The 56,856-nt window shown below is 46.7% G+C and carries 58 protein-coding genes (1 of these 58 cut by a window edge); 19 read left to right on the top strand and 39 right to left on the bottom strand.

Annotation, left to right across the window (positions count from 1 at the left end):
* Positions 1-112 precede the first annotated feature (112 nt).
* Positions 113-607 (top strand): GNAT family N-acetyltransferase, encoded by a 495-nt coding sequence (locus M1D59_RS05375; protein WP_025811792.1) that lies wholly within the window; start codon positions 113-115, stop codon positions 605-607.
* Between the two features lie 39 nt (positions 608-646).
* Here M1D59_RS05375 and M1D59_RS05370 read toward each other — a convergent pair whose 3' ends face one another.
* The 3 genes from M1D59_RS05370 to M1D59_RS05360 form a co-directional block, all read right to left on the bottom strand.
* Entirely contained in the window at positions 647-1,396 is a 750-nt protein-coding gene (locus tag M1D59_RS05370; RefSeq protein ID WP_458110518.1) for an NAD-dependent protein deacylase, read from the bottom strand.
* A gap of 29 nt (positions 1,397-1,425) precedes the next feature.
* Complete coding sequence (locus M1D59_RS05365) at positions 1,426-2,502, bottom strand: mechanosensitive ion channel family protein (protein ID WP_106070786.1); 1,077 nt, start codon at positions 2,500-2,502, stop codon at positions 1,426-1,428.
* A gap of 182 nt (positions 2,503-2,684) precedes the next feature.
* Positions 2,685-2,792 (bottom strand): YhdX family protein, encoded by a 108-nt coding sequence (locus M1D59_RS05360; RefSeq protein ID WP_003180159.1) that lies wholly within the window; start codon positions 2,790-2,792, stop codon positions 2,685-2,687.
* Between the two features lie 191 nt (positions 2,793-2,983).
* On the opposite strand from M1D59_RS05360, the gene M1D59_RS05355 reads away from it, so the two are divergent.
* The 3 genes from M1D59_RS05355 to crcB are packed head-to-tail and all read left to right on the top strand — an operon-like array spanning position 2,984 to position 4,458.
* On the top strand, positions 2,984-3,688 hold the full coding sequence (locus M1D59_RS05355) for a glycerophosphodiester phosphodiesterase (protein WP_326251201.1): 705 nt from the start codon (positions 2,984-2,986) through the stop codon (positions 3,686-3,688).
* 15 nt (positions 3,689-3,703) lie between these two features.
* Positions 3,704-4,105 (top strand): fluoride efflux transporter FluC, encoded by a 402-nt coding sequence (locus M1D59_RS05350; protein WP_023856526.1) that lies wholly within the window; start codon positions 3,704-3,706, stop codon positions 4,103-4,105.
* On the top strand, positions 4,102-4,458 hold the full coding sequence (crcB, locus tag M1D59_RS05345; protein WP_039072566.1) for a fluoride efflux transporter CrcB: 357 nt from the start codon (positions 4,102-4,104) through the stop codon (positions 4,456-4,458). The genes M1D59_RS05350 and crcB overlap by 4 nt, the downstream gene beginning before the upstream one ends.
* A 206-nt stretch (positions 4,459-4,664) precedes the next feature.
* Here crcB and M1D59_RS05340 read toward each other — a convergent pair whose 3' ends face one another.
* The 4 genes from M1D59_RS05340 to M1D59_RS05325 all read right to left on the bottom strand — a co-directional run bounded on the left by M1D59_RS05340 (position 4,665) and on the right by M1D59_RS05325 (position 7,673).
* On the bottom strand, positions 4,665-5,342 hold the full coding sequence (locus M1D59_RS05340; protein ID WP_458117857.1) for an N-acetylmuramoyl-L-alanine amidase family protein: 678 nt from the start codon (positions 5,340-5,342) through the stop codon (positions 4,665-4,667).
* A complete protein-coding gene (locus tag M1D59_RS05335) occupies positions 5,305-5,592 on the bottom strand; it encodes a hypothetical protein (protein WP_003180149.1) in 288 nt (95 codons plus the stop codon). Before M1D59_RS05335 ends, M1D59_RS05340 begins: the two co-directional genes overlap by 38 nt.
* Positions 5,593-5,800: 208 nt before the next feature.
* Positions 5,801-6,202, bottom strand: coding sequence for a hypothetical protein (locus M1D59_RS05330; protein WP_003180147.1), 402 nt, complete (start codon positions 6,200-6,202; stop codon positions 5,801-5,803).
* Positions 6,203-6,299: 97 nt separating this feature from the next.
* The gene (locus tag M1D59_RS05325) at positions 6,300-7,673 is read right to left on the bottom strand and encodes a hemolysin family protein (protein ID WP_003180145.1); all 1,374 of its coding nucleotides are present in this window, start codon (positions 7,671-7,673) and stop codon (positions 6,300-6,302) included.
* 314 nt (positions 7,674-7,987) lie between these two features.
* Between M1D59_RS05325 and M1D59_RS05320 the strand changes: the two genes are divergently transcribed.
* The 4 genes from M1D59_RS05320 (at position 7,988) to M1D59_RS05305 (ending at position 11,798) form a co-directional block, all read left to right on the top strand.
* Entirely contained in the window at positions 7,988-8,413 is a 426-nt protein-coding gene (locus M1D59_RS05320; protein WP_020450745.1) for a MerR family transcriptional regulator, read from the top strand.
* Positions 8,414-8,473: 60 nt separating this feature from the next.
* Positions 8,474-9,796, top strand: coding sequence for a hemolysin family protein (locus tag M1D59_RS05315; protein WP_020450744.1), 1,323 nt, complete (start codon positions 8,474-8,476; stop codon positions 9,794-9,796).
* Between the two features lie 131 nt (positions 9,797-9,927).
* Complete coding sequence (locus M1D59_RS05310; protein WP_458117856.1) at positions 9,928-10,524, top strand: TetR/AcrR family transcriptional regulator; 597 nt, start codon at positions 9,928-9,930, stop codon at positions 10,522-10,524.
* Complete coding sequence (locus M1D59_RS05305) at positions 10,521-11,798, top strand: acyl-CoA thioesterase/bile acid-CoA:amino acid N-acyltransferase family protein (protein ID WP_095289900.1); 1,278 nt, start codon at positions 10,521-10,523, stop codon at positions 11,796-11,798. Before M1D59_RS05310 ends, M1D59_RS05305 begins: the two co-directional genes overlap by 4 nt.
* Before the next feature lie 29 nt (positions 11,799-11,827).
* Here M1D59_RS05305 and M1D59_RS05300 read toward each other — a convergent pair whose 3' ends face one another.
* The 3 genes from M1D59_RS05300 to M1D59_RS05290 all read right to left on the bottom strand — a co-directional run bounded on the left by M1D59_RS05300 (position 11,828) and on the right by M1D59_RS05290 (position 14,016).
* Entirely contained in the window at positions 11,828-12,193 is a 366-nt protein-coding gene (locus M1D59_RS05300; RefSeq protein ID WP_020450741.1) for a DUF805 domain-containing protein, read from the bottom strand.
* A 102-nt stretch (positions 12,194-12,295) separates the two neighbouring features.
* Positions 12,296-12,895 (bottom strand): lysophospholipid acyltransferase family protein, encoded by a 600-nt coding sequence (locus tag M1D59_RS05295; RefSeq protein ID WP_026579982.1) that lies wholly within the window; start codon positions 12,893-12,895, stop codon positions 12,296-12,298.
* A gap of 125 nt (positions 12,896-13,020) precedes the next feature.
* Positions 13,021-14,016 (bottom strand): aldo/keto reductase, encoded by a 996-nt coding sequence (locus M1D59_RS05290; protein ID WP_106070790.1) that lies wholly within the window; start codon positions 14,014-14,016, stop codon positions 13,021-13,023.
* Between the two features lie 155 nt (positions 14,017-14,171).
* Here M1D59_RS05290 and M1D59_RS05285 point away from each other — a divergent pair, with 155 nt between their 5' ends.
* The 4 genes from M1D59_RS05285 (at position 14,172) to M1D59_RS05270 (ending at position 16,835) form a co-directional block, all read left to right on the top strand.
* Positions 14,172-14,714 carry a cupin domain-containing protein gene (locus M1D59_RS05285; RefSeq protein ID WP_101560649.1) on the top strand — a complete coding sequence of 181 codons (543 nt, stop codon included), beginning with the start codon at positions 14,172-14,174 and terminating at the stop codon, positions 14,712-14,714.
* 288 nt (positions 14,715-15,002) lie between these two features.
* Positions 15,003-15,494: an RNA polymerase sigma factor SigM gene (gene sigM / locus M1D59_RS05280; RefSeq protein WP_011197692.1), complete on the top strand. Its 492-nt coding sequence runs from the start codon at positions 15,003-15,005 to the stop codon at positions 15,492-15,494.
* Positions 15,487-16,557: an anti-sigma factor gene (locus tag M1D59_RS05275; protein ID WP_039072559.1), complete on the top strand. Its 1,071-nt coding sequence runs from the start codon at positions 15,487-15,489 to the stop codon at positions 16,555-16,557. Before sigM ends, M1D59_RS05275 begins: the two co-directional genes overlap by 8 nt.
* Positions 16,545-16,835: a hypothetical protein gene (locus M1D59_RS05270; protein WP_003180123.1), complete on the top strand. Its 291-nt coding sequence runs from the start codon at positions 16,545-16,547 to the stop codon at positions 16,833-16,835. Before M1D59_RS05275 ends, M1D59_RS05270 begins: the two co-directional genes overlap by 13 nt.
* Positions 16,836-16,863: 28 nt before the next feature.
* Here M1D59_RS05270 and M1D59_RS05265 read toward each other — a convergent pair whose 3' ends face one another.
* Entirely contained in the window at positions 16,864-17,298 is a 435-nt protein-coding gene (locus tag M1D59_RS05265) for a GNAT family N-acetyltransferase (protein ID WP_458117855.1), read from the bottom strand.
* Between the two features lie 112 nt (positions 17,299-17,410).
* On the opposite strand from M1D59_RS05265, the gene pdxR reads away from it, so the two are divergent.
* Both pdxR and M1D59_RS05255 read left to right on the top strand, forming a co-directional pair.
* Positions 17,411-18,820 carry a MocR-like pyridoxine biosynthesis transcription factor PdxR gene (gene pdxR / locus M1D59_RS05260; RefSeq protein ID WP_458117854.1) on the top strand — a complete coding sequence of 470 codons (1,410 nt, stop codon included), beginning with the start codon at positions 17,411-17,413 and terminating at the stop codon, positions 18,818-18,820.
* A 77-nt stretch (positions 18,821-18,897) separates the two neighbouring features.
* Positions 18,898-19,785, top strand: a complete 888-nt coding sequence (locus M1D59_RS05255) for an AraC family transcriptional regulator (protein ID WP_458117853.1) — start codon at positions 18,898-18,900, stop codon at positions 19,783-19,785.
* Positions 19,786-19,821: 36 nt separating this feature from the next.
* Here M1D59_RS05255 and M1D59_RS05250 read toward each other — a convergent pair whose 3' ends face one another.
* From M1D59_RS05250 to M1D59_RS05230, 5 genes are all read right to left on the bottom strand, one after another.
* The gene (locus M1D59_RS05250) at positions 19,822-21,450 is read right to left on the bottom strand and encodes a pyridoxal phosphate-dependent decarboxylase family protein (RefSeq protein ID WP_020450729.1); all 1,629 of its coding nucleotides are present in this window, start codon (positions 21,448-21,450) and stop codon (positions 19,822-19,824) included.
* A 21-nt stretch (positions 21,451-21,471) separates the two neighbouring features.
* Positions 21,472-22,830, bottom strand: coding sequence for a sodium-dependent transporter (locus M1D59_RS05245; RefSeq protein WP_020450728.1), 1,359 nt, complete (start codon positions 22,828-22,830; stop codon positions 21,472-21,474).
* Positions 22,831-22,968: 138 nt separating this feature from the next.
* Complete coding sequence (locus M1D59_RS05240) at positions 22,969-23,838, bottom strand: SDR family oxidoreductase (RefSeq protein ID WP_020450727.1); 870 nt, start codon at positions 23,836-23,838, stop codon at positions 22,969-22,971.
* Between the two features lie 82 nt (positions 23,839-23,920).
* Positions 23,921-24,985 carry a PQQ-dependent sugar dehydrogenase gene (locus M1D59_RS05235; protein ID WP_458117852.1) on the bottom strand — a complete coding sequence of 355 codons (1,065 nt, stop codon included), beginning with the start codon at positions 24,983-24,985 and terminating at the stop codon, positions 23,921-23,923.
* A gap of 121 nt (positions 24,986-25,106) precedes the next feature.
* Positions 25,107-26,198 (bottom strand): citrate synthase/methylcitrate synthase, encoded by a 1,092-nt coding sequence (locus M1D59_RS05230; RefSeq protein WP_458117851.1) that lies wholly within the window; start codon positions 26,196-26,198, stop codon positions 25,107-25,109.
* Between the two features lie 110 nt (positions 26,199-26,308).
* Here M1D59_RS05230 and M1D59_RS05225 point away from each other — a divergent pair, with 110 nt between their 5' ends.
* Positions 26,309-27,187, top strand: coding sequence for a LysR family transcriptional regulator (locus M1D59_RS05225; protein WP_025811806.1), 879 nt, complete (start codon positions 26,309-26,311; stop codon positions 27,185-27,187).
* Between the two features lie 49 nt (positions 27,188-27,236).
* Here the strand turns inward: M1D59_RS05225 and M1D59_RS05220 are convergent, their stop codons facing one another.
* The 3 genes from M1D59_RS05220 to hmpA form a co-directional block, all read right to left on the bottom strand.
* Positions 27,237-28,073, bottom strand: coding sequence for a C40 family peptidase (locus tag M1D59_RS05220; protein ID WP_095289879.1), 837 nt, complete (start codon positions 28,071-28,073; stop codon positions 27,237-27,239).
* A 384-nt stretch (positions 28,074-28,457) separates the two neighbouring features.
* Positions 28,458-29,867, bottom strand: coding sequence for a SpoVR family protein (locus M1D59_RS05215; RefSeq protein WP_025811808.1), 1,410 nt, complete (start codon positions 29,865-29,867; stop codon positions 28,458-28,460).
* Positions 29,868-29,962: 95 nt separating this feature from the next.
* Positions 29,963-31,177 carry an NO-inducible flavohemoprotein gene (hmpA, locus tag M1D59_RS05210; protein WP_458117850.1) on the bottom strand — a complete coding sequence of 405 codons (1,215 nt, stop codon included), beginning with the start codon at positions 31,175-31,177 and terminating at the stop codon, positions 29,963-29,965.
* Between the two features lie 258 nt (positions 31,178-31,435).
* Between hmpA and nsrR the strand changes: the two genes are divergently transcribed.
* Entirely contained in the window at positions 31,436-31,867 is a 432-nt protein-coding gene (nsrR, locus tag M1D59_RS05205; protein ID WP_023856512.1) for a nitric oxide-sensing transcriptional repressor NsrR, read from the top strand.
* A 31-nt stretch (positions 31,868-31,898) separates the two neighbouring features.
* On the opposite strand, the gene M1D59_RS05200 is transcribed toward nsrR, so the two are convergent.
* Positions 31,899-32,225 (bottom strand): YqzG/YhdC family protein, encoded by a 327-nt coding sequence (locus M1D59_RS05200; protein ID WP_306453675.1) that lies wholly within the window; start codon positions 32,223-32,225, stop codon positions 31,899-31,901.
* A 198-nt stretch (positions 32,226-32,423) separates the two neighbouring features.
* Here M1D59_RS05200 and M1D59_RS05195 point away from each other — a divergent pair, with 198 nt between their 5' ends.
* Complete coding sequence (locus M1D59_RS05195) at positions 32,424-32,672, top strand: YhdB family protein (protein ID WP_023856510.1); 249 nt, start codon at positions 32,424-32,426, stop codon at positions 32,670-32,672.
* A gap of 30 nt (positions 32,673-32,702) precedes the next feature.
* On the opposite strand, the gene M1D59_RS05190 is transcribed toward M1D59_RS05195, so the two are convergent.
* The 10 genes from M1D59_RS05190 to M1D59_RS05145 all read right to left on the bottom strand — a co-directional run bounded on the left by M1D59_RS05190 (position 32,703) and on the right by M1D59_RS05145 (position 42,820).
* Positions 32,703-33,221: an NADPH-dependent FMN reductase gene (locus M1D59_RS05190; protein ID WP_059230658.1), complete on the bottom strand. Its 519-nt coding sequence runs from the start codon at positions 33,219-33,221 to the stop codon at positions 32,703-32,705.
* 4 nt (positions 33,222-33,225) lie between these two features.
* On the bottom strand, positions 33,226-33,876 hold the full coding sequence (locus M1D59_RS05185; RefSeq protein ID WP_033155147.1) for a response regulator: 651 nt from the start codon (positions 33,874-33,876) through the stop codon (positions 33,226-33,228).
* Complete coding sequence (locus tag M1D59_RS05180; protein WP_458117849.1) at positions 33,864-35,012, bottom strand: GAF domain-containing sensor histidine kinase; 1,149 nt, start codon at positions 35,010-35,012, stop codon at positions 33,864-33,866. The genes M1D59_RS05185 and M1D59_RS05180 overlap by 13 nt, the downstream gene beginning before the upstream one ends.
* A 118-nt stretch (positions 35,013-35,130) precedes the next feature.
* A complete protein-coding gene (locus M1D59_RS05175; protein WP_026579993.1) occupies positions 35,131-35,328 on the bottom strand; it encodes a helix-turn-helix transcriptional regulator in 198 nt (65 codons plus the stop codon).
* 21 nt (positions 35,329-35,349) lie between these two features.
* Positions 35,350-35,808, bottom strand: a complete 459-nt coding sequence (locus M1D59_RS05170; protein ID WP_025811820.1) for a DUF6773 family protein — start codon at positions 35,806-35,808, stop codon at positions 35,350-35,352.
* Between the two features lie 130 nt (positions 35,809-35,938).
* Positions 35,939-37,684: a phospho-sugar mutase gene (locus tag M1D59_RS05165; RefSeq protein WP_059230663.1), complete on the bottom strand. Its 1,746-nt coding sequence runs from the start codon at positions 37,682-37,684 to the stop codon at positions 35,939-35,941.
* Positions 37,685-37,868: 184 nt separating this feature from the next.
* A complete protein-coding gene (gene glpD / locus M1D59_RS05160) occupies positions 37,869-39,536 on the bottom strand; it encodes a glycerol-3-phosphate dehydrogenase (protein ID WP_145625175.1) in 1,668 nt (555 codons plus the stop codon).
* 146 nt (positions 39,537-39,682) lie between these two features.
* A complete protein-coding gene (gene glpK, locus M1D59_RS05155) occupies positions 39,683-41,173 on the bottom strand; it encodes a glycerol kinase GlpK (RefSeq protein ID WP_025811824.1) in 1,491 nt (496 codons plus the stop codon).
* A 46-nt stretch (positions 41,174-41,219) separates the two neighbouring features.
* A complete protein-coding gene (locus M1D59_RS05150; RefSeq protein ID WP_020450709.1) occupies positions 41,220-42,035 on the bottom strand; it encodes an MIP/aquaporin family protein in 816 nt (271 codons plus the stop codon).
* Positions 42,036-42,262: 227 nt separating this feature from the next.
* Positions 42,263-42,820 (bottom strand): glycerol-3-phosphate responsive antiterminator, encoded by a 558-nt coding sequence (locus M1D59_RS05145; protein ID WP_101560637.1) that lies wholly within the window; start codon positions 42,818-42,820, stop codon positions 42,263-42,265.
* A gap of 172 nt (positions 42,821-42,992) precedes the next feature.
* Here M1D59_RS05145 and M1D59_RS05140 point away from each other — a divergent pair, with 172 nt between their 5' ends.
* Complete coding sequence (locus M1D59_RS05140; RefSeq protein ID WP_023856502.1) at positions 42,993-43,985, top strand: quinone oxidoreductase family protein; 993 nt, start codon at positions 42,993-42,995, stop codon at positions 43,983-43,985.
* Between the two features lie 66 nt (positions 43,986-44,051).
* Here the strand turns inward: M1D59_RS05140 and M1D59_RS05135 are convergent, their stop codons facing one another.
* The 7 genes from M1D59_RS05135 to M1D59_RS05105 all read right to left on the bottom strand — a co-directional run bounded on the left by M1D59_RS05135 (position 44,052) and on the right by M1D59_RS05105 (position 52,007).
* Positions 44,052-44,963: an AEC family transporter gene (locus M1D59_RS05135; protein WP_020450706.1), complete on the bottom strand. Its 912-nt coding sequence runs from the start codon at positions 44,961-44,963 to the stop codon at positions 44,052-44,054.
* 708 nt (positions 44,964-45,671) lie between these two features.
* Complete coding sequence (locus M1D59_RS05130; protein WP_101560636.1) at positions 45,672-46,472, bottom strand: formate/nitrite transporter family protein; 801 nt, start codon at positions 46,470-46,472, stop codon at positions 45,672-45,674.
* 244 nt (positions 46,473-46,716) lie between these two features.
* Positions 46,717-48,345: a ribosomal protection-like ABC-F family protein gene (abc-f, locus tag M1D59_RS05125; RefSeq protein WP_458117848.1), complete on the bottom strand. Its 1,629-nt coding sequence runs from the start codon at positions 48,343-48,345 to the stop codon at positions 46,717-46,719.
* 335 nt (positions 48,346-48,680) lie between these two features.
* Positions 48,681-50,219, bottom strand: coding sequence for a bifunctional GNAT family N-acetyltransferase/carbon-nitrogen hydrolase family protein (locus M1D59_RS05120; protein ID WP_020450701.1), 1,539 nt, complete (start codon positions 50,217-50,219; stop codon positions 48,681-48,683).
* Between the two features lie 23 nt (positions 50,220-50,242).
* Entirely contained in the window at positions 50,243-50,905 is a 663-nt protein-coding gene (locus M1D59_RS05115) for an HAD family hydrolase (RefSeq protein WP_023856497.1), read from the bottom strand.
* A gap of 138 nt (positions 50,906-51,043) precedes the next feature.
* The gene (locus tag M1D59_RS05110) at positions 51,044-51,448 is read right to left on the bottom strand and encodes a CBS domain-containing protein (protein WP_373367315.1); all 405 of its coding nucleotides are present in this window, start codon (positions 51,446-51,448) and stop codon (positions 51,044-51,046) included.
* Positions 51,449-51,638: 190 nt separating this feature from the next.
* Positions 51,639-52,007, bottom strand: a complete 369-nt coding sequence (locus tag M1D59_RS05105; protein WP_026579999.1) for a DUF5365 family protein — start codon at positions 52,005-52,007, stop codon at positions 51,639-51,641.
* A gap of 112 nt (positions 52,008-52,119) precedes the next feature.
* Here M1D59_RS05105 and M1D59_RS05100 point away from each other — a divergent pair, with 112 nt between their 5' ends.
* Positions 52,120-53,037: an RluA family pseudouridine synthase gene (locus M1D59_RS05100; protein ID WP_105980836.1), complete on the top strand. Its 918-nt coding sequence runs from the start codon at positions 52,120-52,122 to the stop codon at positions 53,035-53,037.
* Positions 53,038-53,068: 31 nt separating this feature from the next.
* On the opposite strand, the gene M1D59_RS05095 is transcribed toward M1D59_RS05100, so the two are convergent.
* Both M1D59_RS05095 and M1D59_RS05090 read right to left on the bottom strand, forming a co-directional pair.
* Positions 53,069-53,653: a class D sortase gene (locus M1D59_RS05095; protein ID WP_023856493.1), complete on the bottom strand. Its 585-nt coding sequence runs from the start codon at positions 53,651-53,653 to the stop codon at positions 53,069-53,071.
* Positions 53,650-56,856: the 3' portion of a 5'-nucleotidase C-terminal domain-containing protein gene (locus M1D59_RS05090; protein WP_458117847.1), read on the bottom strand. Its footprint extends 396 nt past the window's final position; only the last 3,207 of its 3,603 coding nucleotides appear in the window; the start codon falls outside the window, past its right edge — the gene reads right to left on this strand; it ends in the stop codon at positions 53,650-53,652. The genes M1D59_RS05095 and M1D59_RS05090 overlap by 4 nt, the downstream gene beginning before the upstream one ends.

The following is a 56,856-nucleotide window of genomic DNA, read 5'->3' as shown; positions in this document are numbered from 1 at the left end:
GAAGGGGATTTTTTTTATTTCCTCCCGCAAGTGTGATTATCTGACACACTTGTTGCCAAACAAACCGTTTTCTGATTATGATGCAGTTATCTTTATATCATGGGGTGAATAAATGAAAATTGAAGAGCTGCATTCGACTGCCGAATATACCAATCAATTGGCCGAGCTTCTCATCCGGGTCGTCGATGACGGGGCATCGATCGGCTTTCTGCCCCCGCTTGATGAGCAGCTGGCGGAGGCTTATTGGAAAACAGCCGTCACACCGGATTCGGTGTTATGGATTGCCAAACAAAACGGCCGGATCGCAGGAAGTGTTCAATTGCACTTATGCACAAAACAAAACGGCCGCCACAGAGCGGAAATCTGCAAGTTAATGACAGATCCCGCCTTCAGGCGGCAGGGCGTCGCCAGATCATTAATGGAAAAAGCGATCGACAGGGCGAAACAGGAAGGCAGATCTCTTCTCGTGCTAGATACAAGGGAAAAAGACCCGTCCAACCTTCTTTACGCTTCGCTCGGCTTTGCCGAAGCCGGCCGCATTCCCGCATACGCGGAATCTGCAGACGGCAGCTTCGATACATCCGTTTTTTATTATAAAAAATTGTGATGAAGCTCAGAAAAAGGCGCTCCGGTCTGGAGCGCCTTTTTAACAGTTAAGCTTCCGAACAAACTCGGCGATTTTTTGATGGATGACAATATCAAATAAATGATCGTAAGGTGTCTTATCGAGATTGATCATCGCTTTCTTCAAGCCTGGGATCAAGTGCGCTTCTTCAGGAACAAACCTGACAGGCGCCACTTCGAGTGAAGTGCCGATCACCAAAAGCAGGTCGGATTCGTTGAGGACTTCAAAAAGCGTGTCAAAATGCTGAACGGCATCGCCGAACAGCACGACATCCGTTTTTAATATGAATCCGCATTCTCTCCCCTTGCCATTGACGCGATGGCATCTTGGCACTTCTTCTTGAAGAATGTGGTCAAGACCATAGCGTGCCCCGCATTTTGGGCATGTGGCAGTTTGGATCGAACCGTGCAGTTCATATACATGGCGGCTTCCCGCTTTAAGATGCAGTCCGTCGATATTTTGCGTGAACACCTTGACATCCTTACCGCTTTTCTCGAGATCGGCTAAATAAAGGTGCCCGTCATTCGGCTGATAAGTTCCGGTCATTTTCATTTGAAAAAGCTCTTTAAACTTCGGCCAAAACAATTTTGGATATCGTTCATAATAATCACGACTCATCGCTTCCATTCTCGACAGATCTTCCGTCCATATGCCGCCGGCTGAACGAAAATCGGGAATACCTGATTCCGTGCTCATACCGGCGCCTGTCAAAACGGTAATGCGCTCGGCATTTTCGATCATCTCCACAAATCTCAGGGCTTTTTCCTCCATTTGGCTTGTCTCCCTTCCAAAAGCGTTACCTAAGCTTCTCCTTGCTGATCTTTCATTTTCTTCAACTCAAAGAGGCTGTGACCCGGAGAAACAAAATCAACCTGCTCCTCTTTCATAATATCAAGAATTCGGTAGTTGACATCCTGTCTGACGTCCAAGTTTTCGGCCCAGACCGTCGTATTGGTATAGTAGTTGAAGAAGATGCTTAAATGCGTATCCTTCAGGACGTCGAAATTGACCATAATGACATCCGGGTTGACCCCTTCGTGCGACTTGAGCATTTCTTTGAAACGCTCCACACATCGTTCGACTTTCTCGCGCGGGGTGGATGGATCGATTTCGAGCGTAAAGGTGACCTGACGCTTTCGCATTTTCGTCCAGTTCATGATCGCTTCGTTAGCCAGCACCGAGTTGGGGACGGTCACGAGAGCTTCTCCGGCCGTGCGGACTTTCGTGCTTCTGAACGATATATCTTCAACAGATCCGGTGACGATATTTGTTTCAATCCAATCGCCGATTGTAAAGGGCTTCTCCATAATAATGACAATTCCGCCGAAAAAGTTGCCGACAGTGTCTTTTGCCGCAAGAGCAAAAGCGAAGCCGCCGAGCCCGAGTCCGGCAACAAATCCGTTGACATCATAATTGAACTCTCCGGCGATGACGCTGATTCCGAGCGCTACAATAATAAAGCGGAGAATCTTGGACAAAAACGGCGCAAGAATATCATCCATATCAAGCTCAAGCCGCTTGTTGATTTTATCGAATAAAACCGACGAAGCCGCCGTTAAGTTGTATAGGCCGCTTACAATAACCAAAATCACGGACACTCTGTACAGTTTATGAACGATCGCCATATGCCCATCAAAAAACGGGGAATAAATGATGGCCAGATAAATACCGAGTATCGCAAAAAACCACCGGGCCGGCTTTTCAAACGCCAGCGCCACCTGATTAAAAAAGTCTGTTTTCGTCTTATTCGTCAATTTCAGTATTAAGTTGAACAAGTACTTCGTAAATATTTTTCGAAACGCGAAAAATAAAAGAAGGATACCGATGCTGATTCCGATATCGACAGCGAAATCCATTGTCATATACTTTTCGAACATTGCTTTCTCTCCCTTATTTCACTCATCAAGCTTTAATTATACTAAAACGAGAAAAAAATTTCTCATTTTATTGTGCACCAAAAATAACCGTCGACACACATAAAAGGCTGCCGAACACTTCGGCAGCCTGATGATCATCATATTTTATTGTTCCAGAGACAACGTGATTCGGGCCAACACCGCTATTTCTTCTTCTGAGACTGTGTTTGATCAAGGAGAGTCGCTTTAAACATTTCAGCATCGGTTTCGATCTTAATCCGTTCTTCCACTTTAATTCTCCCTTTACCCATCATCTCGCCTCCTTTTGTCCATTATAAAATATCAGAATCTTTAGTAAATGATCCTTTTGTACCATTTTGCCGAAATTTGTCGCTTGTCTCTTCTCCCTGCCCTTTGTCCGCTTCAGTCAAATGATTTACTTGCATCGTCAAAATCGGGTATCCTTGTGATGGAAAGATTTTATCAAGAGGAGCTGACATGCTTGCATATTATCGCACATCGCGGAGCCTCGGCTTACGCCCCTGAAAATACGTTTGCCGCTTTTGAAAAAGCGGTGGAGCTCGGGGCTGATTTTATCGAACTCGATGTACAGCTGACAAAAGACGGCAGACTTGCCGTCATCCACGATGACAAAGTTGACAGAACGACAAACGGTACCGGGTTCGTTCGCGAGTATACGATGAATGAGCTCGAAAAGCTTGATGCGGGAAGCTGGTTCAGCCCGGAATTTCAGGACGAAAAAATCCCTTCACTTGAAGCTGTTCTAGGGAAATATCACAACAAGACGGGCCTTCTCATCGAAATCAAGTCGTCCAAAACCCAGCCCGGAATCGAAAAAGCGGCCGGACAACTGATCAGCCGGTTCGGCCATTCGATGAACACGATTGTCCAGTCGTTTGACGCAGGCGCCATGAGGGCGCTTCATCACATGTATCCTTCGATTCCGACCGCCGTTTTGATCAGGCCGCGATTCGGAATGCTGCCGCGCGCCCGGCTGCGGCAAATCGCGGAGTTTGCCCGGTACGTCAGCCTGAAAGCTACGATGGTCAGCCCTTTTCTGATCAAATCGATTCACAGCTGTGATTTGAAGGCGCTGGCCTGGACGGTCAACGGGAAGAAAACGGGACGCCGCCTGAAAAGCTGGAAAATCGACGGGATCATTACCGACTACCCGGATTATTTTTGAGAAAGAAGGAAGAGTATGAAATCATCTGTTGCCGTTTTTATCGGAGGAGCCCTCGGCTCGCTGCTGCGCTACTTCGTCAATCTGCATGGCGGCACCGCCGGTTTTCCTTGGCCGACTTTTATTGAAAATGCGTCTGGAAGCCTTCTCCTCGGCCTTTTGACAGGTTTTTTTGCGGCTCGGGCAAAAAAGCCGCTCGTCCAGTTATGTTTAGGAACGGGGTTTTGCGGAGGATATACGACAATGTCCGCTTTTTCTAAAGAGACCGTATTTTTGCTGCAATCGGCCGCTCCGCACATCGGGGTTCTGTACTTGATCGTGTCGCTTGCCTGCGGGGTGTGCTCCGCATTTTTGGGCATCATGATCGGCAAAAGGATGAGCGGAGCGTCAGGGAAAGAAAAGGAGCGGTATCAATCATGATGGCAGTTGGATTTATGATCGCCGGAGGATTCGGCTCCGTTTTAAGATTTTGGCTCGGCAATATGCTCATGGCGATGTTTCCGCGCCCGCGCATTCCTGTCAGCGTGATGGTGGTCAATATTGTCGGCTCATTCGCCCTCGGCATATTCGTCAGCCTCGGCATTGACAATCAAACGGTCTCTATCTTGGTCGGAACTGGATTTTTCGGAGGCTTCACAACATTTTCCACATTCAGCGTCGAAGCGGTTCAGCTTTTGGCTGCAAAACGTGTAAAGGATTCAGCGGTTTACATGCTGCTTACAATGGCATGCTCACTCGGGGGGTTCTGGGCCGGCAGCATGCTGATTTTGTAAAGATGATGAAACAATGATGCTCGTTCGGCTATGAACAGGCGCTTGCACATGTACTTCCGGTTGTCATTTTTCTTGCGCCCGCCGTCGCAAAAGCTGTGCCCTGATTTGAATGGCATTGTTCAGAAAGGAACACCACGGACAACTAAAAAAGATACAAACACATTAAAGAATCCATTTTGAATGCTTCAAAATGGATTCTTCCCTTTTTATCCTTTTTCAATGGCCGCTGTTTGAAAGCTGTCCCAATTCGCAGAAATAACGTTCAAAACATCGTCTTTTTCTTGGTAAGCTCCAATTTGTCCCCCGTCCATCGTCACTTTATACAGGGGAAACTCATTGTGTGTCAGACCGAGGCAGAGTGCGATGCCGGCTGCATGTCCCCGCGCCGTCTGTTCGATCCAGGCGGCGCTTTTCATTTTTGCCGAATCTTCGGGATGATCGATAAAGCCGTTCTCCGTCAATATGGCGTGCATCGCTGTTTCCCGAAGAACATGAAAGTTCGCCTTCTTCATTCCCCTGTCCCTGAGTCCGTTCTGCTTGATCACTTCGCCGTGAATGATCCGTTGATAAAGAGCAGTAACCGACTCATCGGTCAAGCCGCTGTAGATATAATCTTCATACCCGTACGCCGTACCGTCAAAAGCGTTTGTATGAATGGAGACAAATAAATCGGCCCCCCACGAATTGGCATCATCTGTGCGCTCCTGAAGCGTGACCGTTTTGTCTGTTGTTCTGCTCAGCCTCATCTCTGCGTTATCATACTCTTTTAATAGAATGTCATTCATTTTGAGAGCAATCGCAAGCGTCACGTCCTTTTCCTGCAAACCGTTTCCCGATGCTCCCGGATCACTTCCGCCGTGTCCCGGATCCAAATAAATCTTCATGTTCAATCTCCTCCTTTGATAATGGTTTCAAGACGTTTTTTGAGCCGGAGTAAAATCCAACTGATGACAAGCCAAGCCAAGTTCCGATCATCATATCTTCCTTCCAGTCCCCTGCGGTAAACAAGAGAGAAATCGAGATGCCGAAGACAATTGCACAGATGGGGAGAAATCGTTTCTGAATGCCGACAAGCTTTACCGTATGCACCAATCCCGTAATCAGCGGAACGAGCGCAATTTCAGAAAAATCCATGTTCTTCCTCTCCTTTCCTGAAGCGTTTGTCTCAAAAAATGACCGGCATTTGTTTCATTACATGTGTCAAACCTCCCCGCTGTTTAAAGCTTGTCTTTATCATAAAAGAAAAGCTGCCCTCTCCCGTGTCATCATCGCGTCAAGAACCTGAAAAAAAACTGAAGCGGCCAGAAAAGAAGGGCTTGTTTGAGACAAGCCCTCGCATCCGTTAAATATTCGTGATCGCCGCCAAGCTGACAAGCAGCTTGTCCAGCAGCGATTTCTTCATTAAAAACAGCGTTTTTTCGCTGTAGCCGATTTCCATCGCGCATTTTCCCATGCTCCAATTATGAATATACCGGCATTCCACCAACTTCCGCTCGAGCTCATCCAATTCTGAGACAGCCGTTTCCATCGAATCAAGCAAAAATTGATAGAGCCTTTTTTCCGCGTCGATCTGATATTCAGCGTTTCTTTCTTTGACGGTGAGCCCGTTCTTTTGCTCCTTCTCCATCCTCCTTTCTAAATTGAGCACGGCGGCTTTGTAATTTTTCCAATTCCGCAAATGAAATTCGATCCGCTTAATATACGTTTTCCTCTCTTCCTCCGAAATGATTTCGTACCACAGCAAATCAATCACCTCTCAAACAGAACGTTTGTTCCCATTATATACGAACAAAAGTTCCTGTTCAAATGACTTTTTTCTTAAAATCAAAAATCACCTTGAGCTATTTTTCGCTCAAGGTGACTTCGTTAACGACGACCGGATTTGCCGGTGCCAGCTCTACATGTTCTGTTGTTTGTTCCCGCTTAACTTCGACGTGCTTAATCAGACGCCCTTCCATTTCGAGAACCGTTATCGTGTAAGAGCCGATATGCACCGCCTGGCCTTCCGCGATATCTATGTTTTCTTTCAGCACAAGTCCGCCGACTGTTTCGACTTCCTCTTCCTCGAGATCGTCTTCAAACAGCTCATTGACCTGATCGATTCTCACTTTGCCGTCCATGATGTATTCATGATCGGAGACTTTTTCGATAAGCGGTTTTTCGTCTTCATCGAATTCGTCCCTGATTTCCCCGACGATTTCTTCAAGAATATCCTCGGCCGTCACAAGACCAGATGTCCCGCCGTACTCATCCGTTAAGATCGCCATGTGAATCCGCTCCCGCTGCATTTTGATCAGCAGCTTTTGAACAGGCACGGTTTCAATGACTTCAATAACCGGACGGACATAGGCTTCAAGGGACAATCGCTTTTTCTCAGCCTCTGACATCATGAGCATATCCGTAAACAGCTGTTTCGTATTGATCATGCCGATGACATGATCCTTATCGCCTTTATAGACAGGCCAGCGCGTATACTTTTCCTGCAGCATGACCGAAATGGCCTCATCGATCGGCATATCCACCGGGACGGAGGCGATTTCAGTGCGCGGCACCATAATTTCTTTGGCGATCCGATTGTCGAATTCAAAGATTTTATTAACGTATCTATATTCAGACGGATTGATTTCTCCGCTTTTGTAGCTTTCTGATAACAGGATTCGCAGCTCTTCCTCCGAATGGGATTCATCCTTTTCCGAAGCAGGCTTCAAACCGAATAACCCGGTCAGCACTCTGGCTGAGGCATTCAGCGTCCAAATGAACGGGAACATCACAACATTGAAAAAGTGCAGAGGTCCCGCCAGCCACAGTGTCATCTGTTCGGCTTTTTGAATCGCGATGGTTTTTGGGGCAAGTTCTCCAACCACGACGTTCAGGAATGTAATCACTAAAAATGCAATGGCAACTGAAAGAGCGTGCGATACAGCGCCAGAAACATGCAAGCTTTCAAAGACCGGATGCAGCACCTTTTTAACCGTAGGCTCCCCCATCCAGCCGAGTCCGAGTGCTGTAATCGTAATGCCGAGCTGGCAAGCTGAAAGGTATTCATCCAAATCCGACACCACTTGTTTTGCGCGAACCGCCTTTTTGTTTCCTTCAGCAATCAGCTGATCAATGCGGGAGCTTCTGACTCTGACAATCGCAAATTCCGATGCCACGAAAAAAGCGGTTAATGCAATCAGAATCCCGATGATTATCAGACTAACAATATCGTCCATTTAACCTTATCCTTCACAAAGGACAAGGAGTCACCTCCTGATGAATTCAAATTCCCTTAATAAGGCTGATGTGCGTTCTGTAAAAATGACTATGCAGAGGGCCCCATCTAACCACCTCCAAGCCAAATATATACTATTATCTTACTTTATTAAAAAAGAGTCAGTCAAATGTCTAAACTTTAAATCTAACAATATTTTCTCGAATATTTAGATAAATAAAGGTTTTCGCATCAATTTTACGCCTTTTTTTGATCAATTAACTTGTATAAACAGCTTCTAATATATTAAAATGTTTTATAACTATAACGTGATGGTTGAGGAGGGATGCAGATGGGGCAGAGAAATATCGCATTGGCGAATTAGCAGCTGCTGCAGGCGTAACAAAACGGACTGTCGATTATTATACGAATCTCGGGCTGTTAACGCCTGACAGATCATGTTCAAACTACCGTTATTACGATGAAGCCGCTCTCAAACGGCTGAAGTTTATTATGGACTGCAAGCAGCAGAGATTGGCCCTGTCCGACATTAAAGTAAGGCTGGAAAACCAGTTTCCCTCTTCAACTGTGAATGATGATGAAATTGGAAGCCTGACAACGGAAATTGATCATGTCAATGACAATATTTCCGTGCTCATAAACAGATTGAAACGGTTGAATCCCGATGAACGGAAGATTCTGAAAAGCCGGCTTTCTCCTGAAAAAATGACGGTCATCCAGTCCTTTTTACTGCTGCTTTAGTTAATCTTTTACTAAACAGGAGGTGTTACCTTCATTCTCACGCTAGAGTGAAGGTCCTAATTGGAAATAGTTAATTTGGTTTTTGTTGCTGTATTAATTGCTTTAACAGCATTTTTCGTAGCGTCTGAGTTTGCGATTATCAGAATCAGAAGCTCGCGGGTTGATCAATTGATTGCTGAAGGAAACAAAACAGCGGTTTCGGTGAAAAAAGTCATTACGCATTTAGACGAATATTTATCGGCCTGTCAGCTCGGCATCACTTTGACGGCTCTCGGTCTCGGTTGGCTCGGGGAGCCGACAGTTGCCCGGCTGCTTGAACCGCTATTTGTGAAGTGGAACATTCCGAGCTCTGTATCACACATCGTTTCAGTCGTGATCGCCTTCAGCTTGATTACGTTTTTGCATGTGGTTGTCGGCGAGCTCGCTCCGAAGACGCTTGCGATCCAAAAAGCGGAAGCCGTTTCCTTCCTTTTTGCAAAACCGTTGATCTGGTTCTACCGCATCATGTTCCCATTCATCTGGGCGCTGAACGGATCGGCAAGGCTGCTGACGAAAGCGTTTGGCCTTGAAGCGGTTTCTGAAAATGAAATGGCGCACTCAGAGGAAGAGCTGCGAATTATTCTGTCAGAAAGCTACAAAAGCGGCGAAATCAATCAATCTGAGTTCAAATATGTCAACAAAATTTTTGAATTCGATGACCGTCTTGCCAAGGAAATCATGATCCCGAGAACAGAAGTCGTCAGCTTTCCAAATGATATGAAAATCGCCGAGATGATCGACATCACGAAGGTCGAAGGCTATACCCGCTATCCCGTCGAAGACGGAGATAAGGACAACATCGTCGGCGTCATCAATGTCAAGGAAATACTAACGGCCTGCATCAGCGGAGAATGCTCCAAAGAAGACACGATTGAACAGTTTATCAATCCGATCATTCATGTGATCGAGACTGTTCCGATCCACGATCTGCTTCTGAAAATGCAGAAAGAACGCGTTCATATGGCGATCCTTTCTGATGAATACGGCGGAACGGCCGGACTCGTGACGGTCGAAGACATCATTGAAGAAATCGTCGGCGAAATCCGTGACGAATTCGATATCGATGAAATTAATGAAATCCGCAAGATTGGCGAAAACCATTACATTCTCGACGGTAAAGTGCTCGTCAACCAAGTCAACGATCTGCTCGGCATTCAGCTCGACAATGAGGAAATTGACACGATCGGCGGATGGTTCCTGACGCAAAAATATGACGTACAAAAAGGCGACATGATCACAGATCAGGGATTTGAATTCACGATCAACGAAATCGACGGCCACCATGTTTCATACGTTGAGGTGAAAAAAGCTGCGGAAACGCCGCTGCTTGAAGAAGCGGAATAACATTGTGAACAAACCGGGGGATACAATGAATTTGTATCCTCTTTTTTTTGCGTTCAAAATATGTAACCACTTGATTACAGAGCAAAATTCAATTATCATGTAATCAAGTGATTACATTTCAGGAGGGACTTATGTCAGCACAATCTACAAAGGATCGATTAATCGAAGCGGCGCTTGCCCTTTTCAAAGAAAAAGGATATCAAGCCGCATCCACCAGGGAAATTGCCCAAAAAGCAGGCGTCAATCATTTGACCCTTTTTAGACACTTCGGAAATAAACAGAATTTATTTCGGGAAAGTGTTATTCAACATGTGTCATCGGGAGATTTTATTGGAGAACTTGAAGGAATACTGAGCGGCGATTTACGACAAGACCTCTCATTCATTGCGAAAGCATATCTAAAAGAAAACCTGGAAAAAGGTACTGTTTTTTTACTTTACTTTAATGATGCAGTACAGGATAAGGAAGTTTGCGAATTAATCATGGATATTCCCCGCCGTCTCAATCGCTTTTTAGAGACTTATTTTGCGAACCTCTATGCCGAAAAAAAAATTTCAGGCGGCAATTTTCAAATTTTAAGCCAAATGTTTTTCGGTTTGCTGAATCAATACATTATGTTTCAACATTTGCCCGCATTCAAGGAGTCGTTCGATGATCGTATTGATGACTATGTTGAGGAGTGCGTCGATTTATTTTATACAAAACTTGAAAAGGAAGTGCCGTCTTGATTACTCTGCAACCGGTTTTGCACATACCTGCAGTTTCCAAATGGGATGAAAAAATAAACCTGAAGATAAGCGGACTCCGACCGTTTGACATCATTGAAATCATCTTGACTGTGAAAGATGAAGCTGACGCAGAGTGGAGATCACATGCTGTTTTTCAAGCGAATCGATTGGGAGAAGTCGACCCTGCAGCAGCAGCCCCAATAAAAGGAACCTACCAGTCTAAAGATCAAATGGGGCTTTTTTGGTCAATGCAGGCGGTTGAATCCTCCTGCTCGTTCCATAAAAAATCGGTTAATTCCTCCGTTTACAGGATTGAGGTGAAGCAAAAAGAACGCACGATCCTGAGTAAAGAAATAAAACGAGTGCTGCTTTCTGAAACAGTAGAGAGACAGGAAGTAAGCGAAAATGGGTTGTCCGGCACATTTTTTCGTCCGCTTGCTGTCAACCGGCCTCCCGCAGTCATCGTATTAGGGGGATCTGACGGCGGTCTTGATGAAACAATGGCAGGCATGTTAGCAAATTACGGATATGCAACATTTGCAATCCCTTATTTTCAATACAAACAGCTTCCTAAAAAACTGGTTGAAATCCCGCTTGAATATTTCCGGAAAGCGATCGATTGGCTCGGACGCCAAGAAGGACTTCATCATCGTCAGATCGGAATATGCGGAAGGTCAAAAGGCGGCGAACTGGCGCTGCTGATAGGTTCCCATTTTCCTGAAATCCGTTTTGCGGTTTCTCATGTAGGCGGCGGGGTCGTCTTTCAAGGCGTTGGATTAAAAAAATTTCGGCAGACATCTTCCTGGAGTCTGGACGGCGCACCGCTCGCCTTTGCCCCGCTGCCATTGTTTTCGCTTTCTCAGCTGTGGAATATGGTGACACATAAGCTTACAAGACAGCCTCATGCTTTTACTGATCTTTACAAAAAAGCTTTACGGAAAGTGAAAGAGGATCATCCAGCAATTATAAAAGCGGAACATATTAATGGGCCTATTCTGTTAACTTCAGGTACGGATGATTTGGTATGGCCCTCCGCCTCTATGAACGAGAAAATCGTTGAACGGCTGAAAAAGAAGAGATTTCCCTATTCTGTTAAACATCTATATTTCGAAGATGCCGGCCATAATATCAGGCCTCCATACTTTCCGACATCCGGGCGGAAAAGCCGAAAAATAGCCTATGGGGGAAAAACTGAAGCCGATGCCATTGCAGCTCAAACATTTTGGCGGGAACTGCTTTTGTTTTTAGAAAAATCAACTGCCACAAACAACTAAAAAACCGCCTGGGGACAGGCGGTTTTCGCTTAGATAGCTCCCTTCGGGTTCGGCCCGTATTGATTTTCCTCTTTTACACTGTTTTGACAAAGCATGATCAGCAAAATAAATTGCCCAATGAGAGGGATCAGACCGATGCAGATCCAGCAGCCGCTTTTACCCGTATCATGCAATCTGCGGATCGTGACAGCCAAGCCCGGCACAAGAATGGCAAGCAAATAAACCATCCCTAAAAATGTCTCTATTTCATATTCCGGAAGATGCAGAATGGCTTTAAAAAAACCGTAGAGGACCAAAATCATGTATGAGAAAAAGCAAAACAGCCAAAATTCCTTTCGTCTCGCCCTTCCTGTAAATCCTGCATAGTTTTTTATTGCTTTCAAATACCATTTCATATATAAGCTCCTCACCAATAAATATCGTTCTAAAATACTGCCCAAAAAATTAAAAAACAGCTTCTGTGCGTGAGAAGCTGTTTTTCCTTGCGTATGTTTGAATTATAGCTGCTCCAGCTTTTTCTCTAAAGCTTTAATACTGTCATTCAAAGCCTCCGTCATCTTGACCAGCTTTTCTTTTGACGAATATTGAGCGAAATCTTCCTGATTGAGCGGTTCGCCGATGACCAGTTTCATTTTGCCTCTCTTGAAAAGCTCTTTTTCGTTGGAAGGACCGCTGTATGCGGCGGGCACAAGCGGCGCTTTTCCCATCTGGGCGATCGTGACAGCCCCTCTTTTCAATGGAACATCTTCAGATGATCTCGTTCCGCTTGGAAAAATGCCGACGATTTTTCCTTCTTTCAACAGCTTGATCGGAGTTTTGATGCTGCTTGGCCCGGGATTTTCCCTGTCGACGGGAAATGCGTTGATGCTTGAAAGAAAAGAACCGCTTAATTTATTTTCAAAAAGCTCTTTTTTCGCCATGTAATGAATTTCCATAGGCAAAATGCCGACACCCAGTGCGACGACATCCACCCATCCTGCATGTGTGCACGCAATAACGAAACCTGTGTCTTTAGGAAGATTTTCTTTATTGTATACTTTAATTCCGCCGCGCAAAGAAAGAATCGCTTTTGCAGCATAACCAGTAAATTTATACATATGGCACTTCCTTTATTGATGTAGTCGTATGAGGTTTCCCTTTATTATTATAACAATTTTTTTTATTACCTGGTACTAAAAAATGATTTTTCACAAAAAAAACCGGGGAATTTTCTCCCCGGTTTTCAGACTTTTTCTTTTGTCGGCGGCGCCATGAATTCAGGCCCGATCTGTTCTGAAATCGTATTGTCCAATATGTCGTCAATTGCTTTTTGATCACTTTCCGTTAAACTCCAGCCGGTGATTTCGCTGACGGGACGGATTTGATCAGGGCGTCTTGCCCCCCATAAAGCAATGCTTGCGCCAGGCTGATCAAGCACCCATCTTGCTGCCAGATGGAGAACCGATTTGCCGAACCGCTCGTTTGCAAACTCATCAAGTTTCCTGACGGCCTCAAGGTATTCTTTAAAGCGCGGCTTTTGAAACTTAGGGTCCCGCTTTCGAAGGTCGTCCCCTTTGAACGTGTAGTCCTCATTCATTTTTCCTGACAGGAGCCCCCTGCACAAGCTTCCGTATAATAGCGTTGTCAGCCCTTGATCTTGCGCATACGGAAGAATGTCTTGCTCGATTTCCCTTTCAAACATGTTGTACGGCGGCTGTATGGTATGAAGCGGCGCCGCAGCTCTGAATGTGTCCATCTGCTCCGGGGAAAAATTGCTGACGCCGACCGCTCTGATTTTCCCCGCATCATACAAGTCTTTCATCGCTTCCGCCGTTTCTTCGATCAGGACGAGCGGATCGGGCCAATGCACTTGATACAGGTCGATGTAATCCGTATTGAGCCTTTTCAGCGAATCGTCAACTTCCTTGATGATCCGCTCCCTCGATCCGTCGCGATACAGCTGTTCCTGCTTCCAATCAAGTCCTGATTTTGTCGCGAGAATGACTCGGTCGCGCTCTCCGTATTGCTGTACGGCTTTACCGACGATTTCTTCCGACTGCCCGAAACCGTATGCCGGAGCGGTATCAATCAGGTTGATTCCTTCATCAAGCGCAGCATGAATCGTCTGAATCGCTTCTTTTTCATCGCTTCCGCCCCACATAAAACCTCCGATGGCCCATGTTCCGAGACCGATGCGCGACGATTCGATCGATGTACCGGATATGTTGATGTATTCCATGCTCCTCTCCCTCCTGTTGTGAGTCTGATATCATATTTTCCCGGAAGCTTTTTTAAAAAAACGTGTTTTGACTAAAAACCATCTTACAGCGGGACACTTCATATGCCTATTGCATACGATGATCCCAATAAAGCTAATGAAGGGACCTAGAACAAATGCATCCAAATCAATACCCATATTATATTCCTTTTTCTTATAACCCGGTTTGGTTTCACGAATCAGACTATGCAGGCGCTTTTCGAACACCCGGCAGCGAAGAACGCATCGTATTAAGAGATTATGGACAAAAGCCGTTTGCCGCGAACATCAACGAAGCGGCAAAACAGAACAAAACGTTTCGGACCGCTTTATGGACAGGAAGGCATTTGCAAGTTACCCTGATGAGCCTCAACCCCGGCGAAGACATCGGATTGGAAATGCACCCTCATGTTGACCAGTTCCTTCGTATTGAACAAGGCAGGGGAATCGTGCAAATGGGGCCGAGCAAACATCATTTGCAATTTAAAAGAAATGTTTACGATGACACCGCTATCGTCGTCCCTGCCGGAACATGGCACAATCTCACCAATACAGGCAATACTCCGCTGAAACTCTATTCAATCTATGCTCCGCCCAACCACCCATTCGGCACCGTCCATCGAACGAAAGCCGATGCGCTGGCCGCAGAAGGCCGCCGCGGTCACGGCCAATATTTTTGACAGACGATAAAAACAGCTGATAATGAAGGATATCCTCTAATCAAATAGCCTTTTAGCATATAATAAAGATCTGATATGCTTAAAGGCTTATTTTGCTGCTGTGCTTTATATTTCGGCCGTTCAGTCGTTAAAATCGCCATGAAGATTAGTTTTTTTGAACGTGTTCAGTTATTATATAGGGTAGATGATTTTAAAGGTAAGAAATTGGAGGAAAAATGAGCCGTGGGCATATTTAGTGCAACTTCAAACCTTTCTTATGCGTTTATAACATAGAGGGGAGAAAAGGCAGTGACTATCGACGAAATTTACCAAATGTATATGAATGATGTTTACAGGTTCCTGCTCTCCATGACGAAAGATAAACATCTAGCAGAGGATTTGCTTCAGGAAACCTTTATGAGAGCTTACATACACATCCATTCTTACGACCACAGCAAAGTGAAGCCATGGCTTTTTCAAGTGGCACGCAATGCGTTTATCGACTATGTCAGAAAGCATAAAAAGGAAGTGACGATTTCTGACGACATGATCGGAAACCTGTTTCAAAACGCGGTGCAAAGCCCTGCTCACCAGGTCGAAATCAAGGAAGTGTTAACCTTATATATGAACCAGCTCCCCGATAACTACCGGGAAGCGCTTACGCTGTACTATTTAAAAGAATTGAACTACAAGGAAGCGTCAAGCTTGATGAATATCTCAGAGGCTAATTTTAAAAGTGTTTTATTTCGTGCCAGACAGCGGCTGAAAGCACTTTACAACAGAGGTGTTAACGATGAATGAAGATTTTAAAAAACGTTGGGAAAAATATAAAAACGGCGAACTTTCCGAATCGGAAATGCTCCGGGTCGAAGAAGAGCTTGAACAGCTTGAAGAATACCAGGACATGCTGGAACAGGAAATGAAAGACGAAGACTGGGATTTGGCGATCAGTCCTGAAAAGCAAAAAGCGATTTTAAGATACGGAAAAAATAAATCATATATGCGGATTTCCACCCTTGCTGTTATTTCTACGCTTATTATTCTGCCGATCTGCACACTCGGCAGCTATCTATACTACGGGTTGGGCGGGCATGAAAGCAAAGGGAATGAACTGGTGCAAACCGCTTCAATGACAGTTGCCGTCACAAACCCGAATATTCAAGTCGATACTGAAGCCCTTGTCAACAAAGTAAAACTCTTTGGAATCGAAACACAGTTCCCGTTAAAGAAGCAAATCGGAAACGTCACAAAAGTAGTTGGAAATGAAGAAGTGGAAATGTTCTTCGATCAGCTGAAGTCTCCGCAGATTCATCAATACAATCAGGAGCTTTCAAAAGAAGAACGTCATTTTGTCTACCCTGACGGCATCAAAGAAAAATCAGTGTCCAAAGCCGAGTCGATTTTAAAACAGCTGCCTGACGGAACCGTAACCGAAGCTTTCCTTTCCTTTGAAAAAGCATACCCGACAAAGGAGCTGTATGAAAAATTAAAAGGCTATGATGTTCGCGTTCTGTGGAATGCGATTGAAACAGAGGGCGATTTAAAAGAGCATCCATACGCAGAGCCGATCGGATTTCCCGGAAAAGATTCAAACCGGATTTTTGAAATTCAGCAACCTGCCGAAAACGATGACGAGCAGTTTAAAGCGGCGCTTTCCTACATGATCAAGAACAAGAAATGGGCTGAAACCATTTCAGGCAGGAAAGACCTGAAGCTTTCCAAACGGCTTGACTATGTGGAACAGAATGGTGTGAACGTGTATGGAGCCGTCATTACCGGACCGTCAAAAGAGGTTGAACGGCTGATCAAAAAAGGGCCTGTCAAAGCAGCTAAAGTAGGTGAGGTGGAATTATGGAACTGGTAAGAATCTTTAAGGAGCACAACGTATTTGGATGGGTGTCTGTCGGCACGGCCATTCTGTCCCTGTTCGTCTTAAACTTGGCCATTTTAAGCGACACGATCGCATATTCGTATAAGATGCTTCCTTTTGCGATGGCCGCCGTTCCGCTCGGAATTATCGAGCTGTTCATAAAAAAAGGACGGACCGGTCTCGGATTTCTCGGCGTCGTCCTGAACATTTTCATTCTCGTTTGCGTATGGACCATCGTCTCCATCGATACGAATCTGCAGCTCGGCTTTTAATAACTCCCCGGTTATACCGGGGAGTTTTTCATTTCAGAGCCTTGCGAAATAGGTAGCTCGCTTTTTCATACCCCATTTTCTCTTCGTAAAAACGGTGAGCGTCTGCCCGCTGTAAGCCTGAGGATAAAGCGATTGAAGCCAATCCGTTCCCTTTGGCCCACTCTTCACCAGCGCCTAAAAGCTTCTTTCCATAGCCTTTTGAACGGTGTTTTTCACACGTCACCAGGTCCGCTACCCAAACATGCCGGCCTTGGTTCAAAGAAACCCTCGGCAAAAAGCCGGCCAAAGCCACCGGAATATCACCGTCGTACAGCGCAAATAATGTGTAGCTTTCAGCCTCCCGAGCTTCTTTGACGAGCTCCAAAAAAGACGTTTCATCCAAATGGGGGCGGAGCTGTCTCATAATCGGATAGACTTCCTTGAGCTCTGTTTCACAATGCAATTCCCTACAATCGAGCAACATCGTCATTCCCTTCTGTTGGTTATGAAACTACTTTAACCCGGAAACTGACCTTTTTAAAATGGCCAGTTTTGATAAAATAAAACATACCAGATGAATTGAAAGGGATGATTGAATGGATATAACCCCCTTTTTAAGCCGCAGCGGCAGCGAGCCGCTTTATCAGCAGCTGTACGCGTTTTTCAAACGAAGCATTCATTCGGGGTACATAAAGCCTGGAACAAAGCTTCCCTCCAAACGAATGCTTGCCAAACATTTAAATATCAGCCTGACAACCGTTGAACACGCGTATGAACAGCTGGCTGCAGAAGGATATCTGCTCAGCAAGCCTAGAAAGGGCTGGTATGCGGCCGAAGCGGAAGGAGACTTTGCACAGGCTGCACCTCCTCCTGCCGAAAAAGAAATGGAAGAACATGAGACGGCGGCGGACATGATCGATTTTCACCACGGCCATGTAGACCTCACGTCATTTCCCGTTTCCCTATGGAAAAAAACGCTCGCCAAAACCTTTGATGAATCAGGGCACGGACTTTTTCAAAGCGGCCCCACGGCCGGAGATCTTCCGCTGCGGAAAATGATTGCGGTTTACCTCAGAGAATCGCGCGGCGTGGTCTGTTCACCCGAGCAAATCATTATCGGAGCCGGCACACCGGTTTTACTGCAGTTGCTGTGCCATCTGTTTCCTAAAGGCACAACCGCCGGATTTGAAAATCCCGGATTTCATCGATCGAAAACGGTCCTGAAAACCGGCGGCTTCAATGTGGTGCCAATTGCAGTCGACGAGAGCGGGATTTCCGTGCAAGACCTTGAACAATATCAGCCGCAGCTCGCATACACCACCCCGTCCCATCAGTTTCCGCTCGGAATGATCATGCCGATCGGCCGCAGGCTGCAGTTGCTTGACTGGGCAGCATCGACCGGAGCTTATATCATCGAAGACGATTATGACGGGGAATTCCGCTATGCGGGACAGCCGATTCCTTCCCTTCAGGGACTCGACCGGAACCACCGGGTCATCTATTTAGGGACTTTTTCAAAATCGCTGATTCCCTCCCTCAGGATCAGCTATATGGTTCTCCCCTTTCCGCTCGTCAAAGAGGGGCTCAACATGGCATCCTTATTTAAACAAACGGTTTCCCGCCATGTACAGCATGCCATTGCTTTTTTTATGAAAAACGGGGATTATCAAAGGCACTTGAACCGAATGAGAACACTCTACCGAAAAAAGCGAAAAACGCTCCTTGATGCCATCAAGCGTGAATTTGGCGATCATGCCGCAGTCAGAGGAGAGAACGCCGGCCTTCACATCATCCTTGAGGTGAAAGACGCCCCGAGCGAAGAGTGGCTGACCCGGAAAGCGCTGGAAAAAGGGGTCAAAGTATATCCAGCCTCAGTCTCGTATGTGACTCCTCCTGAAACCCACGCGGTGCTCCTCGGGTTTGGCGGACTTTCTGAAAAAAGCATCGCAGACGGCATCAAAAAGCTGAAGACAGCATGGTTGAACGGTGGACAGTCTCGGGAATGATCCTGCACAATCGGGCACGGAAAGTCGGATGTGGGGATTCTGCTCCTGCTATTCTTGTAAACATAGGAGGTCATCAAATGGATTTGCTGAAGAACATGAATCAAGCCATGGCGTATATTGAAGAACACTTGGCGGACAGTATCGACTTTCAAACGCTTGCGAAGCTTTCTTACTGCTCTGAATATCATTTTAAAAGGATGTTTTCTTTTCTTGCCGGGGTTTCGCTGTCCGAATACATCCGCCGCAGGCGGCTTACCCTTGCAGCGTTTGAACTGAAGAACACGAATCGAAAAGTGATCGATATTGCGGTGAAATACGGCTATCACTCGCCGGATGCTTTTACGCGCGCATTTCAAAAGCTGCACGGCATTACACCGACAGAGGCCAGACACGATATCAGCACACTGAAAGCATATCCTCCGATGACCTTCCAGCTTACAATTAGAGGAGGAAACGAAATGAATTACCGAATTGTTGAGAAGAAGGCATTTCGGATCGTCGGAATCAAAAAAAGGGTCCCTGTCGTCTTTCACGGAATCAATCCGGAAATCGCCTCGATGTGGAAAGCTTTAAGCAGTGAAAACATCGCTGAATTAAAGGAGCTGTCAAATGTCGAGCCGCTTGGACTGATTCAAGCATCAGGGAACTTTTCCGAAGGCCGGATGGAAGAGCAGGGAGAACTTGACCATTATATCGGTGCAGCGACTACGAAGGAATGCCCGGACCGATATGAACAGCTTGAAGTTCCCGCCTCGACATGGGCTGTCTTTGAAGCGGCCGGTCCGTTTCCGGACACCCTTCAAAATGTCTGGGGACGCATTTATGCTGAATGGTTCCCGGCTTCACATTACGAGCAAACGAAAGGGCCGGAAATCCTCTGGAATCAGGATCAGGATATCAGCTCCCCAACGTTTAAAAGCGAAATATGGATACCGGTTCAAAAAAGAACCGCATATAAAGACTAAAGAAAGAACGGGAGGTTTAACCCTCCCGTTTAAATTTTATCCGGCTGCTACATCGGACGGTTCAACATGCGCTTTTAAAAAGGCGATATAATGGTCAATTGTATCAACCGTCGTGTAAGGCGAGACACTGTAGAATTTCTGGACATAAAGCGGCACGGGCAAACGGCTGTCAGCAGGATAAACGTATGTTTGCTTTTTCGTGCTGCCAAAATAGGTGTGACTGCGGTGCCTTCCCAATGTTTCGGCGATTTTTTCATTGAATTTGTTAATATTCCGCACTTCTTCCTCCGTGATGGCGCCGCTGATTTCTTCGTGATAGCGGACATTTCCCGGATAGAAGCGGAATGTCGTTACAGGTGATACATCATTGGTGACGGCTGCATTCGGAAAAGCCTGCAGGAGTTTTTTTCGAAATGCCAGGTTAACTCTGATGTAATTGGCCAAGATCTCCTGGTAGCCTTCGATTCCGAATGCGAGCAGAGAAGCATAAATCGGTATGCTGCTTCCCATTCGCGAACACTCTAGCGTATAGCTCGTATGATAGCTGCCAAACCCTCTGTTACCGACATAAGGCGTCTCATCCGGATCCAAATCAACGACTTTCAGTGCCTCACGGTTTTTCACCAAGAAAAGGCTTGTGATATACGGCGTTTGTCCAAGTTTATGAAAATCAAAGACCAAGCTGTCCGCCAGGTGCAAATGCTGAAAATGTTTTTTGTAGCGGGCAAGCGTCTCAAGCACCTCATCTTCAAGATGAAGCGGGTTTCCGATGAAATCGTATCCGTTAAAAAAACCGTACATCCCGCCCATCGCCGTATCGGCATGAATATAGACAGGAGGCAAACCGTAGGCGGCCTCTATTTCCTCAGTCACTTTTTTGATACCGGCCAAATCATCGATGCCAAATGAGTCGGTTGTGCCAAGCGTTGCCAATACATAGATCGGATGTCCGCCTTTTTCAATCACGGCTTGCATTTTTTCCCGCAAATCGGCCAGATCCATCGAATGATCGCGATTCGTCTTGACCTTGATCAAATGGTCCGTCCCGATTCCGGAAGCTTCCATCGATTTGTAAAGACTGAAATGCGAAAGCTCTGAACAGAACGCGTACAGGTGATGCGGCGTTCCTTGCTGATTCGCTTCAGGATACGCGCTTGCGATCGCCAGCCTGAGCGACTGAAAAACAGCTCCCTGCCCGCCCCATGTGGTAAAACCGCCGCTCTTGTGCCTGTCATAGCCGACAATGTCCGAAAGCATCGCCGTGATCTGCACTTCCGTCCTTGCTGCAGCCGTGCCGTCTACATCCCATAAATTGTTTCCGTTTAAAAGAACCATTAAAAGATTCCCGGCGATGCTGGCGGTGTTCGGCAAAGGTGTCGCGTTGGCCACATAATGCCTGTTTAAAAAACGGTGGCCGTCAAGCAATTTCAATAGCTCTTCAACGCTTTTTTCCGCCCCGAAGCCTTTTTCCGGCAAGGCGGCCTCTTCAATGACGCTTTGATAGTAGTCAGAGGAAACTTCAGACTCGCGGCCAAGCGTCATCCGGGCGGGATCCTTCAGCCTGTCCATTCCGGCCAATACCGCTTCAAGCAATGCCAGCAGCTGATACCGCGCCTCGTGATTGCCATCCTCGCTCGGAAACATCTGTTGAAAGTCTAACACCATATTCACCCATCTCCTGATCTTTTAAAATGAAAACACTCCGATTAAATTTAAAAAGACAAGTACAATTGCAAGCGGCACAAGGAAACGGAGAAGATAAAACCACACGATAAAAAAGCCTTTCCCCGCTTTTGATCCGCTCTTCATTTCTTCATATAGATCGTGTTTGGACAATTTCAGCGGAATAAAAATCGAAATAAAAAGCGCGCCAAGCGGCAGCAAAATATTGCTGACGACATAATCCGCCGCATCAAAAAACGTCTTCTTAAAAATGAACGGCTCATCGAGCACTCCGTAAGACAAGCAGGAAGGAATGCCGACGGCAAAAATCAAAAGGCCGATCGCCCACGTCCATTTTCCCCTTTTTGTTTGATCGCCTTTTGTAATAGCGGCAACAATGATCTCAATCATCGAAAAAGCCGAAGTCAGCGCAGCAAATAAAAAGGCCGTCAAAAATCCGATAAAAAACAGCATCCCGAATGGAAGCCGGTCAAAAACTGCCGGCAGAACCGTAAATAATAAAGTCGGACCCTGATCGGGCTGAAGCCCAAATGAAAAGACGGCCGGAAAAATCGCCAAACCGGCAAGCAGCGTGACGGCAAGGTTCATGATCACGATCGAGACCGCCGACTTCGGAAGGTTTTGTGACTTTGACAAATAGGAGCTGTACGTTACCATCACAGATACGCCAAGCGTCAACGTAAAGAAAGCTTGTCCGAGCGCAAAAAGAATCGCCTGCGGCGTCAGGCTGCCAAAATCGGGCACAAGCAGAAAACGCACGCCGTCGATCGCATGCTCAAGCGTCAGAGCCCTTAAAACGAGCGCAATAAATAAAATAAATAATAGCGGCATCATAATCGAACTGACGCGCTCGATTCCTTTTTGCACACCCTTCGCCACGACGAGGATCGTCATGATGATAAACGCAAGCTGCGCTGCCAGTGTCTGCAGCGGATCTTGGATGATCGAACCGAAGAGCTCCCCGTATCCGTCCTGCGTGAGACCCGACAATGAACCGGTTACTGCTTTGATGATATAAAGCAAAATCCAGCCGCCGATCACACTGTAAAACGACAGAACAAGGAAGCAGGCGGCGATTCCGATCCAGCCTGTGATCACCCAAGGCGTCCCCGGCGCTATTTTTTGATAGGTGCCGATAGCATCCGATTGGCTTTTTCGGCCTAATATAAATTCCCCCAAAAGCAAGGGGTATCCCAGCAGGATCGTAAATAGGACAAATACAAGGAAAAATGCGCCTCCTCCGCTCGTTCCAGCCACATAGGGAAACTTCCAAATCGCCCCCAGGCCGATGGCGGATCCCCCTGCAGCGAGAACAAATCCAAGTTTGGATGCCCATTTTGCTGTCATTCTGCGATCGCTCATTCATACACATCCTTTCTCTTTCTGTTTCTATTATCTCTTACGGGGCAGCTTTTTTGAAAGTGATCTTTCAAATTCTTATTTTTCCGAAAAAATAAACAGAAAAAACCGACTGCCTTACAATAGCAGCCGGTTGAAAGGTTATGTCGTCACATATCTTCCGCCGTTGATGTGGATCGTCTGTCCTGTCATATAAGAAGAATCGTCTGAAGCGAGCAGAACATATACCGCAGCGTGTTCAGAAGGCTGTCCGGGCCTTCCCATCGGCGTATTTGTACCGTGTTTTTCCGTTTTTTCCGGCGAAAAAGTAGCCGGAATGAGCGGCGTCCAAATGGGCCCCGGCGCTACCGCGTTGACGCGTATTCCTTTTTTGACAAGGGATGCAGCCATCGAACGGGTAAACGCGACAATCGCACCCTTTGTGCTCGAATAGTCAATCAGCGCCGGACTGCCCTCATAAGCTGTGATCGATGCGGTATTGATAATCGCGCTTCCTTCCCCTAAATGCGGGAGCGCGGCTTTTGTCATGTGAAACATGGAGAAAATATTCGTTCTGAACGTTTGTTCAAGCTGTTCGGTCGAAATATCTTCGATCCCTTTTTGCGGATGCTGTTCGGCAGCGTTGTTGACAAGAATGTCGAGTCCGCCAAAGTGATTCACCGCTTTTTCGACAGATGTTTTGCAATGTGCTTCATCCCCGACATCTCCGGGAATCAAGAGGCATTTTGCGCCTTCCTGTTCGATTCGTTCTTTCGTTTCCTCGGCATCCTTGTGTTCGTCCAAGTACATGACGGCAATGTCGGCACCTTCTTTGGCGTATGCAATGGCGGCCGCTCTGCCGATTCCGCTGTCTCCTCCGGTAATAATGGCGGTTTTTCCTTTTAATTTGCCGCTTCCTTTGTAGTCGCGATCTTCCGAGAGCGGAAGGGGCACCATCTTGTGCTCAGCCCCGGGTTGTTTTTCTTGTTTTTGCGCTTTCTGTCCATCCGTCTGTCTGTTTGCCGGATTCATTCGTCTCACCTCTTCACCATTGTTTAGTGCACAGTTACCACGATTCCGGCATCCTTAAACGCAAGAACTCAGCGAGACATGTTTACTGGTCAGACAGAGGCACGCGGATGAGCCGGTCATCTGTCTGTTTTTTTTCGCCTCTTCCGTCGCCATTGTTCGTAATGAAATACAGATCATCTCCGATTACTTTTACATCTCTGATTCTGCCGTATCCGCCAAGCCATTTGACCGCTTTGGCTTCCTCAGGATCGACCCGGAAAACCCCCTCTCCCCGCAGCCCGGCCATATAGAGGACATCCCCTTTCTGCGCTAAACCGGATGGGGCCCACGTTTTTTCTCCCGAATGGACGAGCGGCGCTTTCATTCCCCGCTTCTCATCGCTTCCCTCAATCACCGGCCAGCCATAATTGGCTCCGGGTTCAATTTTGTTCACTTCATCATGTCCAGACTGCCCGTGTTCGGAGCTGTAAAGCTGCCGGCCGATCCATGCGAGGCCTTGCGGATTCCGGTGTCCAAAGCTGTATACATAAGACGAGCGAAAAGGCTGATCAGCAGGGACCGCACCATCAAGCTCCATCCTTAAAATCACCCCCGCCAGCTTTTCAGGCTGCTGGGCCCATTCCCTTTCCCCCGCATCACCTGTCGTGATGTACAGCTTTTGATCGGGCCCGATCGCCATCCGGCCGCCGTTATGAATCACGCCTCCTGGCAAATCGGCAAGCAGCTCCTCCGTTTCCGTCCAAGTAAGACGGTCAAGCGTCAATTTTACGATCCGGTTTTTCAGATGGCTCCCGTCTTTGTATGTATGGTAAACGTATGCCTCCTGATTGTTTTTAAAATCAGGATGGAGCACAAATCCGAGCAGCCCGCCTTCCCCTTCTTGATGAACGGGCTTTTTCAGCTGAAGCTGCATGCGCTCCTTTTTGCCTTCGGCAATGGATACGATTCCCCCGTTTCTTTCGGTAATGAAAAAAATCCCGCCAGTGTGAGCGATCGTCCAAGGTACATCCAAGCGCTCTGCGATGACCTCGGCGCCGCTTCCGCCTTCTTTTGTCGCCGCCGCTTCATTTTCAGCATCAAAATCCCGGCCTTCCGAGCATGCACTCAGAAAAAACAGCATGATCAACATCAGGAATCCTTTTTTCATCGTCTCCCCCTTAAAGGATTTTCTTGATGAATACATTCAAGAACACCGGCATAATTCCCTACTTAAACATACAAAAATCTATTAAAAAACACGCCCTTCGCTGAGAAGGCGTGTGTCCGCATTACTGAGAAACCAATTCCCCGATATATTTAGCCGACGGCCTGAAAATCATGTTGTTATCAGCCTGCTCCAGCACATGGGCGCACCAGCCGACCATTCTCGCTGCCGAAAAAGTAGGGGTAAACAATGCGGCATCAAAATCGATCGCCTTCATGACAGCCGCTGCGTAAAATTCGACATTCGTATAAAGCTTGCGCCCCGGTTTGTATTCTTCCAAAAGGCGGATCGCCGTATTTTCAACATGAAGAGCAAGGTCGATATCCCGGTCGCCCCCGGCAATTTCCTCAGCTTTCACCCTTAAAGCCTTCGCTCTCGGATCATGCGTTTTATAGATGCGGTGTCCAAATCCCATCAGTCTCTCGCCTTTTTCAAGCTTCTCTCTTATATAGCTTTCTGCGTGCTGTTTTTCCCCGATGCCTTCCAGCATATCGGTAACCGCTGACGGCGCTCCGCCGTGCAAAGGTCCTTTCATTGTGCCAAGTGCAGATGTGACGGCAGAAACAAGATCGGATTCCGTAGACACCGTAACCCTTGCCGAAAAGGTTGAAGCGTTCATGCCGTGTTCCATCGCAAGAATCATGTACGTTTCGAGCGCTTTTTTCTGAGCTTCTGTCGGGCGCTTTCCTTTCAGCATGTAAAAATAATGTTCCACAAAGCCAAGCTCATCCAGCGGCTGAACAGGCTCTTTGCCATCAGTCAGCCTTTTTCTGAAGGCGATAATCGACGGGGCGGCTGCTATCAGTCTGAGAGCCTGCTCCATTGTCGGCTTGAACGCAAACGATTTATCCCCGAATGAAGAAACGGCCGTGCGAAGAACCGCCATATCGTCTAATTCGGCAGGAAGGCTTCGGATCAATCGCTCGCATGCTTCTGGCAGCACACGGAATGAAGCGAGCATCTCATTGAATTGGCTGAGTTCCGCTTCCGTCGGAAATGACCCGTTGAGTATCAGATAAGCGACTTCTTCAAATGTGGATGTAAGCGCCAGTTCATCAGCATTGTACCCTCTGTAGATCAGCTTTCCCTCTTCACCGTCAATGCGGCTGATGGCTGTTTCAACACAAGTAATCCCTTTTAATCCATGATAAACCATATCAATTCCTCCTTTTTCCTTTGTAAATATCATTATAGTTGATATAATATTTAAAAAATATTGAATTATATTGATGTCTTTGATTAACAAAATTAATCAGGAGGACTGCAATGGATTTTAAATGGCTTCATACCTTTGTTACTGCCGCAAAATACGAAAATTTCAGAAAGACGGCGGAAACCTTATTTATTTCTCAGCCGACCGTCACCGTTCAAATTAAACTGCTTGAGGAAGAACTCGGGTGCCAGCTGTTCACCCGCAAAGGAAGAAGCATTCATTTAACGAAAGAAGGCCGCGCTTACCTTCCTTTCGCCCTTCGCCTGCTGGAAGACTATGAATCGAGCATGGCAGAGCTTCACAGAATCAGACAGGGCTATTCGCAGACATTGAATCTAGCGGTTTCACCGCTTATCGCCGATACGATTCTCCCATTTGTATTAAAAAAATACACAGCGCTGCATCCGAATTCGGAGATCAAAGTAAAGATCGCCGAATCAGCTGAAATCGCTCCCCTGATTTCAGCCGGCCATGCAGATATCGGATTAAGCTGCTTAAACGTGCAATCGTCAAACCTGAACTGCTATTCCATGTACAGCGATCCCGTGATTTTGGTTGCCCCTCATGACGGCCGCGATTCAGAACAAGCGCCGCCGCTCGATGTCGAAGATTTGCTTGAAGAATATTTGCTGTTGACCCATAATCACCCCGAATACTGGGACGACCTCGTCAGGCAGCTGAGGATCAAATTTCCGTTTGTCAGAACAATGCTCGTAAGCCAAACGCATATTACGAAACGATTTATTTCAGAAGGACTCGGTATATCATTTTTGCCGCTGTCGACTGTGCGCCGCGAGCTGATGGAAGGAAGATTAATAGAGGTGCCGTGCGATTTCATGAAGCTTCCTGTTGCAGGGGGATATGCAATTAGTCTGAAAGATAATGAGAAGGTCGAACACTTTTTAGCGTTTTTAGCCGAGTTCCGTTTCTAAACGGAAAAAAAACCCGTTCATCATGATGAACGGGCTTGTCCCTGCAACATTAGAAGCGTTTTGCTCCAAGATAGCGGGGCTTCCAATAGCTGTTTGTCATATCGCTGATCGTTACGCCGTCAGAACCGGCATGAACGAATTGATTGTTTCCGATGTAAACCCCCATATGCGAAGGTCCCGGCTGATATGTCGTGAAGAATACGAAATCACCTACTGCAGGGCTTGATACGCTCTTCATCGAATTCCAGTAACCGGCTGTGTTCGTTCTCGCCACATTTGTCTGTTTATTGAGGATGTACCAGACAAATCCGCTGCAGTCAAATCCTGATGTAGATGTTCCGCCCCATTTATAAGGCGTTCCGATAAGGGCTTTTGCATCTGAAACAAGCTTTGACGTATTCAGCGCTGAAGAGGTTTGCGCAGGTGCCTTACTTGTTTTGCTTGTCCCGCTTGAAGAAGAAGGCTTTGTCGTTGATGCAGCTTTTACGCTTTTCGTCCCTTTAACTTTTAATACTTGTCCGATCCGGATTAAATCTGTTTTTAAACCATTCAGAGACTTCAGTTCATTGACGGTCATGCCGTATGACCGAGAAATTTTCCAAAGGCTGTCTCCTTTGACCACTTTATGCGTAGCTGATGAAGCTTGCGACACTTTTGCAGACGATGAGCTGCTTCCATTGATCGACAACCTCTGCCCTATGTAAATGATATCGGATTTCAGCTTGTTTTCCTGTTTAATCTTGCTGATACTTGTACCGTACTTCTTCGAAAATCCCCATAACGTATCCCCTTTTTTCACCGTTATGGTTTGCGCGGAAGCCGCTCCCGCAAATAAAGTCGATCCTAAAACAACCGCTGATGCTGCTGTTATTACTTGTTTTTTCATGTTGTCCTCCCACTAGCAGAATTCTTTATATTTTTAAAGGCGAAAATTAGCAGTTTCATGATTTTTGAGAACGGCTGCTTCAGCCTTCCTCTGTTTCTATTATAAGGAGGGGTTTCCATCAGGTATAGTCTTGACTTACTAAGTCAAATTCCTTAATTATTCGTTTTAAAAAAAAGTTTTTAAGGGTCGATAATATTTCATTTACATTTCAAAGGTAACTTAAATACTACATTTTCGCACTTTCCTGCAGCCAAAATTACAATACTAGAAAGAGTGTTAAATACTTTATTTTACATTTTTATTATTAACTCGTAAAACTGCATAGTGACGGACGTTGCTGCGCTTTAAAATAAAAAAGGCTGCCCGAATGCAGCCTGAAACTTTTTATAAATATCTGCGGTGGACAGCCTTTCCATCATAGGAAAACATGACGGGCTTATCTTCGAGCACGGTTTCGACATGCACGCTTCTTCCCCATAGCTGGTGAAGGTAAGGCAGAACTTTTTCAAGATACTTTAAATCGAGTTCGATCCCTTCATACCAATGCTTAATGTATAATTCATTGTTCTTTAAGTAATCTCCATCCTCAACTGTCAAATAAGGAAATCCTCCGTTGACTCTCATGCTGACAAGCTGATCGCGCACAGCCTTCCAATCCTTGTCGATGATTTTATAATCCCTTCCCTGTTTTTGAAACAAGTAGAGATCTTCCCTCATTACGAGATCTTTCGTTAAATAGTTTCTGATAAATGAAATGTCTGATTCGATCTCCCTGACTTCAAATATTTTTTCTCTCCCCGAGTCCGGCTTTACACCCATCTTCTTCATATCTTCTGTCGGGTTGTTGTAGCGCTCCTCTATGTCCTCAAATATTTTCAATCCGAGATAATAAGGATTGATGCCCGTTTTGGACGGCTGAACCACTCCCGCGTTGAGCTTGGCGAATTCGATCGCTTCACTTGATGTCAGATCAAGCTCGCGGATGATTCGCTGATGCCAATAGGACGCCCATCCTTCATTCATGATTTTCGTTTCAAGCTGCGGCCAGAAATACAGCATTTCCTCTCTCATCATCGTTAAGATGTCGCGCTGCCAAGGCTCCAGCTCCCGCGAATGTTCTTCAATGAACAGCAGAATGTCTTTTTCCGGCTTCGGCGGAAACTTTTTTTTCGTCCTTTTCTTCTTCTCTTTCGATCCTTTGTGATCCAGTTCCCAGAGGTCGTCATAAGGAGTGGGCGACGCGTCTGTTTCTTCTTCCTCTTCGTCATCTATGCTCCACGACAGCTTCGGCCTCACGAGCGAAGGGTCAATGTGTTCTTCAATCGCCAGCACCGCATCGAGAAATGCCTCGACTTCTTTTGAGCCGTGGACCGTCTCATAATGTTTAATCCGCTCTGCTGTCGCCGACATGCTTTCAACCATATCGCGCTTCGTATTTTGAAAACGGCAGTTATTTTTAAAGAAATCACAATGAGCCAGAACGTGTGCGACAATCAGCTTATTTTGAATCAATGAATTGCTGTCCAGTAAAAACGCGTAACACGGATTTGAATTAATGACAAGCTCATATATTTTGCTCAAGCCAAAGTCATAGTGAAGCTTCATTTTGTGAAATTGCTTGCCGAAACTCCAATGGCTGTATCTTGTCGGCATCCCGTATGCGCCGAATGTATAAATGATTTCAGCCGGACAAATTTCATATCTCATCGGATAAAAATCCAGGCCGAATCCTTCCGCGATCTCCGTAATTTCTGCTATCGCCCGCTGCAGCTCTTTTTGCTCCCGTATGCTCAATACTCAAATCCCCCCCGGTTGGACTTCTCTTTATTGTATGAGCCGGGATTTGAAAAGATGAAAGGCAGCTGTCGGTTTGACAGCTGCCTCTTTGGTTAGTTCGCTATTTGCATGTCAAGGGATGAAGCAAAGCTCTCATAGCGGATGTTTTCCATCGGAACGCCAAGATTTTGCAATCCTTCAATCACGCTTTTCATAAATGAAAGCGGACCGCATACATAAAATTCGCCATTTGGATCTTTCACGATCGATTTCAAAAGCTCTTCATTCACCCGGCCTTTTACAATATGATCTTCCGTCGCTTCAGCATCCCTGCTGTAGACAAACAGGAGACGGTTCGCCGGATTGGCGACGAGCAGCTTCTCCGTTTCTTCCTTGAAAGCGTGGTGCTGTTCAGATTTCGCAGCGTGCACGAATGTGATCTCTCGGCTACTTTCTTTTTGAGCCAATGTTTGCACCATGCTCATGACAGGCGTGATGCCTGATCCGGCGCTGATGAAGTAAACCGGACGATCCGTTCCTTCGGAAAGGGAAAAATCTCCGGCCGGAGCGCTCACTTCCAAGCTGCCCCCGATCTCCATGTTCTCATGCAGATAGCTTGATACCCTTCCGACCGGTTGTCCTTCCTCCGCTTCCAGTTTGACTGAAATGCGGTAGTAGTCTTTATTCCAGGCATCTGACAAGCTGTACTGCCTTGTTAAGAAATACGGTTCGCCGGGAATTTTAATGCGGACAGATACGTACTGTCCGGGACTGAAAGCGGGCAAATCCGTTCCATCGGCAGGCTTCAAGTAAAAGGAAGTAATCGTAGCGGATTCGACCCGCTTATCCATGATGACAAACGGTTTAAAACCTTCCCAGTTTCCATCCTGCTTTTTGTCTTCTTCATACATTTGTTTTTCGACTTCAATAAATACGCGGGCGATCTCTTCATAGGCTTCTGCCCATGCCTGGAGAATGTCCTCTGTCGCAGCTTCGCCGAGCACGATTTCAATGGCTTCCAAAAGGTGCTGACCGACAATAGGATAGTGCTCTGGTTTCACATGCAAACTTTTGTGTTTATGTCCGATTTGTTTGACAACCGGCAGCAGGTCTCCGAGCCGGTCGATGTTCTCAGCCGCCTGCAAAACAGTAAAAGCCAAAGCTTTCGGCTGTCCGCCGGTTTGCTGGCGGGACATGTTGAAGATATTTTTCAATTCAGGGTGCGCATTAAACATCCGCTTGTAAAAACAAGTGGTGATCTCTGTTCCCTTTTCTTTTAAAACAGGGGCGGTCGATTTGACAATTTGCATGGTTTTTTCAGATAGCATAACGCTTTCTCCTCTCCAGTCACTTTAAAGATGTATTTCAAATACATCTTTAAAGGTGCAATAAGATCTTTTTTTAAATGGGACTGTTACTTTTGATTAAAGATGTATTTTGAATACATCTTTATACTAGACTTTTAATGGAATTAAAGCAATATTTTCAAGGAATGTTTTATATTTTTGTAACAATTTCCGCTCCACCCTCATAACCGAAGGCAAATGTGATAAGATAATGGAAACTTGTTTGATTGAGGTAATGCGATGAAATTAACAAATTATACGGATTACTCATTGAGAGTACTGATTTTTCTAGCAACCAAAAACTCAAACGAGCTTGTCAATATAAAAGACATCGCCGAATCTTATTCCATTTCAAAAAACCACCTTATGAAGGTGATTTACGAGCTTGGCAAGCTTGGCTACGTTGAAACGATTCGGGGCCGCAACGGCGGGATTCGTCTCGGAAAAGCGCCTGAACTGATTAATATCGGTGAAGTCATAAGAAATACAGAAGATGATTTTAACCTTGTCGAGTGTTTTAACGGAGAAAAAAACCATTGTATACTTTCTCCGATCTGCGGATTAAAGCATGTTTTAAACAAAGCCCTTTCCGCCTATTTGGACGTATTGGATCAATACACTCTGCAGGATATTATCGTTAATCAGGACCATATACGTAAATTATTGAGTTAACGAAGGAAGCTGCTTCCTTCGTTTTTTTTTGTTATAAAGTAAAAATATTCACGTTGATGATCGCATTGGTCACCGGGTGAAAATACACCTCGGCGTGCGCCGAAAATGATTTGCCTTCCTGATTGACGGTTACCCTGAAGACATCTTTTGTCTCTTCATCATTGACTTGAGTGCGCCCTAAATATTCATAATCCTCAAGCTTTGCACCTTCGTATTTTTCTTCAAGGGCGCTCCAGGCGATTCTCTCCCACCGTTCTGGCGCATCGGAAACACCTGCTTGAAAGTGGCTCTTCGCCGGGAATGACAAAAGCGTTAATATGCAAAAAAAGTACGTGCAATATCGTTTTTTCATTTCCATTCGCTCCGCATGTATTGTACATACGTTAGCTTGACCGGAAACGGAGAATGTCATGCAGACATTTTTTCGCGGTATAGCGTATACCATCCTCATATTTCTAGGCCGTCAAACAAGGGAGACCAAGTTTTGCCCGGAGAAAAAAACACCCCGCCACATAAAATAATCATGACTCCTCAGAAAGAAGGGAGAGTGGCGAAATTGAATTACGCTGACTATGACAAAGCTTTGTATTATACGCACCGCTCGCAGTGGGACAACCTGCTGATCCTGATGGTGCGGACAGAAGACGATTTATTATCAAAGCGGATCGAGCATTTTTTGCACGCCTACAATTTTGAAAGAGATGACGCCATTGTCGAAAAAAGGCTTTATGATCTGCTGCAATACATTGATCACGCCTCATTTTCGGGACAAGAACACGAAAACGGCGTGCTCGTTTTTACGTAAAATAAAATAAGCCTGGCGCTCTAATCGGCGTCAGGCTTTTTGAAATTCGGCAAAGAGCAGAAGCTCTTCCATTACATTTTTGATATTGGCTTTGGCTGCTTCAGTAACCGTATGGTGTTCCTCATCAATATGAATCGGATCGAGCACAAGCTGCTTTGTGATGACGTTCGCATAAACTCCGCGCGCGACAATACGCATATTGGCGAGCGCGTTCATCCCGCCTTTGCCGCCTCCTGCACAAGCAAAAAGCGCCACCGGTTTGCCCGAGAACTGTTCATTGCTTAAAAAATCGAGCGCATTTTTCAAAGCGCCGCTCATACCGCTGTGGTATTCGGGAGATAATAAAACGACAGCGTCTGCTTCTTTGACCGAAGTTTTCAGTTTTTGAACATTCTCCAGCGAGCTCTGCTCTTCTTCTCCGTTGAAAATCGGTAGGATGAACTCGCTTAGATCGATAAGCTCGGCCTGATACGTGCGGGCGATATAGGAAGCGGCGATCCGCGTTCTGCCCTGTTTTCTTGCGGTTCCGCTGACTACGGTTATTTTCATTTGATCATCTCCCGTCATTTTGTTGTAGTCCGTGTTTAACTGCAAAGAGCGCGGCTTGCGTGCGATCGGATAAGCCAAGCTTTGACAGCAGATTGGATACATGAGTTTTCACTGTTTTTTCGCTGATAAATAAAGAAGCGGCGATTTCCTTGTTGCTTTTCCCTTTTGTAATTTCCAATAAAACATCTTTTTCTCTTTTTGTCAATTGATGTATTTTTTCTTTCTCATCAGCCTGTGACATATGGTGAAAGACGTGGGACATGATGCTTGGATCCAAGGAATATCTCCCTCCATAAACAGCACGTATCGTCTCGACAAGTTCATCAGGTTCGGCGTCTTTGAGCTGATAGGCAGAGGCTCCAGCCTGGATGGCGGGAATCACATAGCTTTCATCCGCATAGCTTGTCAGCGCTATGATTTTGACAGACGGATATTCCTTTTTTATTCGCTTTGTCGCCTCAATTCCGTCCATTTCAGGCATTGATAAATCCATTAATACGATGTCTGCCTCCCGTCTTCGCAAGACATCGAGCGCCTCAATTCCTGTTGATGCCTCTCCGACAACGTCAAAATCGCTTTTTGTTTTGAAAAAAAACAAGAGGCCTTTTCTGACAATATGATGATCATCGGCAATGATGATTTTCACCTTTTCCATCCTGCCTCCCCCTTCTCCTTCAAAGGCAAAACCGCCCGGATTTTCGTCCCCTTACCGATTGCGGAGTCGATCAAAAACGTGCCGCCCGCTTTTTCCGTCCGCTCCTTCATTCCTTTCAGCCCAAGCGTCGGAAGCCCCGCGTCAGGATCGTACTGAAACCCTTTGCCGTCATCTTCGATCTCCAAGACGGCAGACGATTGGAATACATCGATTTTCACTTGTATGCGGCTAGCACCGGCATGCTTTTTGCAATTGTTGAGAGCTTCCTGGCTCAGCCGCCACATCAATTCCTCAGCAGCAGGCGGCAGCCGGAGCACACCGCTGAGCGTGAAGATCACCTGAAGGCCGAGCACTTCCGCATATTTTTCAAGAGCCGCCGCCAACCCTTCTTCAAGGCCTTGGGGCCTCAGCTGCCATATTAACGCCCGCATCTCAAGCAGTGCTTCATGAGAAAGATGTTGCATAAACTCGAGCATTTCCCTGATCTCAGGCTGGTTTGTCATTTCCCCCGCCGCTTTAGCGGTCAAGCTGAGCGAAAAAAGCATTTGATTGACGGAATCATGCAAGTCCTGAGCCAATCTGTTTCTTTCGGTCAGCAGCATGTGTTTTTGCTGTTGTTCAGCAAGCCGCATCCGTTTGATCGCCATCCCGATTTGCAAAGCAACAGCTTCGAGGAGCGCCAGTTCCCCGCGGCTGAAATGAATTTTGTCCGGAGCCGCAACGTTCAGCAAACCGAACCGTTTCTTCTGATCGCTGAGGGGGACGGTTGCATGATGTGTGATGCCTTCCGGATCTCCGGTCTTCTGTCTCATTGCCGTCGTAATTCGCCGGCAATGAATGATATTTTTCGCCCTGTCCAGCTTTCCGTCCCTATATTGTTCAAGACAGTAGCAGCTTCCTTCGCATAATAAACGGTTGTGCCGGTAAGAAAGCGCCTGAGGCAGGCAGACCGAAGCGGCCAGTTCAAAGCGCCCCTTTTCATCGATCAGAAAAAGCCACGCCGTTTTGAGTCCCGTTAAGCTGAGCAGCTTTTTTAAAACAGCATGTAGCGTTTCTTTTAGATGGTTCCCTTCGTTTAAAGCTTCCGCTATTTCTTTGAGCGTTTTCAATTTTTCAAACTGCGTGTCTTCCCGCAAAAAATTCATCCCCTTAACCCGGAGTTTCTTTTATTATATCGATATTTGATAAAAAAAAGGCCACCTCATGAGATGAACTTTTCTAAGACTTTTGACCGAGAAGGGACAAAGCGAATCGTTAAGCTTCTTCCTCCCAAAACAAATCGTCAAGCGTTTTGTCCAGCGCCTTTGCGATCGCGAGGCAAAGGTGCAATGTCGGATTGTATTTATTTTTTTCGATCAGCCCGATCGTCTGTCTTGTCACATTGACCCGCTCGGCAAGCTGGGCTTGTGTCAAAGACTTTTCGACCCGGGCGAGTTTGACCCGGTTAACCATATGCTCACCCGCCATTTTCATTTAATCATCTAATAGATCTTGATTTTTCCGAAAGGATTTGCGCAACGAGATAAAGTTGATCAGAAAATGAAAAAATACAAACAACATCACCATCATAATAAAGTCAAACCAACTGCCGGGGTGTTTTGGTATGCCGGTAAAAATAAGCACTAAAATGGCAAATATGATGCCGGAAGCGAGGCTGAGAGCCGTGATCTCTTTTCTTTTTTTCCTGTACGCCGCTTGACCTGCAATCTCCGGATATTCAAACCCCGACAAAAGATAGCGGAACAATATCCAGCCTGCATAGACTGCAAAACCGATGGCACTGACGATGTATTCGGATGCCGGTCGCCCTAAAATGAGGCCCCGGATGATCATATCCAAAAATAAGATAGCAGCGACAATCGTACCGGCTTCGCTAAAAAATTGCGTCATTTTCTTTTCTACGTATTCATCCCCGGTTTTGATCCATTTCATGTCAGCCATTTTCCCCTTTCATATGCAATTTATATCTAACTTATTGTTAAATATATATTACATCATTTATGGCCGCTTATCAATAAAAATTGAAAACCCGCCGTGTAGCAAGGCGGGTTTTCAGCGATTATCAATTTGAAGTCGCTTTTACAATATCATCGATTTTTTTCATCACTTCATCTGTCAATTGATGGAGAAGCGCTTCACTGTCTTCATTGGTTGGGCCTTTGACCGCGAAATAAAATTTCACTTTAGGCTCTGTGCCAGATGGACGGAGGCAGAACCATGAGCCGTCTTCAAGGAAATATTTCAAAACATTGGATGTCGGAAGATCGATCGTTTCTGTTTTGTTTTCCTTCAGCAGCGTCCGCTTCCCTGTCAAATAGTCTTCTGCGGATACAACGTCTTTTCCGGCGATGGAAAGAGGCGGCTGTTCTCTGAATGTGCTGAGGATGGCTGCGATTTGCTCCGCTCCCTCTTTTCCTTTTAAGGTCAGGGACTTCAAGCCTTCTCTATAGAAGCCGAACGTTTGATACAATTCGAGGAGCCCATCATACAGCGATTTTCCCTGCTTTTTATAGAAGGCGCATACCTCAACCGCAAGCAGTGCTGCCTGGACGGCATCCTTGTCTCTTGCGAAATCGCCGATCAAGTAACCGTAGCTCTCCTCATAACCGAATTGGAAAGCATATTCGCCCGATGCTTCAAATTGTTTGATTTTTTCTCCGATGAATTTAAAGCCGGTCAGCGTGTCGATCGTGTCAAGTCCGAAAGAAGCGGCAATGTCGCGCCCCATTTCGCTCGTCACAATCGTTTTTAGAACGACTCCGTTATCAGGCAGCGTGCCTTTCTGCTGTTTTTGCGATAGCAGATAATGCAAAAGCAGCGCGCCGGTTTGATTTCCTGTCAGCACCGCGTAACGGCCTTCTTGATCCTTTACAGCAACGCCGAGGCGGTCCGCGTCGGGATCGGTTCCGATCAGAATATCGGCTCCTTTTTCTTCTCCGAGCCTGATCGCATATTCAAAAGCGGCGTGCTCTTCCGGATTAGGAGAAGACACGGTCGAAAAGTCAGGATCAGGCAGCTCCTGTTCCGGAACGACTGTGACATGCTCATACCCGAGAGCTTTCAAGCCGCGTCTCACGGATTTATTTGCCGTGCCGTGCAGCGGGGTGAAAATGACTTTGACTTCAGTTTCCTTTGCCAGATCAGGATTGACAGAAATCGATGTCAGTTTATCGAGATACGCTTGATCGATTTCCTCGCCGATTATTTGGATCAACCCTTTTTCGGTTAAGGCAGCTTCATCGCCTGCTTCGATTTCCAATTCGTTTTCAATCGCATTGACATAGCCGATGAGTTTGTCGGCATCAGCAGGCGGAAGCTGCGCGCCGTCCTCTCCGTAGACTTTATAGCCGTTGTATTCAGGCGGGTTATGGCTCGCCGTGATGACAATACCTGCAAACGCATTCAGTTCTCTTACCGCAAAGGAAAGTTCAGGTGTCGGGCGCAGTTCGTCAAACACGTACGTTTGAACGCCGTTTTCCGCGAGCGTTTTAGCAGCTTCCATTGCAAATTCAGGCGACTTGTGGCGGGAATCGTACGCGATCACAACGCCGCGCTTTTTTGCTTCTTTGCCGTTCGCTCCTATGTATGCGGCAAGGCCCGCCGATGCTTTGCGAACCGTATAAACGTTCATGCGATTCGGACCGGGTCCGATCTCTCCGCGCATGCCGGCTGTACCAAACTCAAGTTTTTTATAAAAGCAATCCTCTAGTTCTTTTTCATTTCCTTCAGCTTCCAAAAGAAGCGATTTTAATTCGGAATCTAAATTTTCTTTGTTTTTCCAGCGTTCATAGCTCGTTCTCCAGCTCATGATTACCTCCAATGTTCTAGCTAAGTAATTGCAGCTTTTCTTTTATCATATCGACAAACAGCCGCTTTGTCCAAATTTAGCATGCCGAACGAAAAAAATGAGGCTGCCTGATCAAGACAGCCTCACATTAGGCCATTCGGTTGATTTTTAAAGAAAATTCATCAAGGGCATTTGACCTGATACATCATCTGCTTTCCAGCGGGACAACAGCGTCGTGAAGAAGTCCTTCCAATGCTTGGACATGCCGGGCCTTCGTTTCGCCATCCCAGTTCAGCTTCTCGCTCATGTAGTCGGTAAGGCTGTCTTTGTAAGTGCGGACCCAATTGATATCAAAGAACAGCGCACCCGTTCTGCGCACGAAGAAGTCTGCCGGGACGGAAGCCATTTCTTCCTCGATCCCGTAATCCATTTCTGCCAGTACATGGACAGGAATGCGGCGTTCTGCTGCTTCATCTTTCAGGGATGGGACACGATCAAACAGGCGGTCTGCGTTTGAACCGTATCGTGCGGCGATCTGTTTTGCCGTCTCTTCGGACAGTCCAGCTTTGATCCCTTCGGCTGCTTTCACTTGAATAAAATCCTCCAGATTTTTGGAGCCGCCGATATGGCCGCCTGAGATCGGCATCGTTTTTGTTCTGCAAGGACCGAAGTCTCTGCCGCCCTCTTCTTTTAATCGGTCTCTGACAAGATCGACGATATGCTCAGCCATTTTTCTGTAGCCGGTCAGCTTTCCGCCGGCAATCGTGATCAGTCCGGATTCAGAAGTCCAGATCTCATCTTTCCGGGAAATCTCGGACGGGTCTTTTCCTTCTTCATGAATCAGCGGTCTGAGCCCCGCCCAGCTTGATTCGACATCTTCGGCCTTGATTCCCAGTTCAGGGAACATATAGTTGATTGCATTAATGACATAATCCCTGTCTGCAGTCGTCATTCGAGGATGTTCCAGATCCTCGTTGTAGACGGTGTCCGTTGTGCCGACATATGCCTTTCCGTCTCTCGGAATCGCGAACACCATGCGGCCGTCGGGCGTATCAAAATAAACGGCTTGTTTTAAAGGAAAGACCGATTGATCAAAAACAAGATGCACGCCTTTTGTATGCTGAAGGTGTTTGCCTTCTTTTGAATGGTCTTTTTCCCGTAGACGGTCAACCCACGGACCCGCGGCATTCACGATTTTTTTCGCGTGGACACGGTACGTTTTTTTCGTGAAGACGTCTTCAATGACCACGCCGGTGACCTTGCCGTTTTCATAAATAAAATCGCTTACTTTCGCATAATTGACGGCCTCGGCTCCGAATTTAACCGCTTCTTTCATGACTTCGATCGTCAACCTGGCGTCATCCGTCCGGTATTCGACATAATAGCCGCCGCCTTTCAGGCCGTTCTTTTTCACAAGCGGCTCTTTTTGAAGCGTTTCCTCGGCATTCAGCATGCTCCTCCGCTCAGCTTTTTTGACACCTGCTAAAAAGTCGTACACTCGCAGTCCGATTGAAGTGCTGAATTTGCCGAAAGTGCCTCCCTTATGCATCGGAAGCAGCATCCATTCAGGCGTTGTCACGTGCGGACCGTTTTCATAGACGATCGCCCGCTCTTTGCCGACCTCGGCTACCATTTTCACTTCAAATTGCTTTAAATAGCGAAGTCCGCCGTGTACGAGTTTCGTGGAGCGGCTTGACGTTCCGGCCGCAAAGTCCTGCATTTCGCAAAGCGCCGTTTTCATTCCGCGAGATGCGGCGTCCAATGCCGTCCCTGCGCCTGTAATACCTCCGCCGATAATAAACACGTCATACTTCTGCTTCGTCATATTCTGTAAAATATCGTCCCGTTTGCGGCTTGAAAATAATGATTCCATGTTCATGTCCTCCCTTGTTGTCACGGTAAAAAAATAGAAAAAGAGACCACAAACATCCAAAGCGCTGATACTGCTTTGGTGCCTGCGGTCTCTCCTCTTCTCCAACCGTTTCTATTAACTTAATTAGATTGTAACATACATGCGGCTTATTTAAAAGCCCTAGCTGCATTTACAGCTTTCTTCCACCCGCTGTACAGACTCTCACGCTCTTTTTCTTCCATTTTCGGTTCAAAACGTTTGTCAAGCTGCCACTGGTCTTTGATCTCGGAACGATCACTCCAGAAGCCGACAGCAAGACCCGCTAAATAGGCTGAACCGAGCGCGGTTGTTTCATTGATTTCAGGACGTTCTACAGGGACATCCAAAATGTCGCCCTGAAAATCCATCAGGAAGTTGTTTTTGACAGCTCCGCCGTCGACTCTCAGCGTTTTCACCGAGATCCCGGAGTCTTCCATCATTGCGTCAAGAACATCTTTCGTTTGATAGGCAAGCGCTTCAAGCGTTGCTCTAACAAAATGCTCTTTCGTCGTACCCCGGGTCAGTCCGAATACAGCGCCGCGGACATCGCTGTCCCAATAAGGCGTGCCTAAACCTACAAATGCAGGAACCACATAAACACCATCGGCAGATTCTGCTCTTACAGCGTATTTTTCACTTTCTTTGGCGTCCTTAAACATTCTCAGCCCATCACGGAGCCATTGAATAGCGGAACCAGCGACGAAGACGCTGCCTTCCAGCGCATATTCCACCTTTCCGTCGATGCCCCAAGCGATTGTCGTCAGCAGGCCGTGCTCTGATTTGATCGCTTTCTCGCCGGTGTTCATCAGCATAAAGCAGCCTGTTCCATACGTGTTCTTAACCATTCCCTCTTCAAAGCAAGCCTGCCCGAACAATGCTGCCTGCTGGTCGCCGGCTGCACCTGCAATCGGAATGTTTTTGCCGAAGAAATGATAATCGACCGTTTCAGCGTATACATGCGATGAAGGCTTGACTTCAGGAAGCATCGATTTCGGCACGCCGAGAATATCGAGAAGTTCATCATCCCATTTGAGGTCATAGATGTTGAACATCAGTGTTCTTGAGGCGTTTGAATAATCTGTCACATGCGCTTTTCCGCCGGACATTTTCCAGATCAGCCAAGAATCGATCGTACCGAAGAGAAGGTCGCCGTTTTCCGCTTTCTCCCGTGCCCCTTCCACATGATCCAAAATCCATTTCACCTTCGTGCCTGAAAAATAAGGATCGATTAAAAGGCCTGTTTTTTCTCTGATCGTTTCTTCATAGCCTTGTTCTCTCAATTCCTGACATATTTCCGCCGATTGGCGGGACTGCCACACAATCGCATTGTAGACCGGTTTACCGGTATGTTTATCCCAAACAACGGTCGTTTCCCGCTGGTTGGTGATCCCGATTCCGGCAATTTGCGCGGCTTCGATTCCCGATTCTGAAAGCGCAGAAGCGATCACCGACAGAACGGAGCCCCAGATTTCATTTGCATTGTGTTCAACCCAGCCGGGGTTTGGAAAATATTGCTGAAATTCTTTTTGCGCAATATGGACGATTTCGCCTGCTTTGTTGAAAACAATCGCCCTTGTGCTTGTGGTGCCTTGATCAAGAGACAAAATGTATTTTTCCATTTTTGGAAACTCCCCCTTATATGTCTGTTAAGATTTGCGTTTTTTTTTAAATGTTGACCGATTGATCAACCGATTGTTTTTTCATATGAATATAGAAACCTAACAATATCACAACTAGTATAACGCTTACAATCCAAAATGTGTTGGTGATGTGCCCTTTGAATGCGGCGTTGTAAAAAACGCCTGCAAATGAACCGCCGAGCGCCGGTCCTAAAACAGGAATCCACGCGTACTTCCAATTTGAACTTCCTTTGCCTGCAATCGGAAGGACAAAGTGGGCGATTCTCGGCCCCAAATCGCGGGCAGGGTTAATCGCATAGCCTGTTGTTCCGCCGAGCGAGAGTCCGATCGCCACGATCAGAAATCCGACAACGAGCGGATTCAGTCCGTCAGTAAACTTGTTTGCACCGATCGCTAAAAGTCCGAGAACGAGAACAAAAGTCCCCAATGTTTCACTGAACAGGTTTGCAAATGTATTTGGAATCGCCGGCCCTGTCGAAAATACTCCCAGCTTCGCGCCTTGATCTTCGGTTTCTTTCCAGTGCGGCAAGTAGTGAAGAAAAACGAGCACCGCTCCTAAAAATGCGCCGATCATCTGTCCCAAAATATAGGAAGGCACTTCTTTCCAAGGAAAATCTCCGACAAATGCCAGCCCCAATGTAACGGCGGGATTTAAATGCGCTCCGCTGATGCCGCCGACGGCATATACCGCCATGGCCACGCCAAGCCCCCAGCCGAAGACGATCACAATCCATCCGGATTGATGGGACAGCGATTTTTTCAAATTAACTCCTGCACAAACTCCAGCTCCAAAGACGATGAGCAGCATCGTTCCGATAACTTCCCCCCAAAATGCTGTCAAGGCTATCCCTCCTAAAATCTATTATGAAGTGTTATTCTAAGATGAACACCATGGGTTCACCTTCTTCACTGTGTCTAAAAGACCATAAAAAAACACAGCAAACTTTCTTTACATCATACTGAGTAAAGAACTGCTGTGGTCTCCGGGTCTCCGTCACAATGTATTAACTTAGTAAGATCGTATCGTATAGTGAAAGCGTTGTCAATAATTATTCACATTTTAAATTTTTACTTCCAGTATTTTTTCCATAAATCAGTGTCTGAGGTGGTGACTGCGGACGCCCCTGCTGCAAGCGCCTGCTCGACGTCTTTTTCGGTACGGATAAACCCGCCCGCAAAGATCGGAATGCCGGTTTTTTCTTTGACTTCCCTGATCAATTCCGGCACTACTCCAGGAAGCACTTCTATATAGTCGGGTCTGTGCTTTTTCACCAATTCAATACTCTTCTTCATGGCGCTTGTGTCTATTAAAAACATGCGCTGGATCGCATACACTTTCTTCTGCTTTGCTTTGGCGATAACGCTTGATCTTGTTGAAAGAATGCCCGCAGGCTTCATTTCCTGGCAAATGAATTCCGCCCCGTATTCATCATGCTTAATTCCTTGGATCAGATCGACGTGAACAAACATTTTTTTCCCATGAGATCTTGCCGCGCTGATGACGCCTCCCAGCTGTCCAAGGTGGATGTCAAGCAGGACCCCGTATGAAAACGGGCTGTCCAGGAATGTATCAAACTGCTTCATATTACGTACCGCAGGTAAAATTTGTTGATCGTGAAAACTCATGTTCCATCTCCTTCACTTGCTATCTTGCTTCTGTATTACACTAATGGAATTTCCGCCTCATTGCAATCCTTTATAAACAGAAGCCTCTCACGGTGCCCGGGCAAATCATTTTACATTTACCTTCAGTCATGTCCATAATTTAACACAACCAACTCGAATGGGGGAATTTTTTATGAAAGCGATCATCCATGAAGGAATCAAGGGCCTTTCAGGACTGAAATATACAGACGTTTCCGACAAAACGCCCGGTCCGGGTGAAGTCAAAATCAGACTGAAAGCGGCCGGGCTGAACCACCGTGACTTGTTCCTCTTTCAATCCAGGGAGGCGGGTGATGCCCCATTTATACCCGGCTCCGACGGAGCTGGCACGATCGAAGAGACAGGCGAAGGCGTTCAGGGCCTCGCCGTTCATACAGAGGTGATCATCAATCCGAGCATCGGCTGGGAATATACGGATTCTGTTCCGCAAGTACCCGACATTCTCGGCGGCCCATCTGACGGAACCTTCGCAGACCATGTCATCGTCCCGGCGAAGCACGTGTTGAAAAAACCGGCGCACCTTTCCTGGGAGGAAGCAGGCGTCTTGCCTTTATCCGCTCTGACCGCTTACAGGGCTTTATTTACGAAAGGACATTTAAAAAAAGGCGAACACATCTTAATACCGGGAGTCGGCGGAGGCGTCGCCACAAACGCAGTGCTCATGGCAAAGGCAGCAGGCGCGCGGGTGACTGTAACCTCCCGAAGCGAAGAAAAAAGAAAAGAAGCGCTCCGCTATGGGGCGGATCTCGCAATTGAAAGCCGCGGTCTGTGGAAAGAAAGCTTGGGCGGGGAACGGGTTGATTTAATCCTCGACAGCATCGGTCCGGCAACTTTTGCGAATTATTTCGATGTCATCAAGCCGAACGGAAGGATCATCAATTTCGGCGCCAGCTCGGGAGACAGCATCCAGCTTCCGCTGCGCTCGCTCTTTTTCCCGCAGATCAGCATCATCGGCACTTCGATGGGCAGCCTCGAAGAATTTCGGCAAATGATTGATTTTATCGAACGCCATTCCCTTAAGCCGGTGCTTGATCAAGTGTTTCCTTTATCAGAAGCGGTTGCAGCCTTTAAACGGATGAAAGACGGGGAGCAGTTTGGAAATATCGCATTGCAAATAGGCGGGTAACCTCTGGGGAACGGCGGCTTGCCATGTCATCAGCCGCCGTTTTTTGGTTTTGACCGAAAAACGAGGTCAGCCCCATAATGAAAGCAGCCACAGCACGACCGGAAGGGTGACGATGCTGAGCATTGTACTGATAAACGTCGCGCTTGAAACGATTTCCGGCTTTGTTTCAAACTGCACCGCCATCAAAGTCGTATTCGCCGCTGTCGGCATGGCCGCCGCCAACACCATGATCTGTTTAACCAGCCCGTCGACGGGAAGAATCAGCGCAAACCCCAAGGCAATGAGCGGAGACACGAATAGTTTCAGCAAAAGCGAGTAAGAAATTTTCCGGTATTCGATATGTTGAAAGGAAATCACCGCAAGCTGCATGCCGAGAATAATCATAATCGTCGGAATCGCGGCGTCCCCCACCAATTTAATTCCCGTCATTAACTGTTCGGGAATCGAAATATGCCCCAGCTGAAAGCATATGCCGAGCAGGGCACCGTATGCGACCGGCATCCGGATAACCCTTGTCATCACAATTTTAAATCCGCCCGCTTCAGGGCTTCCTTTCGCTGCATAATATATGCCGATCGTGCTCATGACAAGCTGCTGAAGCACCATCAGCACAACGGCGATATCAAGCCCGGCCGTGCCGTAGACAAGCAGGACGACAGGAGTGCCGTAGTTTCCGTTATTCATGAAAGCGGATGATAAAACGAGAGCGCATCGCTCCTGATTGGAATACCCGTGAACATATGAAATGAGGTAGACAAAGAGAATCAAAATGAAACAGAGGCCGAGACAATAGACAGACATATAGATATAATCCATCGTCAGCTTGTTCTCATAAAACGTATCAAACGCTAAAAACGGAGACATTAAATACAGGGACATTTTAGATAGGTTCTGAATATCAAAATGAAGCAGCTTTTGTCCGATGAACCCGATCGCAAATATCCCGAAAACCGGCAGTAAAACAAGCACAAACTCCATGATGCACCTTCTTTTTATGTATAACCGTTTCTCATTAATACTATCAATCATATAGAAAATTCCGTTTGTTTTCAACGGTGTTTCCAGCCCGTTTGCAGTAAAAGAGATCCCGCATACCCGGCCCTGCTTGGCTAGGTATGCGGCAATCTTCTTCATGTACTGGGATGCGGCTGTAAGGAGAACTTGTTCACTCACATTCCGTTTCCCCTGAAACAGACAAACGATTTTGCCGGCCTCCCCTACATGTCGGATGATGACTTTCTGGCGGTTCTTTGATCTTGGCAGTGCTCAAGCAATGGGCATGTTTCAGGATTTTTATATGACCGGCAGCCTTTTCGGTCTTGCTGGTTTAGGCAAATGCAACTGTCTTTTCACTGTCCTTTCAAAGGGCATCATTTTTTCTGCCGCGGGCAAATAAAAACCGCAGACAAAAGAAGACATACATTGTCTCTACTGCCTGCGGGGAGTTGCGGATGTCCGTCTATTCCGATTTTAATAGGTGCGATAAGCATTGGTTAAGGAAGGACACGAATTCTTCCACAGGCTGAATGAGCCATGAGCTTTTCCTTGTGTATCACATTCTGCTGTCTCATTGTCATGCTGTTCAGCCTCCGTTGCTTTTTTCTTACTTTGAAGTACACCCGCCTAATCCCATTTCATCATCATCTTTTTCCAAAAACGGACGGCATTTGTATGTTTGCCCTTAGTTTATGATACCCGTTTTATTTCTTGTCTGGAGCGGTCTTTCTTGTGGTATCCAATAAAATAAATGAGACCGACAAACACGGCTCCGCCAATGACATTGCCGATAAAAGCCGGAATGATGTTTCCGATAAACTGCCCCCACGTGAACGAGCCTGCAAAAATGGCTGCGGGAATCACAAACATGTTGGCGACAACGTGCTGAAATCCGATTGCGACAAAAGCCATAATTGGAAACCAGATGCCAAGGATTTTCCCTGCTCCGTCTTGCGCGCCGAAAGAAAGCCATACAGCAAGACATACAAGCCAGTTACAGCCAATGCCGGAAATGAGAACCTTGCCGAAGCTCATATCTAGTTTTCCTTGTGCAACGGCGATCGTTTTTTCTAAATAAGGGCCTGTTTCAGTCAATCCAACCAAATGTCCGAAAAAGTAAGCAACAAACAGTGCCCCGATTAAGTTCATAATCGTAACGATTCCCCAGTTAACCGCCAATTGTTTCAGTGATATTTTTCTTGAAAATAAAGCCATCGCAACGGACATCATATTCCCTGTGATCAATTCAGCGCCAGCGAGCACCACAAGGATCAGACCGACAGGAAATACGGCAGCTCCGATCAGGCTGGACAGGCTTCCCCATTCTTTCGGCAGGTCGCCGATTACCCTGATATCAAGCAAGTACCCAAGCGCGATAAATGCGCCGCCTAAAAACCCCAATACAAGCAGAGACGGCAGCGGGAGCTGTATCTTTTTCATTCCTGCTTCAATTGCCGCCTCCGCTATTTCATCCGGTTTTCGAAAAGCCATACTAAAACCTCCATTATTTCTTCTTTTCTCACAGTTATGGCAGAAAGACAATAAAAAAAGGCAGCACTCAAATAACCTGTGTCAACCAGGCGTTTGAATGCTGCCTAACTTGTATGCATACCCATACAACAAAATCAAGCAGAATTAAGATATCGAAAGAGAATATATACAGTACGTGCATACATTCCATTGCTTTTGCCTTCTATAACTGTAGCAATATCCTATCAAATGTGATAAAAATGTGTCAACCCTGCCGCCGCTTCTCTCTTGCGAATGTATAGTTCCCTTCATACTTGACGAGTTTTCTGCCGTCAAGCCACCAGGTGACATTGAAAAGCCGGTCAAGAAAGTATCTGTCGTGCGAAACTGCGATAATCGTCCCTTGAAATTGGCTTAATGCTTCTTCAAGCATCTCCTTCGATTCGATGTCCAAATGGTTTGTCGGCTCATCGAGGATCAGCACATTATGGTTTTGGTGAACGAGCTGGGCCAAGCGAAGCCGCATCCGTTCGCCTCCGCTTAAATTTTTCACTTTTTGAAAGACGGATTGGCCGAAAAACAAAAACTTTGCAAGCAACATTCTGGCTTCGCCTTCTGATGCAGAAACATGTTCACGGAATTCGGCTAAAACCGTGCGCTCTTCCTCCATTTCGCCGACATGCTGCGTCAGATATGCGGCCGATAAATTGCTGCCAAGCTGCACGTCACCGCTGTCCGGTGTTTCCTTTCCGCTAATGATGTTGAGCAGCGTCGTTTTGCCGCTGCCGTTCTCTCCGACGATGGCGGCGCGCTCCTGAAAACGGACATGCATACTGAGATTGTCAAAAAGCAACCGCTCACCGAAGCTTTTGCAGACATCCTCAAGCCTGACGACATCTTTTCCGCTTCGTTCATCCATGGTGAAAGCTAAATCGATCTTTTTGCGTTCCAGTACGGGTTTCTTCACCTTTTCCATGCGCTCCAAAGCTTTTTCCATGCTTTTGGCTCGCCGGTGCAGGCCATCATTCGGAGGATTGGCGCGATTCGCCCATTCCTTCAGCCGCTTGATCGTGTCCTTCATTTTTTTGATTTTCTTCTGCTGATCCTGATAGTCATGAAATTCTCTCATGAGGCGCTCTTCCCGTTCATCGGCATAATGTGTATAGCCGCCTTTGGAAAAGTGAAGCTCTCCCTGGTCGATTTCAAGAATTGAGGTGACCGATTCATCCAGGAAATAGCGATCATGCGATACAATGACTGCTGTGCCTTTGTACTGCTTTAAAAAAGACGTCAGCCATTCGATCGCTGTCAAATCCAAATGGTTTGTCGGTTCATCCAGCAAAAGCAGATCCGGAGCTGCCAAGAGAAGCCTGGCAAGACCCGCTTTCGTCCGTTCTCCTCCGCTTAACTCCCGCCACTCGGCATCGAGTAGCCGCTCGATATTTAAGCCGTGCGCTACCCGTTCGATTTGCGCACTGATGCCGTAGCCGCCTTTCCGCTGAAATTCATCTTGTAAAGCCCCGTACTTTTCCAATAGAAGACTGAGTTTTTCCTCGTCCTTTTCAACGGCCAATTGCCGTTCAATCCGGGAAAGCTTCTGCTGTGTGTCCCATAATGACGAAAAAACATCATACAGCAGCTCTTTTACCGTTTGGCTGCCGTCCCATGCGGGATTCTGCTCCAAGAGCCCCGTTGATAATCCTTTTTTCCAAGTCACAAGGCCTTCATCAGGTTTCGCTTGGCCGCCGATCAGCTTCAACAACGTCGTTTTCCCTTCCCCATTTCGTCCGATCAGACCGATTCGCTCCCCTTGGTGCAGGTCCCATGACAGCCCGCTGAAAATCGTATGTCCTCCGTATGTTTGCCCGACATGTTGCAAACTGCATATCATCATCTATTTTTCCTCCGCACTCCGTAAAGAGACACCGAGCATAAAAAAAGACGGCAGAGCTTACACCCCGCCGTCAGCATCAAAAATCCGATTGTGGGCAGATGTCTCTCACTGGTATTTTTTCCAATTGAATGTGTAAAAAAGGGCAGACTGATCCCGTAATACGCATTCCCCGGAAAAAATCGCGCGACAAATATACAGATGAGCTTGCATATCCGTCATACGCTTACCAGTTTGATTCATCTTTTCCACCTCCTTTTAATAGTTACAATATATGAAAAATAAAGATAAAAGTCAACATGAAAAAGCCGGCCTAAAACGGCCGGCACACGAATCTGCTATTTTTGATAATGAATCCGGTAGATGTCATGGCGTCTGTCCTTGAGCTGCCGGACGGTTCCGTCCTGCCGCTGCCTTCTGAGAATTTCCAGGTCGACATCGCCGATGACCACCATTTCAATGTTCGGATTGCATTCTCCGACGATTCCATCCCTTGCGAATTCAAAATCTGAAGGAGCAAAAATCGCGGATTGTGCATATTGGATATCCATATTTTCGGTTTGCGGCAGATTGCCGACCGTACCGGAAATAACCGTGTACACCTGATTTTCAACCGCTCTTGCTTGAGCGCAGTATCTGACTCGCAAATAGCCTTGGCGGTCTTCCGTGCAGAAAGGGGTGAAAATAATCTTGGCCCCTTTTTCGGTTGCGATTCTGCCGAGCTCCGGGAACTCGATGTCATAGCAGATCTGGATCGCGATTTTGCCGCAGTCTGTGTCAAAGACGCGCACCTCGTCCCCCCTGCTGATGCCCCACCATTTTCGTTCATTCGGGGTAATATGAAGCTTATATTGCTTTTCGATAGTTCCGTCCCTTCTGAACAAGTAAGCGATATTGTAGATCTTCCCTTCTTCTTCAACGAAGTGGGAACCGCCGATAATGTTGACATTGTATTTAACGGCAAGATCTGTGAACAGGCTGATATAGTCTTCTGTATATTCAGTGATCCGCTGAACAGCCAGGCTCGGTGAACGCTCTTCAAGAAACGACATCAGCTGCGTCGTAAAGATTTCGGGATAGACGGCAAAATCCGCTCCCGCGTCTGAAGCCACGTCTGCATAGTATTCGACTTGGTTGGCAAACTCCTCGAAGGAATGAATCTGCTTCATCTCATATTGAATCACACAGATTCTCACCGGAAAAGCTGATTTGTAATAGCGCTTCGTCTGCGGCAAGTAGTCGACATTATTCCACTCCATCAATGTCGCATATTTGCTTGATGCTCTGTCATCCGGGAGATAGTTCGGATTGATCCTCATCATCGTAAATCCGTTCAACAGTTGAAACGAAAGAACCGGATCATAGATCTGGTGGTGGATGACTTGTTCGACATACTCCCTCGGCGTCATCTCGGAAGCGTACTTATGATAGTTCGGAATCCTGCCGCCGATGATAATGCTCTTTAAATTCAAGCGCCTTGCCAGATCTTTACGCGCTTCATAGAGACGGTGGCCGATCTTCATCCGTCTGTATTCAGGATGAACCATGACCTCGATCCCGTACATGTTTAAACCGTCGGGATTGTGATTCGTAATATACCCGTCGTCTGTAATATCTTGCCATGTGTGTCTGTCATCATATTCATCAAAGTTGATCAACAGGCTTGAACAGGAACCGATGACTTCTCCGTCAAGCTCTGCGCAAAACTGGCCTTCCGGGAAGTGTTCCAAATGGCTTTCTAGATGTTCCCGTTTCCATGGGATCATTCCCGGAAAACATAGCTCTTGAAGCCCGATGATGCTGTCGATATCTTTTTCTTCAATATTGCGGATGACAATCTTTTTTTCAAAGCGGGAAAGATCCAGTTTTTCAGACACGTCCCATTCCTCCTCTGCCTTCTTTATGATGGATTGGAAATTTTTTCGATCAGCTGCTCCAGCTCCATTTCCGCCATTGATTCCAAACGGTGGTCATAATGCTCGAACAGCAGGCTTTTCGTTACTTTATTCGGTACAATCACACATTTCATTCCGGCTCTTTTCGCGGCGACTGATCCGTTAACAGAATCTTCAAATGCAATGCACTCCTCAGGATTCACACCGAGACACTCCGCCGCTTTTAAATAGAGTTCCGGGTTCGGTTTGACTTCCTCAACATCATCGGCCGTTCTGATGCACTCGAAATCATCGTACAGGCCGATTTGTTTCAAATGCTGAGACACCCATTTATAATCCGAGCTTGACGCCAAGCCGATTTTTAAACCGAGCTCTTTCGCTGCGGACAAATAAGCTTCCACACCGGGACGCGCTTTTTCGCTTTCCATTCTTTTCGTAAAACGCTCTTGCCTCAATTTCGTCAATTGCTCATGGTCCAGCTTTTTTTGCAGCTGTTCCTCCAGATAAGAAAACGGCTGGAATCCGGCGGCCGTGCCGATGACATTTCCCCAAACCGACATAGGCAGCTCTGAGCCGTGTTCTTCAAAAATTTCCTGGAGCACTTCATATTCATGCGTTTCTGTATCTAAAATAAGACCGTCAAAATCAAAAATCACTGCTTTAATCATCGCGCTTTAGCCCAACTCCTTTTGACTGTTTGCACCATTCATTGTATCCTTCTTGCCGCCCCTTGAAAAGAGAAGACACTAAAAACCGGTATGTATAAATGAAGAAGAGCCTGCTGTAAGAGGCAAGCTCTTCCGTTCTTACTGAGTCCGCGCCGGAGTGGAGATGTTCGTAAGCGCCTGTCCGGCAGATTCGTTGGACATTTCGTTTACCGCCAGATCCCCGAGCGCCAAAATCCCAACTAAATGGTTGTTATCGACGATCGGCAGACGGCGGATTTGACTTTGAGCCATCAGCTGTGATGCTTCTTCAAGGCTCATGTTCGGATTCCCTGAAACAACATTTGTTGTCATCACGTTTGAAACAGGCGTCTGTCCATCCTGGCCTTCCGCTGTCGTTCTGAGTGTGATATCACGGTCTGTGATCATTCCTTTTAACACGCCTTGATCTACGACCGGGATCGCCCCTATATTATGACGGCTCATCAACTCAGCCGCTTCTTGAACCGTTTGATTGGAAGAAATTGTCGCCACTTGCTTAGACATTGCATTGCTGATTGTCGTCAATAGACTGCACCCCTTTCGATTGTTAGTATGTACAGGTCGCGCACATGCTAAAAAGGAAGTTGGCACCATTTCATTGGTGTTTTCCGCTTATTTCTTATATCATCTTTTCATAAAAAGAAGAGCTTTTCCGAAAACGGAACAAGCTCTTCAATTCAGGCAAAAGCCGATTTTACATCAGCATTTTATTCTCGGTATTCACGATATGAAAGTCGGCGGATGTCAGAGGGAAGTACAAACCGCAGTCATTCAGCTTGCGGCAGTTTTTATCGAACAAATCACGGTCTTTCAGCATCCACCGGCGCTTCGCCTTAGTTAATAAGGCATGGATCAATTGCAGGCTTGTCATAATCTGAAACGCCTCATCGAGCGTTCCTTTGTATTCATCCTCTTTCAATTCAAGCATGCCCTGCTTTTTAAGTTCTTTTATTTTTTGTTTATTCAAGTACAATGGAAATATTTGATACAGCTCTGATACAAGCTCTTCTATATAAATTTCTTGTTCTTCAGTTGCTGCCTTTACAATTCGCAAATTGATCACCCTTCATCCCTTGTTCAAATCTCTTCAATCAGAATATCATACATAAACAATGGGCTGTGAAGGTAAGTGTTTCCTAATGGCTGAACGCTTTTTACAGAAAGGAGCAGTAAAAATGAACCAAAAAAACCACGGCTTAATCTTTAGTGCAGGCAGCCGGCATGACGGCGAACATTTATTTGCATTTCTAAAAAGAGAAGCGAAAGCATCGAAGCCTGTCATTCAATACTGGGTCGCAAACGAGAAAATTAAAGTGAATCATAAACCCGTAGATCATAACGTTCGGCTTGAGAGCGGAGACAGCGTGATGATCGATCTCAGGGAGGAGGAAGAAAGCGGAATCGTCCCTGAATACGGGGAACTTCCCGTTCTGTTTGAAGATGATCATATGCTCATTGTCAATAAGCCGGCGGGAATGGCGACACATCCGAATGAAGCTGGCCAGATCGGCACGCTGAGCAACCTTGTGGCGTTTTATTTTCAAATGAACGGCGAGGAGCGGAAAGTCCGGCACGTCCACCGTCTTGATAAGGATACGAGCGGCGCTGTCGTTTTTGCAAAGCACCGCCTCGCCCACGCCCTTTTAGACGAACAGCTGCAAAGAAAAGAACTGTCGCGTACATATCTAGCTGTAACGGAAGGGAAATTCAGAAAAAGAACAGGAACCATTTCGGCGCCGATCGGCAGAGACAGGTACCACCCCGTCAGAAGAAGGGTGTCCGATTCCGGACAGCCCGCCGTGACCCATTTTGAATCGAAAGAGTATGACAGCCGGCACGATGTTACACTATGCAGGCTGCAGCTGGAGACAGGCCGAACCCACCAAATACGTGTTCACCTTGCAAGCATCGGTCATCCTTTGTCAGGCGACACTTTATACGGCGGTTCAGAGGGACTTTTTCCGAGGCAGGCTCTTCACGCGATCGAAATCAATGTCACCCATCCGATCACAAAAGAACCCGTCACTGTCACAGCACCGCTGCCGAATGACTTGAAAGACGAAATCGGACGACTGTTCGGCACGATTGATTAAACATAAAAAAGGCTGTCCATTAAGGACAGCCTTAAAGCGGTTTTGCATACATAATATAGCGCTCAGGCGCATTTCCGACATAAGAAAACGGATAGCATGTCGTTAACAGCAGTTCTTCTTTTTCGTGCTGCAGCGTGATGATGGATGTATCATCTTGATCAACAATTTTCGTGTGTGTGATTTCATATTCGAAGCTTCCGTATGGAAGCTCGATTTTCAGCTTATCTCCGATTTCAAGCTCTCCTGTTCTGCGAAAAACCGTATCCCTGTGCCCCGAAAGAACAATTTGCCCGTTTTGTTTTGGATAATAGCTGTCTTTATAATGACCGACACCTTTTTTCAAATCATCGGGACTGGTTCCTTCAACGATGGGAAGCTCAGCGTCCAGTCTGGGAATATGGAGGATGCCTGCCGCTTCGCCGTTGTCGGGTTTAAACGATGCGGGCGCTGAGGGATGCTTTGCTGAACGGACGGATTGACTCGATGCAATGGCTTCTTTTGCTGCAGTTAAAGAAATATCGGTCTGTCTGTTCATATCGAATATTTTCCAGCCGCCGTATGCAAAAATGGCAAGCCCCGCCGTCATAAGCAGAAACGATAACATCTTGACTTTCATAGTTTTGCAATACCCCTTTTCCGCATATAAAGAATCGCTCCAAACATAAATGTCAGGAAGCCGTACAAAAGGAAACCGCCGTAAAAGGCCGCCGTATCGGGCAGCTTGTGCTCTTCACGCGAATCTGACAGAAACGCATCATTTGACAAACCGTCCATCTTCTCCTCCGGCGCATCCGCCCCTTCACCGATCGTCACGCCTGCAACAGGAGCAGCTCCGCTCTTTGACGTATCGCCATGAACCGGCTTTTCTCCGCTGTCATAGCCGGGCTTTTCTCCATCGCCCTTATCTCCAGCCGGTTTTTCTTCGTCATTCGGATCAGCGCCTCCGCTTCCGGGTTTTTCTTCATCATCAGGATCAGCTGGCTCTTCTCCCGGACGCGAATCATCTTCTGCTAATTTTTTGATTCGTCCTTCGGCAGCATAAGCGATCGGTTCTTTAAAGCTTTTGACAAATTCTACTGTGGCTTCGATATCCTCCGGCCCTGTGACCGAATTTTTTCCAAGCCGGGAAATCGGCGAATACTTGCTGCCCGAAGCAGATGCCATAAAGTTGTTTACGGTCAGCGTATATGTCCGGTCTAAATCAATTGGCGTTCCGTCCTCAAGAAAGATATCCGCGGTTTTATTTGTTTTCGGGTCCCATGTGTAGGTAAAGCCGCTGATCGAGTAATCCGGACCGTATGATGGGGATATTTGCGCGTCTATAATATCGTATAAATCCCTTCCTTTAATTTCAAGCCTGACGAGTACATTGCCGAAAGGCTGGATATTGAACAAGTCTCCCCATGTAATCGTTCCTTTTTTTAAATCTTGGCGGATCCCGCCCCCGTTCATCAATGCGAAATCTGAATTCATCGCGTGCCGCATGCCGTCAGCAATCAGATTTCCGAGAGGGGTGTCTCCGTCATTTGAATAGCCTCCTGCCATGTCGTGCGCTGCTTCACCGACTTTCTCACCGATGATCGGCGCAACCATCTGCTCATATTTATCCAGTATCTGACCGACCGCCGGATCAGGCTTGAGCTTTTCCTGATTCACATATTCGATTTCCGCTTTCTTTTGAACAATGTCTTTCGATTCCCGATCGATTTCAAGATCGACAACACCGATTGCCTTCCCGTATTCGTATGCTTGAACGATTAAAATATCATTGACTTGGCCGTTGACCACTTCATGATTGTGGCCGGCAAAGATAACATCGATCTCGGGATCTGCTTTTTTGGCAAGTTCGGCTGATTCACCGGTCACAACTCCGCCGTCCTGGGAAGCTGTCATATGGGCGAGCACCGCTATCGCCCGGACCCCTTTCGCTTTCAATTCTTTTGCAGCCTGGTTGACGGCCTTTGTTTCATCTGTAAATTCAATTGAGCGAATCCCTTCGGGCATGACCATATTGGCAGCCGCCTGTGTCACGACGCCGATAAAAGCGACAGGCACTCCTTCAACTTCAATGATTTCATATGGAGGAAGAAAGCTGTCCCCGCTTGTTTTCAACTTGCAATTGGCGCAGACAAGCGGGAAATTCTGTCCGTCATAACCTTTTGTCCCTTTCCCTTCAGGGTGTTCGCCGCCGTTCAACATGCGCAGCAGCTCTTCGGTCCCTTCATCAAACTCGTGGTTCCCGACGGTTCCAATGTCAAATCCGATTTCCTCCATGACTTCAACTGTCGGTTCGTCTTGAAGCAGGGAAGAAACCGGCGAGCTTCCTCCGATCATATCGCCTGCATGGACGATCAGCGTATTTTCACGTTCGGATTTTTTTTCTTTGATTAATGCTGCTGCATAATCCATCCTGCCGAATGTTCCATCCGTCCGGCCATCGCCGTTTAGATCGAGCTCATATTGCTGATCGATCTTTCCATGCAGATCATTCATGCTTAACAGACGCAGCGGAATATTGCCGCTTTGCTCTTTTTTCGAATAGCCTGCAGCTTCCGCTTCTTCAGCCGTCGCAAAGAAAATTCGTCTTTCCACCGGAATCTCTCGCCACTTTTCAGGCGCAACATACGTTTTTTCCGCAGAGTCTCCGACGTGCCGCGTCAGCCCTTTGCCTTGCTCCCTGGCACGAAATTCAAACGGCATTTCGAGGAGGGGATCAGCGGGATTCCAAATGCCGATTTTCTCGTCTTTCGCCTTTTTGACGGCGCTTTGAAACAATTGATAGTCTTCATCACTTCCAATCGGCCAAATGAAATAGGTGACAGCCATCCCCTTTTGGACAAGCTGCAAATTCGTATTGACGCCGTCTTCAGTGATGACTTGGGCAAGCAGGCGGCCGTAGCTGTCTTTTGCTTCTTTGCCCACCTTCACAGTGACTTTGTCTCCCGGAGCCAATATAGACTGCAAATATTCCTTCGCCTTGTTTCCATGTTTCAGCTGGTTTTCATCTAATTCATTTTTCGGCGTATGATAAGTTTCGGCTGTATCTATGTTGACATAGCGGACTTTTGTAGATCCGAGAACCGGCTCTTTTAAGTGGATCGTATCCCCGTCAACAACTCGTTCGACAACACTTTCGTATTCCCCTTCAGCAGCGGGGGGAGGATGCCCGACGCCGTCTAATATCTGAAGGTCGTCCTGCTTTCTTGGCAGAAGCTGCACCGTATCATAACGGCTTAACACGCCGGTAATTTCGTACCATTGTCCTTGTTCTATCGATTCGGCGGCATTCGTTTGTTCCATCACCCTTAGTGTGAGCGGATGATAGTTTTCATCGATCATCGTAATATTATAGCCGCCGCCTGCCGGCGCATCCGGCTTTGTTTCAATAAAGCCTTTCATCTTCACAAGCCGGCCTTCGTATTCAGCTGCCGTTCCGTGATCGAGCACATCTTTAATGGTCAACGGAACAGGGTCAGGCAGTGCCGCTCCTTCTCCGGTTACTTCAATGCCTGACGGTACAGGAACAATTTCTGTCAAACCTTTGAATGTCGTGATCTTCCCTGTGACCGAGACAGACATCCCCTCTTTCAGCTCCGGAAAATCGTCTTGTACAGCGGAATAAATATTGATTCCCGCCGTGTCGTCCTGAATAAATGTGGACAGTTTTCCTCCTCCGACAGCTGCTTGATCCGCAGTGACGATTCCTTTGATTTTGACCGTTTCATTTAAAAGCTTGCGCGCCTCGGCTATCGTTTTGATCTCCGGCTGGACTGGCGGCGCATCGCCTCCGGAAAATGTGATGGATTGAACGGATTTCAA

This window comes from Bacillus sp. PK6-026 (assembly GCF_054161455.1).
Note: the sequence above shows the minus strand (reverse complement) of the source record. Positions and strands in the feature narration are given on the sequence as shown.

Excerpts from the sequence above, each read along its gene's own strand:
- M1D59_RS05225 (WP_025811806.1), top strand. The coding sequence starts at position 26,309 with ATGGATTTTAAATGGCTTCATACCTTTGTTACTGCCGCAAAATACGAA.
- M1D59_RS05375 (WP_025811792.1), top strand. The coding sequence starts at position 113 with ATGAAAATTGAAGAGCTGCATTCGACTGCCGAATATACCAATCAATTG.
- M1D59_RS05300 (WP_020450741.1), bottom strand. The coding sequence starts at position 12,193 with ATGAAATGGTATTTGAAAGCAATAAAAAACTATGCAGGATTTACAGGA.
- M1D59_RS05295 (WP_026579982.1), bottom strand. The coding sequence starts at position 12,895 with ATGTATAAATTTACTGGTTATGCTGCAAAAGCGATTCTTTCTTTGCGC.
- M1D59_RS05325 (WP_003180145.1), bottom strand. The coding sequence starts at position 7,673 with ATGGACGATATTGTTAGTCTGATAATCATCGGGATTCTGATTGCATTA.
- M1D59_RS05340 (WP_458117857.1), bottom strand. The coding sequence starts at position 5,342 with ATGAAGATTTATTTGGATCCGGGACACGGCGGAAGTGATCCGGGAGCA.
- glpK (WP_025811824.1), bottom strand. The coding sequence starts at position 41,173 with ATGGAAAAATACATTTTGTCTCTTGATCAAGGCACCACAAGCACAAGG.
- M1D59_RS05365 (WP_106070786.1), bottom strand. The coding sequence starts at position 2,502 with ATGTTCGAAAAGTATATGACAATGGATTTCGCTGTCGATATCGGAATC.
- pdxR (WP_458117854.1), top strand. The coding sequence starts at position 17,411 with ATGGATATAACCCCCTTTTTAAGCCGCAGCGGCAGCGAGCCGCTTTAT.
- nsrR (WP_023856512.1), top strand. The coding sequence starts at position 31,436 with ATGAAATTAACAAATTATACGGATTACTCATTGAGAGTACTGATTTTT.
- M1D59_RS05230 (WP_458117851.1), bottom strand. The coding sequence starts at position 26,198 with ATGGTTTATCATGGATTAAAAGGGATTACTTGTGTTGAAACAGCCATC.
- M1D59_RS05100 (WP_105980836.1), top strand. The coding sequence starts at position 52,120 with ATGAACCAAAAAAACCACGGCTTAATCTTTAGTGCAGGCAGCCGGCAT.
- M1D59_RS05310 (WP_458117856.1), top strand. The coding sequence starts at position 9,928 with ATGTCAGCACAATCTACAAAGGATCGATTAATCGAAGCGGCGCTTGCC.
- crcB (WP_039072566.1), top strand. The coding sequence starts at position 4,102 with ATGATGGCAGTTGGATTTATGATCGCCGGAGGATTCGGCTCCGTTTTA.
- M1D59_RS05115 (WP_023856497.1), bottom strand. The coding sequence starts at position 50,905 with ATGATTAAAGCAGTGATTTTTGATTTTGACGGTCTTATTTTAGATACA.
- M1D59_RS05245 (WP_020450728.1), bottom strand. The coding sequence starts at position 22,830 with ATGAGCGATCGCAGAATGACAGCAAAATGGGCATCCAAACTTGGATTT.
- hmpA (WP_458117850.1), bottom strand. The coding sequence starts at position 31,177 with ATGCTATCTGAAAAAACCATGCAAATTGTCAAATCGACCGCCCCTGTT.
- M1D59_RS05335 (WP_003180149.1), bottom strand. The coding sequence starts at position 5,592 with ATGGATTTTTCTGAAATTGCGCTCGTTCCGCTGATTACGGGATTGGTG.
- M1D59_RS05235 (WP_458117852.1), bottom strand. The coding sequence starts at position 24,985 with ATGAAAAAAGGATTCCTGATGTTGATCATGCTGTTTTTTCTGAGTGCA.
- M1D59_RS05190 (WP_059230658.1), bottom strand. The coding sequence starts at position 33,221 with ATGAAAATAACCGTAGTCAGCGGAACCGCAAGAAAACAGGGCAGAACG.
- M1D59_RS05370 (WP_458110518.1), bottom strand. The coding sequence starts at position 1,396 with ATGGAGGAAAAAGCCCTGAGATTTGTGGAGATGATCGAAAATGCCGAG.
- M1D59_RS05270 (WP_003180123.1), top strand. The coding sequence starts at position 16,545 with ATGGAACTGGTAAGAATCTTTAAGGAGCACAACGTATTTGGATGGGTG.
- M1D59_RS05265 (WP_458117855.1), bottom strand. The coding sequence starts at position 17,298 with ATGTTGCTCGATTGTAGGGAATTGCATTGTGAAACAGAGCTCAAGGAA.
- M1D59_RS05240 (WP_020450727.1), bottom strand. The coding sequence starts at position 23,838 with ATGAATCCGGCAAACAGACAGACGGATGGACAGAAAGCGCAAAAACAA.
- M1D59_RS05145 (WP_101560637.1), bottom strand. The coding sequence starts at position 42,820 with ATGAGTTTTCACGATCAACAAATTTTACCTGCGGTACGTAATATGAAG.
- M1D59_RS05175 (WP_026579993.1), bottom strand. The coding sequence starts at position 35,328 with ATGGTTAACCGGGTCAAACTCGCCCGGGTCGAAAAGTCTTTGACACAA.
- M1D59_RS05110 (WP_373367315.1), bottom strand. The coding sequence starts at position 51,448 with ATGTCTAAGCAAGTGGCGACAATTTCTTCCAATCAAACGGTTCAAGAA.
- M1D59_RS05290 (WP_106070790.1), bottom strand. The coding sequence starts at position 14,016 with ATGGAATACATCAACATATCCGGTACATCGATCGAATCGTCGCGCATC.
- M1D59_RS05130 (WP_101560636.1), bottom strand. The coding sequence starts at position 46,472 with ATGGCTTTTCGAAAACCGGATGAAATAGCGGAGGCGGCAATTGAAGCA.
- M1D59_RS05135 (WP_020450706.1), bottom strand. The coding sequence starts at position 44,963 with ATGGAGTTTGTGCTTGTTTTACTGCCGGTTTTCGGGATATTTGCGATC.
- abc-f (WP_458117848.1), bottom strand. The coding sequence starts at position 48,345 with ATGATGATATGCAGTTTGCAACATGTCGGGCAAACATACGGAGGACAT.
- M1D59_RS05170 (WP_025811820.1), bottom strand. The coding sequence starts at position 35,808 with ATGAAATGGATCAAAACCGGGGATGAATACGTAGAAAAGAAAATGACG.
- glpD (WP_145625175.1), bottom strand. The coding sequence starts at position 39,536 with ATGGAATCATTATTTTCAAGCCGCAAACGGGACGATATTTTACAGAAT.
- M1D59_RS05200 (WP_306453675.1), bottom strand. The coding sequence starts at position 32,225 with ATGGAAATGAAAAAACGATATTGCACGTACTTTTTTTGCATATTAACG.
- M1D59_RS05350 (WP_023856526.1), top strand. The coding sequence starts at position 3,704 with ATGAAATCATCTGTTGCCGTTTTTATCGGAGGAGCCCTCGGCTCGCTG.
- M1D59_RS05140 (WP_023856502.1), top strand. The coding sequence starts at position 42,993 with ATGAAAGCGATCATCCATGAAGGAATCAAGGGCCTTTCAGGACTGAAA.
- M1D59_RS05165 (WP_059230663.1), bottom strand. The coding sequence starts at position 37,684 with ATGAGCTGGAGAACGAGCTATGAACGCTGGAAAAACAAAGAAAATTTA.
- M1D59_RS05285 (WP_101560649.1), top strand. The coding sequence starts at position 14,172 with ATGCATCCAAATCAATACCCATATTATATTCCTTTTTCTTATAACCCG.
- M1D59_RS05185 (WP_033155147.1), bottom strand. The coding sequence starts at position 33,876 with ATGGAAAAGGTGAAAATCATCATTGCCGATGATCATCATATTGTCAGA.
- M1D59_RS05250 (WP_020450729.1), bottom strand. The coding sequence starts at position 21,450 with ATGGTGTTAGACTTTCAACAGATGTTTCCGAGCGAGGATGGCAATCAC.
- M1D59_RS05275 (WP_039072559.1), top strand. The coding sequence starts at position 15,487 with ATGAATGAAGATTTTAAAAAACGTTGGGAAAAATATAAAAACGGCGAA.
- M1D59_RS05095 (WP_023856493.1), bottom strand. The coding sequence starts at position 53,653 with ATGAAAGTCAAGATGTTATCGTTTCTGCTTATGACGGCGGGGCTTGCC.
- M1D59_RS05360 (WP_003180159.1), bottom strand. The coding sequence starts at position 2,792 with ATGGGTAAAGGGAGAATTAAAGTGGAAGAACGGATTAAGATCGAAACC.
- M1D59_RS05255 (WP_458117853.1), top strand. The coding sequence starts at position 18,898 with ATGGATTTGCTGAAGAACATGAATCAAGCCATGGCGTATATTGAAGAA.
- M1D59_RS05220 (WP_095289879.1), bottom strand. The coding sequence starts at position 28,073 with ATGAAAAAACAAGTAATAACAGCAGCATCAGCGGTTGTTTTAGGATCG.